58 protein-coding genes, 1 tRNA gene and 1 pseudogene (2 of these 60 only partly in view) are annotated in these 54,039 nt (G+C 70.2%); 26 read left to right on the forward strand and 34 right to left on the reverse strand.

Translation table 11 applies throughout. From position 1 onward, the window contains the following. The 3 genes in view from tgmC to tgmA are tightly spaced (at most 5 nt apart) and all read right to left on the reverse strand, a layout consistent with a single transcriptional unit that may run on beyond the window. Window positions 1-552, reverse strand: partial view of an ATP-grasp peptide maturase system methyltransferase gene (gene tgmC / locus ABZ725_RS27235; protein WP_358805181.1) — the 5' portion only. 663 nt of this gene lie to the left of the window's left edge; only the first 552 of its 1,215 coding nucleotides appear in the window; it begins with the start codon at window positions 550-552; its stop codon lies beyond the left edge, outside the window. Beyond that, window positions 536-1,507 carry an ATP-grasp ribosomal peptide maturase gene (tgmB, locus tag ABZ725_RS27240; RefSeq protein ID WP_358805182.1) on the reverse strand — a complete coding sequence of 324 codons (972 nt, stop codon included), beginning with the start codon at window positions 1,505-1,507 and terminating at the stop codon, window positions 536-538. The genes tgmC and tgmB overlap by 17 nt, the downstream gene beginning before the upstream one ends. A 5-nt stretch (window positions 1,508-1,512) precedes the next feature. Further along, window positions 1,513-1,776: a putative ATP-grasp-modified RiPP gene (tgmA, locus tag ABZ725_RS27245; protein ID WP_358805183.1), complete on the reverse strand. Its 264-nt coding sequence runs from the start codon at window positions 1,774-1,776 to the stop codon at window positions 1,513-1,515. A 171-nt stretch (window positions 1,777-1,947) separates the two neighbouring features. Between tgmA and ABZ725_RS27250 the strand changes: the two genes are divergently transcribed. Together ABZ725_RS27250 and ABZ725_RS27255 are read left to right on the forward strand one after the other, a co-directional pair. Further along, the gene (locus ABZ725_RS27250; RefSeq protein WP_358805184.1) at window positions 1,948-3,213 is read left to right on the forward strand and encodes a helix-turn-helix transcriptional regulator; all 1,266 of its coding nucleotides are present in this window, start codon (window positions 1,948-1,950) and stop codon (window positions 3,211-3,213) included. Then, window positions 3,210-3,761, forward strand: coding sequence for an N-acetyltransferase (locus ABZ725_RS27255; protein ID WP_358805185.1), 552 nt, complete (start codon window positions 3,210-3,212; stop codon window positions 3,759-3,761). The genes ABZ725_RS27250 and ABZ725_RS27255 overlap by 4 nt, the downstream gene beginning before the upstream one ends. 4 nt (window positions 3,762-3,765) lie before the next feature. Here ABZ725_RS27255 and ABZ725_RS27260 read toward each other — a convergent pair. Both ABZ725_RS27260 and ABZ725_RS27265 read right to left on the reverse strand, forming a co-directional pair. After that, window positions 3,766-4,266 (reverse strand): annotated as a pseudogene (locus ABZ725_RS27260) (hypothetical protein); the annotation flags it as partial. 47 nt (window positions 4,267-4,313) lie between these two features. Beyond that, complete coding sequence (locus tag ABZ725_RS27265; protein WP_358805186.1) at window positions 4,314-4,910, reverse strand: TetR family transcriptional regulator; 597 nt, start codon at window positions 4,908-4,910, stop codon at window positions 4,314-4,316. A 63-nt stretch (window positions 4,911-4,973) separates the two neighbouring features. Here ABZ725_RS27265 and ABZ725_RS27270 point away from each other — a divergent pair, with 63 nt between their 5' ends. The 3 genes from ABZ725_RS27270 (at window position 4,974) to ABZ725_RS27280 (ending at window position 7,810) form a co-directional block, all read left to right on the forward strand. Further along, a complete protein-coding gene (locus ABZ725_RS27270; protein WP_358805187.1) occupies window positions 4,974-5,852 on the forward strand; it encodes an NAD(P)H-binding protein in 879 nt (292 codons plus the stop codon). Window positions 5,853-6,077: 225 nt separating this feature from the next. After that, window positions 6,078-6,716, forward strand: a complete 639-nt coding sequence (locus ABZ725_RS27275; protein ID WP_358805311.1) for an RNA polymerase sigma factor — start codon at window positions 6,078-6,080, stop codon at window positions 6,714-6,716. After that, window positions 6,713-7,810, forward strand: a complete 1,098-nt coding sequence (locus tag ABZ725_RS27280) for a CU044_5270 family protein (RefSeq protein ID WP_358805188.1) — start codon at window positions 6,713-6,715, stop codon at window positions 7,808-7,810. The genes ABZ725_RS27275 and ABZ725_RS27280 overlap by 4 nt, the downstream gene beginning before the upstream one ends. Before the next feature lie 11 nt (window positions 7,811-7,821). Here ABZ725_RS27280 and ABZ725_RS27285 read toward each other — a convergent pair whose 3' ends face one another. Continuing rightward, on the reverse strand, window positions 7,822-8,370 hold the full coding sequence (locus ABZ725_RS27285) for a hypothetical protein (RefSeq protein ID WP_358805189.1): 549 nt from the start codon (window positions 8,368-8,370) through the stop codon (window positions 7,822-7,824). A gap of 117 nt (window positions 8,371-8,487) precedes the next feature. On the opposite strand from ABZ725_RS27285, the gene ABZ725_RS27290 reads away from it, so the two are divergent. Further along, window positions 8,488-8,811 (forward strand): hypothetical protein, encoded by a 324-nt coding sequence (locus ABZ725_RS27290; protein ID WP_358805190.1) that lies wholly within the window; start codon window positions 8,488-8,490, stop codon window positions 8,809-8,811. Between the two features lie 32 nt (window positions 8,812-8,843). Here the strand turns inward: ABZ725_RS27290 and ABZ725_RS27295 are convergent, their stop codons facing one another. After that, window positions 8,844-9,884, reverse strand: a complete 1,041-nt coding sequence (locus ABZ725_RS27295) for a hypothetical protein (RefSeq protein ID WP_358805191.1) — start codon at window positions 9,882-9,884, stop codon at window positions 8,844-8,846. Window positions 9,885-9,959: 75 nt separating this feature from the next. Then, window positions 9,960-10,949 (reverse strand): helix-turn-helix domain-containing protein, encoded by a 990-nt coding sequence (locus tag ABZ725_RS27300; RefSeq protein ID WP_358805192.1) that lies wholly within the window; start codon window positions 10,947-10,949, stop codon window positions 9,960-9,962. 250 nt (window positions 10,950-11,199) lie between these two features. Here ABZ725_RS27300 and ABZ725_RS27305 point away from each other — a divergent pair, with 250 nt between their 5' ends. Together ABZ725_RS27305 and ABZ725_RS27310 are read left to right on the forward strand one after the other, a co-directional pair. Beyond that, the gene (locus ABZ725_RS27305; protein WP_358805193.1) at window positions 11,200-11,667 is read left to right on the forward strand and encodes a DUF2269 family protein; all 468 of its coding nucleotides are present in this window, start codon (window positions 11,200-11,202) and stop codon (window positions 11,665-11,667) included. Window positions 11,668-11,739: 72 nt separating this feature from the next. Continuing rightward, a complete protein-coding gene (locus ABZ725_RS27310; RefSeq protein ID WP_358805194.1) occupies window positions 11,740-13,299 on the forward strand; it encodes an alginate lyase family protein in 1,560 nt (519 codons plus the stop codon). Between the two features lie 24 nt (window positions 13,300-13,323). Here ABZ725_RS27310 and ABZ725_RS27315 read toward each other — a convergent pair whose 3' ends face one another. After that, entirely contained in the window at window positions 13,324-14,688 is a 1,365-nt protein-coding gene (locus ABZ725_RS27315) for a DUF445 domain-containing protein (protein ID WP_358805195.1), read from the reverse strand. Window positions 14,689-14,747: 59 nt separating this feature from the next. Between ABZ725_RS27315 and ABZ725_RS27320 the strand changes: the two genes are divergently transcribed. Continuing rightward, entirely contained in the window at window positions 14,748-16,091 is a 1,344-nt protein-coding gene (locus ABZ725_RS27320; RefSeq protein ID WP_358805196.1) for an SGNH/GDSL hydrolase family protein, read from the forward strand. 31 nt (window positions 16,092-16,122) lie between these two features. Here the strand turns inward: ABZ725_RS27320 and ABZ725_RS27325 are convergent, their stop codons facing one another. Genes ABZ725_RS27325 through ABZ725_RS27340 form a run of 4 tightly spaced genes read right to left on the reverse strand, consistent with a single transcriptional unit; the run spans window position 16,123 to window position 19,515 of the window. After that, the gene (locus ABZ725_RS27325; RefSeq protein ID WP_358805197.1) at window positions 16,123-16,818 is read right to left on the reverse strand and encodes a DUF1707 domain-containing protein; all 696 of its coding nucleotides are present in this window, start codon (window positions 16,816-16,818) and stop codon (window positions 16,123-16,125) included. 9 nt (window positions 16,819-16,827) lie between these two features. Continuing rightward, window positions 16,828-17,877, reverse strand: a complete 1,050-nt coding sequence (locus tag ABZ725_RS27330; protein ID WP_358805312.1) for an ABC transporter ATP-binding protein — start codon at window positions 17,875-17,877, stop codon at window positions 16,828-16,830. Window positions 17,878-17,900: 23 nt separating this feature from the next. Next, entirely contained in the window at window positions 17,901-18,722 is an 822-nt protein-coding gene (locus tag ABZ725_RS27335) for an ABC transporter permease (protein ID WP_358805198.1), read from the reverse strand. Next, window positions 18,715-19,515 carry an ABC-2 family transporter protein gene (locus ABZ725_RS27340; RefSeq protein ID WP_358805199.1) on the reverse strand — a complete coding sequence of 267 codons (801 nt, stop codon included), beginning with the start codon at window positions 19,513-19,515 and terminating at the stop codon, window positions 18,715-18,717. The genes ABZ725_RS27335 and ABZ725_RS27340 overlap by 8 nt, the downstream gene beginning before the upstream one ends. A gap of 243 nt (window positions 19,516-19,758) precedes the next feature. Here ABZ725_RS27340 and ABZ725_RS27345 point away from each other — a divergent pair, with 243 nt between their 5' ends. Beyond that, complete coding sequence (locus ABZ725_RS27345; RefSeq protein WP_358805200.1) at window positions 19,759-22,158, forward strand: transglycosylase domain-containing protein; 2,400 nt, start codon at window positions 19,759-19,761, stop codon at window positions 22,156-22,158. 38 nt (window positions 22,159-22,196) lie between these two features. Here ABZ725_RS27345 and ABZ725_RS27350 read toward each other — a convergent pair whose 3' ends face one another. From ABZ725_RS27350 to ABZ725_RS27360, 3 genes are all read right to left on the reverse strand, one after another. Continuing rightward, window positions 22,197-22,517, reverse strand: a complete 321-nt coding sequence (locus ABZ725_RS27350; protein WP_351911741.1) for an SMR family transporter — start codon at window positions 22,515-22,517, stop codon at window positions 22,197-22,199. Between the two features lie 182 nt (window positions 22,518-22,699). Beyond that, window positions 22,700-23,056: a co-chaperone GroES gene (locus tag ABZ725_RS27355; protein ID WP_351911742.1), complete on the reverse strand. Its 357-nt coding sequence runs from the start codon at window positions 23,054-23,056 to the stop codon at window positions 22,700-22,702. 43 nt (window positions 23,057-23,099) lie between these two features. Further along, window positions 23,100-23,429, reverse strand: a complete 330-nt coding sequence (locus ABZ725_RS27360; protein WP_358805201.1) for a DUF3618 domain-containing protein — start codon at window positions 23,427-23,429, stop codon at window positions 23,100-23,102. A 292-nt stretch (window positions 23,430-23,721) separates the two neighbouring features. Between ABZ725_RS27360 and bcp the strand changes: the two genes are divergently transcribed. The 4 genes from bcp (at window position 23,722) to ABZ725_RS27380 (ending at window position 25,718) form a co-directional block, all read left to right on the forward strand. Beyond that, window positions 23,722-24,189, forward strand: a complete 468-nt coding sequence (bcp, locus tag ABZ725_RS27365) for a thioredoxin-dependent thiol peroxidase (protein ID WP_358805202.1) — start codon at window positions 23,722-23,724, stop codon at window positions 24,187-24,189. Between the two features lie 143 nt (window positions 24,190-24,332). Further along, window positions 24,333-24,974 (forward strand): HNH endonuclease signature motif containing protein, encoded by a 642-nt coding sequence (locus tag ABZ725_RS27370; RefSeq protein ID WP_358805203.1) that lies wholly within the window; start codon window positions 24,333-24,335, stop codon window positions 24,972-24,974. Then, a complete protein-coding gene (locus ABZ725_RS27375) occupies window positions 24,971-25,621 on the forward strand; it encodes an HNH endonuclease (RefSeq protein WP_358805204.1) in 651 nt (216 codons plus the stop codon). Before ABZ725_RS27370 ends, ABZ725_RS27375 begins: the two co-directional genes overlap by 4 nt. 25 nt (window positions 25,622-25,646) lie before the next feature. After that, window positions 25,647-25,718: transfer RNA gene (locus ABZ725_RS27380), tRNA-Leu, on the forward strand. A 56-nt stretch (window positions 25,719-25,774) separates the two neighbouring features. Here ABZ725_RS27380 and rdgB read toward each other — a convergent pair. The 4 genes from rdgB to ABZ725_RS27400 all read right to left on the reverse strand — a co-directional run bounded on the left by rdgB (window position 25,775) and on the right by ABZ725_RS27400 (window position 28,023). Further along, entirely contained in the window at window positions 25,775-26,377 is a 603-nt protein-coding gene (gene rdgB, locus ABZ725_RS27385; RefSeq protein ID WP_358805205.1) for an RdgB/HAM1 family non-canonical purine NTP pyrophosphatase, read from the reverse strand. A gap of 34 nt (window positions 26,378-26,411) precedes the next feature. Continuing rightward, complete coding sequence (locus ABZ725_RS27390) at window positions 26,412-26,828, reverse strand: hypothetical protein (RefSeq protein ID WP_358805206.1); 417 nt, start codon at window positions 26,826-26,828, stop codon at window positions 26,412-26,414. Window positions 26,829-26,917: 89 nt separating this feature from the next. Then, window positions 26,918-27,655, reverse strand: coding sequence for a ribonuclease PH (gene rph / locus ABZ725_RS27395; protein ID WP_358805207.1), 738 nt, complete (start codon window positions 27,653-27,655; stop codon window positions 26,918-26,920). A 98-nt stretch (window positions 27,656-27,753) separates the two neighbouring features. Next, complete coding sequence (locus ABZ725_RS27400; protein WP_351911748.1) at window positions 27,754-28,023, reverse strand: PTS glucose/sucrose transporter subunit IIB; 270 nt, start codon at window positions 28,021-28,023, stop codon at window positions 27,754-27,756. Window positions 28,024-28,121: 98 nt separating this feature from the next. Between ABZ725_RS27400 and ABZ725_RS27405 the strand changes: the two genes are divergently transcribed. Continuing rightward, the gene (locus ABZ725_RS27405; RefSeq protein WP_358805208.1) at window positions 28,122-29,420 is read left to right on the forward strand and encodes a PTS transporter subunit EIIC; all 1,299 of its coding nucleotides are present in this window, start codon (window positions 28,122-28,124) and stop codon (window positions 29,418-29,420) included. A 158-nt stretch (window positions 29,421-29,578) separates the two neighbouring features. After that, window positions 29,579-30,829 (forward strand): PTS transporter subunit EIIC, encoded by a 1,251-nt coding sequence (locus ABZ725_RS27410; protein ID WP_358805209.1) that lies wholly within the window; start codon window positions 29,579-29,581, stop codon window positions 30,827-30,829. 85 nt (window positions 30,830-30,914) lie between these two features. Here the strand turns inward: ABZ725_RS27410 and ABZ725_RS27415 are convergent, their stop codons facing one another. After that, window positions 30,915-31,667: an MBL fold metallo-hydrolase gene (locus ABZ725_RS27415; protein WP_351911751.1), complete on the reverse strand. Its 753-nt coding sequence runs from the start codon at window positions 31,665-31,667 to the stop codon at window positions 30,915-30,917. Window positions 31,668-31,884: 217 nt separating this feature from the next. Between ABZ725_RS27415 and ABZ725_RS27420 the strand changes: the two genes are divergently transcribed. Beyond that, a complete protein-coding gene (locus ABZ725_RS27420) occupies window positions 31,885-32,355 on the forward strand; it encodes a type II toxin-antitoxin system PemK/MazF family toxin (protein ID WP_358805210.1) in 471 nt (156 codons plus the stop codon). Window positions 32,356-32,416: 61 nt separating this feature from the next. Here ABZ725_RS27420 and ABZ725_RS27425 read toward each other — a convergent pair whose 3' ends face one another. From ABZ725_RS27425 to ABZ725_RS27450, 6 genes are all read right to left on the reverse strand, one after another. Further along, on the reverse strand, window positions 32,417-33,367 hold the full coding sequence (locus tag ABZ725_RS27425) for a cysteine synthase (protein ID WP_351911753.1): 951 nt from the start codon (window positions 33,365-33,367) through the stop codon (window positions 32,417-32,419). Window positions 33,368-33,374: 7 nt separating this feature from the next. After that, window positions 33,375-33,653 (reverse strand): MoaD/ThiS family protein, encoded by a 279-nt coding sequence (locus ABZ725_RS27430; RefSeq protein ID WP_351911825.1) that lies wholly within the window; start codon window positions 33,651-33,653, stop codon window positions 33,375-33,377. Between the two features lie 93 nt (window positions 33,654-33,746). Continuing rightward, window positions 33,747-33,842 carry a putative leader peptide gene (locus ABZ725_RS27435; protein ID WP_351911754.1) on the reverse strand — a complete coding sequence of 32 codons (96 nt, stop codon included), beginning with the start codon at window positions 33,840-33,842 and terminating at the stop codon, window positions 33,747-33,749. Between the two features lie 82 nt (window positions 33,843-33,924). Next, entirely contained in the window at window positions 33,925-34,956 is a 1,032-nt protein-coding gene (locus tag ABZ725_RS27440; protein WP_358805211.1) for a LacI family DNA-binding transcriptional regulator, read from the reverse strand. 58 nt (window positions 34,957-35,014) lie between these two features. Next, complete coding sequence (locus tag ABZ725_RS27445) at window positions 35,015-35,599, reverse strand: nicotinamidase (protein ID WP_351911756.1); 585 nt, start codon at window positions 35,597-35,599, stop codon at window positions 35,015-35,017. A gap of 69 nt (window positions 35,600-35,668) precedes the next feature. Further along, on the reverse strand, window positions 35,669-37,003 hold the full coding sequence (locus tag ABZ725_RS27450) for a nicotinate phosphoribosyltransferase (RefSeq protein ID WP_358805212.1): 1,335 nt from the start codon (window positions 37,001-37,003) through the stop codon (window positions 35,669-35,671). A 57-nt stretch (window positions 37,004-37,060) separates the two neighbouring features. On the opposite strand from ABZ725_RS27450, the gene clpS reads away from it, so the two are divergent. The 4 genes from clpS (at window position 37,061) to ABZ725_RS27470 (ending at window position 40,455) form a co-directional block, all read left to right on the forward strand. Beyond that, the gene (gene clpS / locus ABZ725_RS27455; RefSeq protein ID WP_266409291.1) at window positions 37,061-37,378 is read left to right on the forward strand and encodes an ATP-dependent Clp protease adapter ClpS; all 318 of its coding nucleotides are present in this window, start codon (window positions 37,061-37,063) and stop codon (window positions 37,376-37,378) included. Between the two features lie 33 nt (window positions 37,379-37,411). Continuing rightward, the gene (locus ABZ725_RS27460; protein WP_358805213.1) at window positions 37,412-38,020 is read left to right on the forward strand and encodes a DUF2017 domain-containing protein; all 609 of its coding nucleotides are present in this window, start codon (window positions 37,412-37,414) and stop codon (window positions 38,018-38,020) included. Between the two features lie 276 nt (window positions 38,021-38,296). Further along, window positions 38,297-39,745 carry an amino acid permease gene (locus ABZ725_RS27465; RefSeq protein ID WP_358805214.1) on the forward strand — a complete coding sequence of 483 codons (1,449 nt, stop codon included), beginning with the start codon at window positions 38,297-38,299 and terminating at the stop codon, window positions 39,743-39,745. Between the two features lie 287 nt (window positions 39,746-40,032). After that, a complete protein-coding gene (locus ABZ725_RS27470) occupies window positions 40,033-40,455 on the forward strand; it encodes a M67 family metallopeptidase (protein WP_358805215.1) in 423 nt (140 codons plus the stop codon). Window positions 40,456-40,532: 77 nt separating this feature from the next. Here the strand turns inward: ABZ725_RS27470 and ABZ725_RS27475 are convergent, their stop codons facing one another. Beyond that, window positions 40,533-42,077 (reverse strand): YDG/SRA domain-containing protein, encoded by a 1,545-nt coding sequence (locus ABZ725_RS27475; RefSeq protein ID WP_358805216.1) that lies wholly within the window; start codon window positions 42,075-42,077, stop codon window positions 40,533-40,535. Window positions 42,078-42,377: 300 nt separating this feature from the next. Between ABZ725_RS27475 and ABZ725_RS27480 the strand changes: the two genes are divergently transcribed. Next, window positions 42,378-42,695, forward strand: a complete 318-nt coding sequence (locus ABZ725_RS27480) for a hypothetical protein (protein ID WP_358805217.1) — start codon at window positions 42,378-42,380, stop codon at window positions 42,693-42,695. 30 nt (window positions 42,696-42,725) lie between these two features. Here ABZ725_RS27480 and ABZ725_RS27485 read toward each other — a convergent pair whose 3' ends face one another. Then, entirely contained in the window at window positions 42,726-43,067 is a 342-nt protein-coding gene (locus tag ABZ725_RS27485) for a hypothetical protein (protein ID WP_358805218.1), read from the reverse strand. A gap of 169 nt (window positions 43,068-43,236) precedes the next feature. After that, complete coding sequence (locus ABZ725_RS27490) at window positions 43,237-45,588, reverse strand: immune inhibitor A domain-containing protein (RefSeq protein ID WP_358805219.1); 2,352 nt, start codon at window positions 45,586-45,588, stop codon at window positions 43,237-43,239. 355 nt (window positions 45,589-45,943) lie between these two features. Between ABZ725_RS27490 and ABZ725_RS27495 the strand changes: the two genes are divergently transcribed. Further along, window positions 45,944-46,294 carry a hypothetical protein gene (locus ABZ725_RS27495; RefSeq protein ID WP_358805220.1) on the forward strand — a complete coding sequence of 117 codons (351 nt, stop codon included), beginning with the start codon at window positions 45,944-45,946 and terminating at the stop codon, window positions 46,292-46,294. 82 nt (window positions 46,295-46,376) lie between these two features. Here ABZ725_RS27495 and ABZ725_RS27500 read toward each other — a convergent pair whose 3' ends face one another. Together ABZ725_RS27500 and ABZ725_RS27505 are read right to left on the reverse strand one after the other, a co-directional pair. Further along, window positions 46,377-47,051, reverse strand: a complete 675-nt coding sequence (locus ABZ725_RS27500) for an RDD family protein (protein ID WP_358805221.1) — start codon at window positions 47,049-47,051, stop codon at window positions 46,377-46,379. Between the two features lie 73 nt (window positions 47,052-47,124). Then, window positions 47,125-48,672 carry an RDD family protein gene (locus tag ABZ725_RS27505; RefSeq protein ID WP_358805222.1) on the reverse strand — a complete coding sequence of 516 codons (1,548 nt, stop codon included), beginning with the start codon at window positions 48,670-48,672 and terminating at the stop codon, window positions 47,125-47,127. Window positions 48,673-48,957: 285 nt separating this feature from the next. Here ABZ725_RS27505 and ABZ725_RS27510 point away from each other — a divergent pair, with 285 nt between their 5' ends. Further along, window positions 48,958-49,434 carry an SsgA family sporulation/cell division regulator gene (locus tag ABZ725_RS27510; protein ID WP_358805223.1) on the forward strand — a complete coding sequence of 159 codons (477 nt, stop codon included), beginning with the start codon at window positions 48,958-48,960 and terminating at the stop codon, window positions 49,432-49,434. 14 nt (window positions 49,435-49,448) lie between these two features. Here ABZ725_RS27510 and ABZ725_RS27515 read toward each other — a convergent pair whose 3' ends face one another. Next, a complete protein-coding gene (locus ABZ725_RS27515; RefSeq protein ID WP_358805224.1) occupies window positions 49,449-50,819 on the reverse strand; it encodes an FAD-linked oxidase C-terminal domain-containing protein in 1,371 nt (456 codons plus the stop codon). A 98-nt stretch (window positions 50,820-50,917) separates the two neighbouring features. Between ABZ725_RS27515 and ABZ725_RS27520 the strand changes: the two genes are divergently transcribed. Continuing rightward, window positions 50,918-52,357: a tetratricopeptide repeat protein gene (locus ABZ725_RS27520; protein WP_358805225.1), complete on the forward strand. Its 1,440-nt coding sequence runs from the start codon at window positions 50,918-50,920 to the stop codon at window positions 52,355-52,357. 42 nt (window positions 52,358-52,399) lie between these two features. On the opposite strand, the gene hppD is transcribed toward ABZ725_RS27520, so the two are convergent. After that, the gene (gene hppD, locus ABZ725_RS27525; RefSeq protein WP_358805226.1) at window positions 52,400-53,545 is read right to left on the reverse strand and encodes a 4-hydroxyphenylpyruvate dioxygenase; all 1,146 of its coding nucleotides are present in this window, start codon (window positions 53,543-53,545) and stop codon (window positions 52,400-52,402) included. Between the two features lie 126 nt (window positions 53,546-53,671). Between hppD and ABZ725_RS27530 the strand changes: the two genes are divergently transcribed. Continuing rightward, window positions 53,672-54,039, forward strand: the 5' portion of a protein-coding gene (locus ABZ725_RS27530; protein WP_351911772.1) for an Lrp/AsnC family transcriptional regulator. 109 nt of this gene lie beyond the right edge of the window; the window shows 368 of its 477 coding nt (coding positions 1-368); the start codon lies at window positions 53,672-53,674; its stop codon lies beyond the right edge, outside the window.

Genomic DNA, 54,039 nt, shown 5'->3' on the forward strand with positions numbered 1-54,039 from the left:
CCGGGCCGGGTGGCCGAGGAGGCCGTCACCGGTGACCGTCCACGTGGAGTATCCGGCCTCCTCCAGCGCGGCGTCCGCGCGGGCGGCCACCTGCGGATCCACTTCGACCGTGGTGACGTTGTCCTCACCGAGGCGGTGGCACATCAGAGCGGTGGAGTAGCCGGTGCCGGTGCCGATCTCCAGCACGCTGTGACCGTCTTCGAGCTCCAGGTCCTCGATCATGCCGATTACGGTCACGGGTGTGGTGGACGACGAGGTGGGAGTCCCGGTGACGAAGTCGGCGCTCTGGTCGGCGGTCACGGAGCCGTCCAGTTGGGTGGCCAGGGATTGTTCGCTGTACGCGGTCTCGAGCCATTCCTTCGCGTCTGTGCCGAGCGCGTTGATCGGGCGCCAGCGTCCGCCATCCACCGGAAGGAACACACCCGGGTGCAGGAACAGCTCACGCGGGACGGTCTCGACCGCTGCACGCCACTGGGGACTCCTCAGGATTCCGGCGGCCTCCAGCCGGTCGGCGAGGGCGCGCCGCTGTGGAGCGCTATCGGGCAGAGGCATCTGCTTCTCCTTGGGTGAGCAGGTCGGCGAACGCGGCGGCCATGTGCAGTCCGGTCTTCTCCTCCAGCCATCCCCACTGGCCGTTGGGGTTCAGCTCCAGCCAGTGGAACTCGCCGTCGTGGTCCAGGGCTAGGTCGAAGGATCCAGAGACGAGGCCGAGGTGGTCGAGGTAGGCGAGAAGGGCCTTCACCAGAGTGTCCGGCAGGTCTACCACGCCGTACCTGAGCAGGCTGTAGTCCTTGCGCCAGTCCAGGAGGCCGGAGTCGATGCGTACGGCGAACACGCGCCGTCCGACGATGAGGACTCGCAGGTCTGCGACTTTGTCCACGCGGGCCTGGAACAGGTGCGGTGTGACGCGGACGGAGTCGTCCAGTTCCTCGGCGCGAACCGGCTCCGCCCACGAAGTGAGGCCGACGCCGTCTCGCTGGTACGGCGTCCATCGCAGCGTTTTGTGGATCACCTCCCCGTGTTCGCGGATGAACCGACGCGCCTCGTCGAGGTCGTTCGTCACGAGTGTGGGCGGAACCGTGAGGCCCATTCGGTGGGCGAGTGCCAGTTGGGCGGGCTTGTAGTCGGCGGCCGCGTTCCTGTGTGGGTGATTGACCCACAGGCAGCCCGATAAGGCGTACAGGACTCCACCGAGCCCGTAGCGGACCTGCGCGGCGGCGAACTGCGCGTCGACGTCCGCAAGATGCTCGAATCCGGGCCAGACGGGGCGGCGCCAGTAGACCGCTCGCACGTGCTCCAGGCCGACCGTTCGCGACGGGGTTCGGACGTGCCCGGCCACCGGGGCCGGGGAACTGCCGAATCGTGCTGTGACCGTCAGGTCGGGACCGATGTCAGCAGGGTTGAAGCGGACCACCGGTACGCCGCGCCGGTTGAGGTGGGTGATCACCATGTCGGCGGTGATGTCGTTCGCCTCGGTGGCCACCAGCACGGGCCTTTCCTCGGTCACGGCGATCAGTCCTTGTTGCTGTCCTGGTCGTGTCCTTGGTCGGGCTGCGAGTCGAGGTTGGTGGAGGTGGACGTCTCGGTGCCGGAGCTGGTGCCGTGCTTGCCCATCTCGACCACTTGGCCCCGGTGGTCGAGGAAGACCCCGGTCTGTGTGGCCGGGTCGACCGTGACCGTGGCGAACGGCAGCTTCATCGTCGTCGGGTAGGGGGCCAGACGGCCGACTCCCCATGGGCGAGCAGCGGTGATCCGGTGCGGCTTCGTGTGGGCCACGGATTCTCCTTCGTAGGGTCGTATTCTCGCTGTGACACTCAGTGAACGACAGAGGCTGCGCTGATCGGCAGGAAAGACCGTCCTCGCGCACTCCGCGCTCAACCGGAAAAACTGACCTCTCCTTTACTCGCGCCAGGATGAGTACGGCACCCCGCCCTTACGGTGGGTCGTGTGGCGGAGGCGAACGAGAAGTTCAAGGCACGCATGCGTGAACTCGGCTTCACGCAGGAAGAGTTGGCCGAGGCGATCAACACGGCGATCGAGCAGGTCACCGGCAGGCAAGGCACCGTCTCGGTCCGCACGATCCACAATTTGGCGACGGGAAGAACCCGGTGGCCACAGGTCCGCCAACGACTGGCACTGGAGGCAGTATTCGGGTGTACGACGATCGAGCTGGGGTTCACTCCCCACGCGAGGTCTTCAGTCGAACAGCCAACGCCCGAAAGCAGTCAGCACCACAAGGAGGAGCCCGTGCTCCGCCGAACGTTCCTCACCACCGCCTCCGCCTCCGCCCTCGTGCCCATCGCTGGCTCCTCCAGCCTGTCGGGGCGCATCGGTCAGTCCGATGTGAACCGGCTCGCCGCCCAGTTCGCACTGATCATCGCCAACGACAACAAGGCAGGCGGAACCCATCAGGTCGAGGCGGCAGCGCTCGTCTGGTCGCAGCGTGTGCTGCACCTCCAGGACACACGACCCGCCTCACAGCGCGTACGCGGACAGCTTTACGGCCTCGCCGCGGCCTTCACCGGCTCCGCTCTGTGGGCCGCGATCGACGGCGGGCGGCTCGACCGGGCCCGACAGCATCTGAGCGAGGCGATCGCTCTCGCCGGCCTTTCCGGTGACTCCGCGATCCAGTTCCGCGTCTGGGGACACGCTGGGGCGTTCTACCGGCATCAAGGCCAGTACGCCAACGCCCTCGCGGCCGACGAAGCCGCGAAACGTACCCGCGCCGCCCGCGCCCCCCTCTATGCCTCTCTCGCCCACGCGCGTGCCGCCGTGCACCACGCCGATCTCCGCAACCGCCAGGCCGCCCTGCGCTCCCTCAGCGTCGCCGAGACCAATCTGGGCCGGGCCGAGACCGGGGCGCAACGCCCCGCGTGGCTGCGGTTCTACGACTCCGCCGAGTTCCACCTCCTCGCCCTCACGACCAACACCACGCTCGGCTTGTGGGAAGAGGCAGAGGCGCACGCTCACCACACGCTTGCCGAACTTCGGCCGGACCTGAAGCGCAACCGAGCCCTCACCCACGCCTACCTCGCCCACGCGCAGCTCGGCCAGCACGAGCCCGAGCTCGCCGTGTCCACGGCCAACAAGATCCCCGCCCCAGCTCGGCACGGACGCACCGCCCGGCTGCTGAACTCCTTCGGACACCGGCTCCACGCCCTCGTCCCTGACTCCCCCGCCACTCGCAAGTGGTTCGAAACGGAGCTCCTGTGAGCCTTGAGTTGCGCCGTCACACGACCGTCGAGCCCGTGCGCCGGAAGATCGTCGACATCCACGTCGAGGTCCGTCAGCGCGACTTGGGCCTCACCGGTCCCTTCTACTCCGCCGAACGCTTCGACGAGCGCCTGACAGGACACAGCTCGCTGCCCGGGTGGGAGACAGTCGTCGCGTACGACGGAGCCGAGCCCGCCGGTTTCGCGTACGCCACCCCGTTGGGCCCCGGCACTCGCTGGTGGCGAGCCATGACGACCCCACTGCCCGACGGGTACACGGAAGAGACGGGCAAGCGCACGCTCGCGCTGAACGAGATCGTGGTCCGGCGCCCGTGGCGCGGGACCGGCCTCGCCTTCCGTATCCACGAGGAACTCCTGGCCGGCAGAGAGGAGGACCGGGTCACGCTGCTGGTCAATCCGAAGGCGGGAGACGGCAAGGTCCAAACCGTCTACGAGCGCTGGGGCTACGAGAAGATCGGCGAACAGCAGCCGTTCGAGGACTCCCCGGTCTTCGCGTCGATGATGCGCGATCCGCTGCACCAGGTATGAGCTGTCAGCCAGCCTGAAGCTCCGTGACAAGCCGCTCCGCCATGCGGCGCGCGGAGGCCGAGCGAGGGTCCTCGGGGTGCGCGCCAGGCCCGAGGATCTTGGCGCACGTGAACAGTGTCATCAGTTGGCCGTCCCGGCTTTGGAAGTCGGGGTGCCGCTCCTGCCGGACGCGATCGGCCAGAGCGGGGACTGCGAGCGAACTCCCCCACAGCGAGGCAGAATCCAGACCCCGAGGGGCGTTCCCCCAATCCTCCCAGTCGAAGAGGCAGAACGTCGGCGCGGTCATGTTGGCCCAGTTCAGGTCCGCGTGGGCCGGCACCCACCGCTCAACGGTCGTGTCGAAGTCGTCCGAGAAAGCGGTACGGATGGATTTAGTGACGAGCGCCTGCGTGATGGTGACGGTGTCCGGCGTCGCGATGCGCGTCGTGCGCTGAGCCGCGAGCGCGTCCAGCGAGGCGTTGAACGCCTGCCACCAAGCGTCCGTCAGTTTCGGATCTTCACTCAACGCGTACGCCGGGCCGCAGAGCCTTCTTCGTCCGAGAGTGTCGCCTGTTACCGCAGTTGGTCGAATGCCTGGTCGGCGTCGGCTACGGCCTCGGGGTGGACGTCGTGGGCGGTTCGACCGTCGGCGATCTTCTGCCAGTTGGTCCGGGCGAGCACCCGTTGGACCGCGAGTACCTGGGCGGCTCGCAGGCGTGCCTGGATGCCTTCGCCGAGGGCGTCCGCCAGTGCCTCCTCGTCCTCGAGCTGGTACCGCGTGAGCCGTCCCGCCAGGCTCGGTGTGGTGAACACCAGTCGATGGAACGCCACCACCTCGGGATGATCGCTGAGGCCGGTGACAGGGTCGTACCGATCGAGGCCGGACCGGAAGTGCCGGTGCAGCGCCGTCACCGGCTTGATGCCGGACCTGCGGTCACGTACGACGCGTGCCGCCTCGCCCTGGTGGTCCGCAAACCGGTGCAGCACCAGGTCTTCCTTGGTGGGGAAGTATCGGAAGAGGGTCGGCTTGGAGATCTCGGCCGCCGCGGCGATGTCGTTGACGGAGACGCGGTCGAAGCCGCGCTCCAGGAACAGCGAGACGGCCGCGTCGCCGATGGCGTCGCGCGTCCGCTCCTTCTTGCGGGCCCGCAGTCCCGTCGCCTCGCTCATCTGACCAGAGTAACATTCATAACCAAGTTGCTTTTTTGACCGAGTAACGTTTTCATGGGTGGCATGAATCAGACAGACATTCCTCCTGTGCTCGTAACCGGGGCGACGGGCCGGGTCGGCCGCGTCGTCATCGACCTTCTCCTCCACGCGGGCGTGCCGGTCCGCGCTCTCACCCATCGCTCCGAGGCGGCGGCGACGCTGCCGGCGAAGGTCGAGGTCTTCACCGGCGACCTCGCTGTGCCCGAGTCGCTCGACCCGGCACTGAAGGGCGCCGGTGCGGTCTTCCTCGTCTGGACCGCCCCGCCTCAGACCGCCGCGGCAGTCGTCGAGCGGCTGGCAGCCCACGTGCGGCGGGTCGTTTTCCTCTCCTCCCCGCACCAGACGCCGCACCCCTTCTTCCAGCAGCCCAATCCCATGGCGGTGCTGCACGCCGACATCGAGCGGCTCATCGCGGCCACCGGACTCGAGTCGACGATCATCCGGCCGGGGATGTTCGCGTCGAACTCGCTGGCCTGGTGGGTGCCCGCGATCCGGGCCGGCGAGGTCGTCCGGTGGCCTTACGGCGCTGCCGCGTCGGCACCGGTCGACGACCGCGACGTCGCAGCTGTCGCGGCGCGGACGCTCTATCAGGACGGACACGTCGGAGGCGACTACGTCCTCACGGGCCCCGAGTCGCTGACCCAGGCCGCGCAGGTGGGCGTCATCGGTGACGCCCTGGGGCGCCGGATCGCATTCGAGGAGATGACGCCGGACGAGTTCCGGAGCCTGTGGGAGGGTACAGTGCCCAGCTCGGTCGTCGACATGCTGCTCGCCGCGTGGAGCGCGGCGGTCGGACAGCCCGCGTACGTCACCACTGCGGTGGCCGACATCCTCGGGACGGCGCCGCGAACGTTTCGCCAGTGGGCCGCCGACCACGCCACCGCGTTCACGGAGGGTTCGTAACCTCGTCGACCGCGACCTGCGCCCCCGGGCCGCAGCCCTCAGTCCGCCGTCGCTCCGGCCACCGTGAGCTCCGCCCTGCGTCCCGCCGGCGGCCCATCGGCGCGCACACCTGCTTGCCCACCAGTTCGTCACCTTGGAGTGGCGGATGTGAGCCACGACACGGGAACTCCGTCAGGGGGCCGGAGAGGTACAGGTGTGAGGTCCAACGATGACGACGACGGGCGTTTGCGCGAGCGGGTGCGGGGCGGGGAGCGTGAGGCGTTCTCCGAGCTGTACGAGCTGTACGCCACGGCCGTGTACCACCATGCCCTTCGGCTGACCGGTGACTGGTCGGTGGCCGAGGAGGTCATGTCCGAGACGTTTCTGGCTGCCTGGCGGGGGCGGGGGGATGTGAACGTCGAGGGTGGGTCGTTGCGGCCCTGGCTGTTCGGGATCGCCACCAACAAGGCGCGGAACGCCGATCGGGGGCTTCGGCGGCGGCTCGCCTTTCTTGCTCGGCGGACCGAAGCCGAGACGATGGACGACTTCGCCGAGGACGTCGTCGGACGGGTCGACGACGCCCGGCGGCTCGCCGAAGTGCGGCGGGTGCTCGGACGGTTGCGGCGGCACGAGCGGGAGGTCATCGCCCTGTGCGTATGGGGCGGGCTCGACTACGCGCAGGCCGCCGAGGCTCTCGGAGTGCCCGTGGGGACCGTCCGGTCGCGGCTGTCGCGGGCTCGGGCGCGGCTTCGGGAGATCGTCGAGCGCACGGAACAGCGTGCGGAACAGCGCACGGAACGGCGCACGGAACTCCGGGGGCGTCGCGGAGAGGTAGAGAGTGAGACCGCGTTCGCGGTCCTGCCCATTCAGGAGGAAGCCCGATGAACTCCACTCCGGAGGAACTCGACGAACTCGGCGAACTGGAGCGGTTGTTGCCGACCGGTCCCGTCGAGCGGGGGCTGCCGTCCGGGCGTCACTCCCATCACAAGGACGTTCTGATGCAGCTCATCGACCGCGATCGTGAACGCGAGACGAACGACGTCCGCGCTCTGCCCGTGCCCAGGCCCCGCCTGTTGTCCCGGCCCGCGCTCGTCGCCGGTGCCGTCGCCGTCGCGTTGGCCGCCGGGCTCACCGTCGGCATCGGCTCGGGGCAGCACGACGGCGGGGGTACGGCGGCTCGGCCCGGTGCGAGCAGCGCGGGCGGCAGTGGCAGTCGCAGTGCCGTCGCGACGCTCGGCCGTATCGCCGCCGTCGCCATGCGGACCGACGTCGAAGTCGTCGGCGAGAACCAGTTCGTGTACGTGCGGAGCACGACGGCCGGCAACGACGGTGGCTTCGAGGGGCCCGTCAAGCCGGGGAAGCCGCATGAGCGACAGGTGTGGTTCTCGCAGCAGGCGGGGGCCACGATCGATGTCGGGCTGATCCACGAGGACGGGGAGGACTGGCCGATCGAGGTGGGCGTGGTGGACGGGACCGATCCGAAGGACGCCGGGATTCCCGCCGGGATCGACCGGCCCACCTACGCCTGGCTCGCCTCGCTGCCCACCGATCCCGAGGCGCTGCTGAAGCTGCTCTACAAGGAGACGCCGCAGGACGAGACCCGTAAGGACCGGGGCCAGGTCGTCTTCAATGAGATCGGCAACCTCATCAGTGAGCAGATCATGCCCTCCGCCACCGCCGCCGCCTTCTACCGGGCCGCCGCGCGGATTCCCGGTGTGACCGAGCTGCCCGACGCCGTCGACGCGGCGGGACGGCACGGGATCGCCATCGCCCGTGAGGACACGTCGGACGGGACCCGTACGGAGTGGATCTTCGACCGTGCCTCCCTCGACTACCTCGGCGAACGCACCGTCTTCAGCCGGGACACCACGCGGGCCAAGGTGGGGACGGTCCTCTTCAACACCGCGGTGCTGGAGCGGGCCGTCGTCGACAAGCGGGGGCAGGAGCCCGGCGAGCGCAGGCGGGCGGGGAGGAGTTAGCCGGGGAGGAGTCAGGGGCCGTCCGGCTCCGTCCTCGGACGCCTCGGACGCCTCGCCGCCGCGCGGACGCGTTTCGTGCGGCCGTGTTCCGCCAGGAACGCCAGCACGGGGGCCGGGACGCCCGGGGTCTCGGTGAGTCTGCGTTGCAGCCAGTCCGAGGCGGCGGACAGGGTGGATGCGCTCCAGGAGTGGGCGCTGATGGCCTGATGGACGAGCGTCCACTCCTGTAGGCGGAGGGTCAGGAAGGGGTCGTCGCCGATGGCCTCCGTCAGTGGGGCCGTCCAGGTGCGCCACGTCGCGTCGTCGGTGCCGGCCCGTTCCGCCGCCCTTGCATCCAGGTGTCGGACCACCGCCGCTCGAGCCATCTGGCGGTCCGGGTCCTCGGTGAGGATGCGGCGGATCAGCGGTGCCGCTTCTGCCGCCGGGGCCGCGTCTAGGGCCCGCACGTACTCGGCGAACCTCGCGTGTTCCGGGGGTTCGGACGGGTCGGACGGGTCGGACGGGTCGGACGGGTTGGATGGGTCGGACGGTTCTGAGGTGGCGTCCAGGGAGTTCGTCATCGCCTCGCGCAACGGTTGTGGGATCGCGGTCAACGCCCCCGCGAGTCGGGGGTGTCATGCCTGCGCGTTAGCCTCGCAGACGTAAGGGATACGGGACCGACCAGGAGGCAGACAGGCATGGCGAAGCTCGCGAGGGTTGCGGACGTTCCCGGTGCGGTGATCGCCGCCGGCGGACTGGTCGGCGGGTACAGCGTGGCCCGGTGGACGAAGAAGCGGCCGCTGGGCGGGGCCGTCCTCGCCGTCGCGGGGGTCGCCGCGGCGCGGCAGTGGCAGCAGCGGGCGGGCGGGAAGACGGCCGGGGCGCTGACGGCCGTGTACGTCGCCGCCTTCGCGGGATCGCATCCGCTGGCGAAGAAGGTGGGCGCGTGGCCGGCCGTCTTCGGGGTCGCGGGTGCGGTGGCGGTCGCGTCGTGGGCGGTTGCGGACCGGAAGGGCGCCTGATCGGCCGACGTGCCTCAGCCCCGGCCCCAGCCTCAGGAGGAGTGCGGCGGGTAGGCGCCGTACGGGGACGGGGACGGGGCCGTCCCGTAACCGGGGGTCTGCGCCGGAATGGCGTAACCGGGGGTCTGGCCCGGCATCAGCGGTGCCGGTTCTCCCTGCGGAGCCGGAACCGGAACCGGGCCCGGCCCCCACTGCGGCTCGGGCCCCCACTGCGGCTCGGGTCCCCGCTGCGGCTCGGGCTCCCGCTCGCCGGCGTCCGGCTCGCGTCCGAGTGCCGACCGCAGCGTCACCCCGTACCGGCCGTTCAGCCGCCGTATCTCCCACACCGACAGGGCCGTCACCGAGAGCGGGCCGCCCAGCAGGAAGGTGTAGAGGACCAGCGGGGGTGCGGCCACGTCGGGGCCGTCGAACAGGCTCAGGACGAACAGGGACCACATCAGGAACGGTGAGAGCAGCGCGGGCAGCAGTTCGTGGACGTCGCCGACCCGGAAGCAGCAGTTGAGCGCGTGCACCGCGGCGACCAGGGTGAAGAGCGCCACCACGCCCAGGACGAGCGCGGCGATGAGCATGGCGATGACGAACACGAAGAAGGACAGCAGCCAGGCGAGGTTGCCCGCCGCCCGGATGTCGGCCCACGGGATGATCTCCGCGTGCAACAGCTTCGTCATCAACACCGCGCCGGCGGCGCACACGCCCGCGCCGAGCAGAATCGCGCCGAGCGCGGTGCCCGGCCCGGTGAGGCGCCGGACGTAGACGGCGCGGAGCGAGACGTCGGACATGCCGATGAAGACGCTCAGGGCGATCACTCCGGCGACGAGGGCGATCCCGCAGCCGATCAGCACGTCCACCAGCTTGCCCAGCAGGATGTCCTGGCCGCTCTCGGCCAGCGGATAGGCGAACAGCATCCACACCGACGCCACGCCCCCCGCCCAGGTACGACCGGACTGGAGCCGCTGGACGATCGGGTCCCCGACGCGGTCGGGACGGGACGCGGCCGCGATCGCGACGGCGGCCCTGAACGGGTTGAGCGAGGAGGGCAGCGCGGCCGACAGTCCCGTGCGCCTGGTGTTCACTGTGACGTCTCCCCCGAGTACGTGACGGTGGTTCACGTGTTCGCACGTGCCACGACGGGTCACCTTATCCGATCTTTACCCGGCGGCCGCCGACGGGCGCGGGGACGCCGGTTCCTGCCCCGACCGGAACGCCCGCCGATACCCCTGCGGGCTCGTCCCCACCACCCTGCGGAAGCGCTCCCGGAACGCCGTCGGGGAGCCGAACCCCGCCTGGGCGGCGATGCGTTCGACCGGGTACGCCGTCGACTCCAGCAGGTACTGCGCGCGCCGCACCCGGGCCCGGTGCAGCCAGCTCAGCGGCGTCGTCCCGGTCTGTTCGCGGAAGCGGCGGTTGAGGGTGCGGGTGCTCACGCCGGCCCGCTCGGCGATCCGGTCGAGCGTCAGATCGCCGCCGCAGTTGTCCTCCAGCCAGACCAGCAGGGGTTCGAGGGTCGCCCCGGCGGGCGCCGGCGACAGGTCCTGGACGATGAACTGGGCCTGGCCGCCCTCCCGTTCGAGCGGCATGACCGACATCCGGGCCGCCTGTGCGGCGACCGCCGAGCCGTAGTCGCCGCGGATCATGTGCAGACACATGTCCAGGGCCGCGGCCGCGCCCGCCGAGGTGAGGAACTGGCCGTTGTCGACGTAGAGGACGTTCGGGTCGACCACCAGCTTCGGGTAGCGCTCGGCCAGTTCCCGCGCAGCGATCCAGTGCGTGGTCACGCGCAGCCCGTCCAGCAGGCCCGTCGCGGCGAACAGGAACGCGCCGACGCAGATCGAGGCGATCCGCGTGCCGTTCGCCGCCGCGTCCCGCAGCGCCTCGGCCACACCGGGCGGCAGCTCGTCCGGCGGGCATTCCACCCCGGGCAGGACGATCGTGTCCGCCTCCGCCAGCGCCTCCAGCCCGTACGGCGCCCGCACGGTGAACGCCCCCGCGCTCACCTCCCCGGAGGCGGACGGCGAGCAGACCCGCACCCGGTACGCGGGACGGCCGTCGGGCATCCGCGCCCAGCCGAAGGCGTCGATCGGGGCGGACAGATCGAACGGGATTACCCCGTCCAGGACCAGTACGGCGACGGTGTGCATGGCAAGAGCGTAGGCATACGACGGATTACTGCCAACGTGGGCCCCGGCCGCTCACTCGCCCACACGCGCCCGCGCTCGCTCGCCGGCACTCACCCACACTCGCCCGCGCTCGCCCGCGCTCGCCCGCCGACACTTACCCAGACTCGCCCGCACTCGCCTTCAACCCAGGACACAAGCCCTGGCGAGAATCCGTTGACCTATGGCATTTCCGCCGCTTCTGCCGGATCCCCGTGCCGCCTAGCGTCGGTCCGTGACCAAGTTCCTCCTCGCCGTCCATGTCCTCGCCGCGATCATCGCCGTCGGGCCCGTCACCGTCGCCGCCAGCATGTTCCCGCCCGCCGCCCGCCGCGCCCTGGCCGCGCCCGAGGACGCGCGCGCGAGCGAGACCGTGCGGCTGCTGCACCGCATCTGCCAGGTGTACGCGGCCGTCGGCATCGCCGTCCCCGTGTTCGGGTTCGCCACTGCGGGCGCGATGGGGGTGATGGGCGACCCCTGGCTGATCGTGTCGATCGTGCTGACCGTCCTGGCGGCGGGGGTGCTGCTGGTCCTCGTCCTGCCTCGGCAGGAGGTCCTCGTCGAGAGCAGCGGCGAGGGCGACGGAGGCGGGACACGGGAGACGACCGTCCAACTCGCCATGTTCACCGGGGTGTTCAACCTGCTGTGGGCGACCGTGACGATCCTGATGATCGTCCGGCCGGGGTCGACCACCGGCGCGTAGGACCGGTCCGGGACGCGCCCACCCGCGCGCGGACTTTTCGTTATCCCCGCGCCCCGCGCCCGTCTCCCGGTCATGCACCTGACTCGACCTCGACAGAACGGCGTCGGCACGGGCGTCAGCCGCCGGAGCATGCTGAAGGCCGCGGGCGTCGCGGCCGGAGCCGCCGGCCTCGGCTACACCGCGGCTCCGACCGCCACCGCCGCCGGCTACGCCCACCCCGGCCTCCTGCACACCGGCGCCGACCTGGCCCGGATGGCCGCCAAGGTGAAGGCCGGCGCCGCGCCCTACACCGCCGGCTACGCCAAGCTGACCGCCAACCGGCATGCGCAGAGCGGCTGGACGGCCAACCCGCAGGCGACCGTGTACCGGGGCTCGGGCTCGCCCCAGAACTACACGATCCTCTACAACGACCTGCACGCCGCCTATCAGAACGGCCTGCGCTTCCACGTCAGCGGTGAGAGCCGGTACGCCGACACGGCCGTCGCGATCCTCAACGCCTGGTCGGCGACACTCACCTCGCTCGCGGGCTCGGCCGACCGGTTCCTCGCGGCCGGGCTGTACGGCTACCAGGCCGCCAACGCGGCCGAACTCGTCCGCGACCGGCCCGACTTCGAGCTCGAACGCTTCCAGAAGCTGCTGACCACCGTCTTCTCGCCGCTCAGCGAGAGCTTCCTCGTGAAGCACAACGACGCCGTGGTCACCAACTACTGGCCCAACTGGGACCTGACCGCCATGGCCTGCGTCCTCGCCACCGGCATCTTCTGCGACGACAGCGCCAAGGTGGAGCAGGCCGTCGAGTACTTCAAGAGCGGCTCCGGGCTGGGCGCCGTCAAGAACGCCATCCCCGTCGTGCACGACGACGGCCTCGCCGAGTGGCTGGAGGCCGGCCGCGACCAGGGCCACGCGCTGCTCGGCGTCGGTCTCATGGGCACCTTCTGCGAGATGGCCTGGAACCAGGGCATCGACCTCTACGGCTACGACGACAGCCGCTTCCTCAAGGGCGCCCAGTACGTGGCCAAGTGGAGTCTCGGCGGTGAGGTGGCCTACACCGCCAACACCCGTAAGAAGGGCGCGATCGGGGGCTGGTCGGGCAGCGAGACCGCCTCCGCCGCGGCCGCCGTCGACCCCGCGATGACCCGGCCGATCTGGGCGATGATCTCCAACCACTACACCAAGCGCCGGGGACTCTCCGCCCCCTACCTCACCCGCATCGCCGCCAAGGCTGCCCCCGAGGGCGGCGGCGGGGACTACGGCCCCAACAGCGGCGGCTTCGACCAACTCGGCTTCGGCACACTGGCGTTCACCCGGGACGCCGGGGACGCCAAGAACACCGAGGACGCCAAGGACACGGGGAACGCCGGGAACGCCGGGAACACCGGGACCACCGAGGGCAAGGGGACGACGGCCGGCTCTACGCCCACTGCCTCCGCCGCGCCCACCACCTCCGCCACCGCGCCCTCCGCCGACGCGAGCCCCGCCACCGGCCTGTCCGCCGCCGGGAAGAGCGGCGACCTCGCTTCCACCGGCTCCACCGACCTCGTCGCCTGGACCGCGACCACCGGCCTCACCGCCCTGGCCGGCGGCCTGCTGTTGCTGCGCCGCCGCGCACGGACCCGGGACACCGCCGAGTAGAAGACCCCCGAGGGCCCTACGCGCCTACGCCCCCAGCCACCGCGCCACGGTGTAGATCAGCAGCCCCGCCAGCGAGCCCACCACCGTGCCGTTGATCCGGATGAACTGCAGGTCACGGCCGATGTTGGCCTCGATCTTGCGGGTGGTGTGCTCCGCGTCCCAGCTCGCGACCGTGTCGGTGATCAGGGAGGTGATCTCCTTCCGGTACGTCGTGACGACGTGCACCGCCGCGCCCTCGACCCAGCTGTCGACCTTGTCCTGGACCTTGCGCTCGGTCGCCATCCGCGCGCCCAGCGACAGCAGGGAGGCCCGCACGCGCAGGCGCAGCTCACTGCGCTCGTCCTCCGCCGCCGCGACGATCATGGAGCGGACGGCGGTCCAGACGGACGCGATCAGGTCCTGGACCTCGCCCCGGCCCAGGACCTCGCCCTTGAGCCGCTCCACCCGCGCGCGGGTCTCCGTGTCGGACTGCAGGTCGGAGGCGAAGTCGGTGAGGAAGCGGTCGAGGGCGCCGCGGGCCGGGTGGGTGGGCATGTCCCGCATCTCGGCGCAGAAGCGCAGCAGCTCCTTGTAGACGCGCTCGCCGACCTTCTTGTCGACGAACCGCGGGGTCCAGCCGGGCGCGCCGCCCTGCACCGCGTCCATCACCGAGTCGGCGTGCAGCACCAGCCAGTCGTGCGCCCGCGTCACCACCAGGTCCACCGCCCGCCGATGGCCGCCGTCCGCGACGATCCGCTCCAGCAGCTTCCCGATGCCCGGCGCGATCTCCTGGGCGTCGGCGCGCCGTGTGATGGCCTCCCCGACGACCGCCTGGACGTCGGAGTCGCGCAGCACCGTCAGCGCGCCCCGCAGCGCCGTCGCCAGCTCCGCCGTCACCCGGTCGGCGTGCTCCGGCTCCGCCAGCCAGGCGCCCAGCCGGGTGCCGATGCCGACCGCGCGCAGCCGCTGCCGTACGACGTCCTCGGAGAGGAAGTTCTCGCCGACGAACTCGCCCAGCGAGACGCCCAGCTGGTCCTTCTTGTTCGGGATGATCGCCGTGTGCGGGATGGGCAGGCCGAGCGGGTGACGGAACAGCGCGGTGACCGCGAACCAGTCGGCGAGCGCACCGACCATGCCCGCCTCCGCGGCCGCCGCCACATAGCCCGCCCAGGCGCCCGCGCCATGGTGGGAGGCCACCTCGGCCAGCACGTACACCACGGCCACGAAGAGCAGCAGCCCGGCCGCGGTGAGCTTCATCCGGCGCACCCCGCGCTGCTTCTCCTCGTCGGCGGGGGTGAAGGAGGTCATGGCCTTGTAGGACGGCTTCCTGCCCGGCGCCCCGTCCGCCGCCGCTGATGCTGCCGCTTCGGTTCGTTCCATTTGCTCCACCCGTTCGGTGATCCCGCGCACATTGTCCCTTCCTGACCGACTCCCGGAACGAATCAAGAGTTCCCGGCGTCTGTCAGGGGGTGACCGTCAAGCACCAGGGCTATGCCCTCCTGTCGGCGATCGTCGCCCTTGTCGTGGCCCTTTCCGCGGCCATATACGTCGGGGCCCTGTACGTCGGGGCCGCCACCGATCACGGTCCGGGGCACCGCCGGAGCGCGGACACGGCCGCCGGGGGCCCCGGCCGGGCCGCTCCCGTCTCGACCGGTGTCTGGGCCGGCAGCTGGGCCGCCGCGCCCGTCGGCGGCGAACCGGGCACCGAGGCCGACGGCATGGCGGGCCGCACGGTCCGCAACGTCGTGCACACCAGCGTCGGCGGGGCAAGCGCCCGGGTCACCCTGTCGAACCTCTACGGCACCCGCCCGCTGACCGTCAGCCACGCCACGCTCGCCGTCGCGGCCGCCGAGAACAGCGCGGCTGCCGACCCCGAGCGGCTGCGCCGGCTCACCTTCGGCGGCGCCACGACCGTCGTCGTCCCGGCCGGCGAGCAGGCCGTCAGCGACACCGTGACCGTCGCCGTCCCGGCCGACGCCGACGTCCTGGTCAGCACCTACTCCCCCACCTCCGCCGGCCCGGTCACCTACCACCCCAACACCCGGCAGACCAGCTACGCCGCCGTCGGCGAGGCCACCGAGGACATCACCGGCGCCGCGTTCACCACGACCAGCACGCACTGGCGCTACCTGACCGCGCTGGACGTCCTCGGCAACGAGGCCGACGGCACCGTCGTCGCGTTCGGCGACTCCATCACCGACGGCGTCACCTCCACCGTCGACGAGAACCGCCGCTGGCCGGACGTCCTCGCCGACCGACTGCGCACCACCGCCGACGCCCAGGGGGACGCGCCCCGCTACGGCGTCGTCAACGCCGGCATCAGCGGCAACCAGGTCCTCGTCGACGACGACGCCCGCGGCGCCAGCGGCCTGAACCGCTTCGAACGCGACGTCCTCGACCGGGCGAACGTGAAGGTCGTCGTCATCGACCTCGGCGTCAACGACATCCTGCGCAGCCGGACCCTCGCCGACCCGCAGCGCATCGTGGACGGACTGCGCACCCTCGTCGACCGCGCCCACGCCCGCGGCGTCGAGGTCGTCGGCGCCACCCTCACGCCGTTCCGCGGCCACGCCCGCTACACCGACGGCCGGGAGGGCGTCCGGCAGCAGATCAACCGGGCGATCCGGACCGGCGATCTGTTCGACGAGGTCGTCGACTTCGACAAGGCCCTGCGCGACCCGTACGACCCGCGCAGCTTCCGCTCCGAGTACGACTCCGGCGACCATCTGCACCCCAGCGACCGGGGCTACCGCAAGATGGCGCAGACCGTCGACCTGGCCGAGCTGACGGGGTCCGCGCCCGCCCGGCTGTAAGGCGGAGGGGACCGAGGAGGAGCTGCGGGACTCAGTCCTCGCCGGAGCGCAGCTCGCGCTTGGCCGCCTTGCGCTCCAGCTTCTCCTGCCGCCGGGCGGCCCGCGTCTTCTTGCGCTCGACGCCGACCCCGCCCCAGAACGCGAACCCGGTGACGATCACCCGCGGCGCCCCCGGATCCCCCACGACACCGCTCTCCCCCTGGTCGAAGCCGCCCATCACGCCGATGCCGCGGACCGCCACCTCGACGCCCGGCGGCACGGTGATCTGCATCCCGCCCATGATCGCGACGCAGTTGATCACGACCTCGTCGGCGGCGAAGTCCGCCTCGCGCAGGTCGATCTCGCCGCCGCCCCAGAAGGCAAAGCAGTTGAAGCGCCGCGGGACCGTCCAGCGGCCCTTGCGCTGGAAACCGGACAGCACGGCCACGCCCCAGGTCGACGAACCCTCGCCGCCCACCACCCGCCCGGCCCAACTCCCGTCCGTCACCGGCTCCTTGCGCAGCGAGTGGACCGGCGGGGGCGCGACTCCGGCGACCGGCAGGTCCCGGGTGATCGGCGCCAACTCCCCGTAGGTGCGCGCCTTGTACGTCTGATCCAGGCGTTCCTCGAACTCCGCCATGTCGAGACGACCCTCCGCGAGGGCGTCCCGCAGGACCTCGGAGACCCGCTCACGATCGGCGTCGGAGGCACGAAGGTCCGGAGGGCCCGGCACTGCGTCGTCGCTCATGTCAGCAGCCTACGATTTCCCGGGCCCGGGCACTACGGTCGACCGCCCGGCCGCCGGCCCGTCGGGCCGGCGCTCCGCGTACATCTTCGCGATCACCGCCTCGATGTCCGGCTCCCGCACCGACAGGTCCACCAGGGGATACTCGGCCGCGATCCGGGCGACGAGCGGCGCCGCCGAATCCGACGCCGGGAACGCCAGCCACTGACGCGGACCGTCCACCTTCACCACCCGCGCCGCCTCCCCCACGTCGATCGGCGGCAGTTCCCGCTCCAGGTCCACCACCAGCGTCCGCTCGCTGTCGCCCGCCTCGTGCAGCCCGGCCAGCGCGCCGTCGTAGACCAGCCGGCCGTGGTCGATGACCATCACCCGGGAGCAGAGCTGTTCGATGTCCTGGAGGTCGTGCGTGGTGAGCAGCACCGTCGTGCCGCGCTCGGCGTTCAGCTCCCGCAGGAACTCCCGCACCCGCGCCTTGGAGACGACGTCCAGACCGATCGTCGGCTCGTCGAGGTACAGCACCTCGGGATCGTGCAGCAGGGCCGCCGCGATGTCGCCGCGCATCCGCTGACCGAGCGAGAGCTGACGGACCGGGACGTCCAACAGGGCTCCGAGATCGAGGAGTTCGACCAGGCTGTCGAGGTTCTCCCGGTAACGGGCCTCCGGGATGCGGTACATGCGGTGCATCAGCCGGTAGGAGTCGATCAGGGGCAGATCCCACCACAGGGTCGTGCGCTGCCCGAACACCACCCCGATGCGATGCGCCAGGCGCGTCCGCTCGCGGGAGGGGTCGATGCCGGCCACCCGCAGCCGGCCGCCGCTCGGGGTCAGGATCCCCGTCAGCATCTTGATAGTCGTCGACTTCCCGGCGCCGTTCGGACCGATGTAGCCGACCATCTCACCGCGCGCCACGGTGAAGGAGATCGCGTCGACCGCCCGCACCTGCCGCCGCTCCCGCTTCAGGAAGCCGGTCTTCTTCCGCACGTCGAAGACCTTCTCGACGCGGTCCAGCTCGATGAAGGCGTCCGTGACGTCCGTACCGTCCGTGGCGGCCGCCGTGTCCATGGTGTCCCTGCTGCCCATCGTGGCTAACTCCCCGTACTCCGATACGACCTGAGCCCCGTCCGCCAAGCCAGTCCCGCCGCCGCACAGCACACGGCCGCCACCAGCGGCGGAGTGAACGCCGCCCACTCCGGCAGCCCCAGCGGGTACGGCCGCCCCAACACATAGGCGGCAGGCACCCAGTTGACGAAAGCCAGCGGAAACACGAAGGTCACCCCCCGCACCAGCTCCTTGCCGAACACCGTCGGCGGATACTGCAACAGCGTCTGGCCGCCGTACGTGAACGCCGACTGCACCTCGGACGCGTCCTGCGCCACGAACTGGAAGGCCGCGCCCGCCACCAGCACCGCGGAGAAGATCACCCCGCCGCAGACCAGCGTCACCGGCACCAGCAGCGCCTTCACCGGCGTCCACGCCACGTCCATCGTCACCAGCGCATAGCCCAGCACCAGAGCGCCCTGCATGATCCGGCTGACGCGGCGCAACGCGAACCGGTCCGCCGCGACCTGGGCCAGCAGCGGCGCCGGCCGCACCAGCAGCGTGTCCAGCGTGCCGTCACGCACGCGCGTGCCCAGCCGGCCCGCCGACCCGATCGCCAGGTCCGCCAGCCCGAACGACATCGCCGACAGCCCGTACAGAAACGCGATCTCGGGCAGCGTGTACCCGCCGAGCGTGTCCACCTGCGAGAACATCAGCAAGATCGCGACAAAGTCCAGACCGGTCACCAACAGCCCGCCCACCACGGTCATCACGAAGGACACCCGGTAGGTCAACGTCGACCGGATCCACATCCCGGCGATCAGCCGATACGCCCGCAACCCCTCCGCCAGGCGTCCGCTCTCACCCACCCTGGACCACCACCCGCCGCGTCGCCGCCCCCTGCAGCACCCGCCCCGCCGCCAGCAGCACCACCGCCCACACCGCCTGGAACGCGAACGCGGGCAGCGGATCGACCTCGCCCATCAGCACATCGGCCGGCATCTGCAGCAGCGCCGCCCACGGCAGCGACGCCACGATGTCCCCGTACGGCTGCGGAAACGCGTTCAGCGGCAGTGCCATCCCCGAACAGAACATGCCCGTCACCATCAACACCTGCAGCGCGCCCGTGCCGTCCAGCAGCCAGAACCCGCTCAACGCCACCAGGAACCGGATCCCGTAACTGACCAGCATCGCGAGCGCGACCGCCACCAGGAACGCCAGCCAGGTCACCGGATCGTCCGGCAGCGCCGTGGGAAAGAACAGCGCCCCGAACACGAACGGGATCACCCCGCGCCCCAGCAACTGGAACAACGCCCGCCCGACGTCGCTCGCCAGCCACCACACCTGAAGATCGGCGGGCCGGTACAGGTCGATGGCGATCTCACCCGTGCGGATGCGCGCCATGAGGTCGGCCTCGAAGCCGCCGCCCTGTATCGCCAGCGTCGCGTACAGCGCCTGCCCCAGCCACACATAGGTGACCGCCTGCGCCTGGTCGTAGCCCCCCAGGTGCGGCCGCTCGTCCCACAACGCCAGGTATGTGTAGACGAGGATCAGGCCGAAAACGGTGTTCGTGAACACCCCGGCGGCCGTGGCCACCCGGTACGTCGCGTACCTTCTGAAACCCCCCGCCGCGACGGCCGCGTACAACCGCGCCGATCCCAAGGCAACCGTCCCTCCTCGCCCACTGGGCACCCCCCTGGCGCCCGCACGACACCGAAGCGCAGGAGCCTAGTGCGCCGGTCCGGCCGCGTGCCACGCGTTTTCCGCGCAACACGCGCCGATTGTCGGGAACGGAACGCTTGGTGCGAGAGTCTTCAAGAGGGGGCGCAGAACGCGTACGAGAAGTATGGGAACGAACCACGACGTACGGAAACGTACGGTGCGAAACAGGAGTCCGAGCAACACATGAGTGACGAGCCACAGCCGCAGCAGCCGACCGAGGGCTCAGCACCCGGAAAGCCGGAGGCCGGTGACGGGGGGAGCACCGCAGTGGGAAAGCGACCGCGACGCACCGGCTGGCGCCGGCTCCTGCCCACCTGGCGCATGGTGCTCGGCATGTTCGTCCTCGGCGCCGCCCTGCTCGTCGGCCTGTTCTTCCTCGGCTACTCGATGGTCAAGATCCCGCCGGCCAACGCGCTCGCCACCAAGCAGTCCAACGTCTACCTCTACGCCGACGGCAGCGAGATCGCCCGCGACGGCACCGTCAACCGCGAGAACGTCGACCTCGCGCAGATCTCCAAGGACGCCCAGCACGCCGTCCTGGCCGCCGAGGACCGCGACTTCTACACCGAGTCCGCGATCGATCCCAAGGCGATGCTCCGGGCCGGCTGGAACACCGCCACCGGCAAGGGCAAGCAGTCCGGCTCCACGATCACCCAGCAGTACGTGAAGAACTACTACCTCGCGCAGGAGCAGACCGTCACCCGCAAGGTGAAGGAGTTCTTCATCTCGATCAAGCTGGACCGCGAGACGTCCAAGGACGACATCCTCGAGGGCTACCTCAACACCAGCTACTTCGGCCGCAACGCCTACGGCATGCAGGCCGCCGCCAAGGCCTACTACGGCGTCGACGCCTCGAAGCTCACCCCCGCCCAGGGCGCCTACCTCGCCGCGCTCGTCAACGCGCCCAGCGAGTACGACATCATCGCCCACCCCGAGAACAAGGCGGCCGCCGAGGCCCGCTGGAACTACGTCCTCGACGGCATGGTCACCAAGGGCTGGCTCAGCCAGGCCAAGCGCACCGGCATGACGTTCCCGACGGTCAAGGAGACCTCCGGCGCCGACACCGGCATGTCCGGGCAGCGCGGCTACCTCGTCACGGCGATCAAGGACTACCTGAAGAACAACAAGATCGTCACCTCGGACGAGCTGGAGGCGGGCGGCTACCGCATCACCACCACCCTGGAGAAGTCCAAGCAGGACGCCTTCGTCGACGCCGTCAACGACCAGCTCATGTCCAAGCTGGACACCAAGAAGCGCAAGGTCGACTCGTACGTCCGCGCGGGCGGCGCCGCCGTCGACCCCAAGACCGGCAAGATCCTCGCCATGTACGGCGGCATCGACTACGTCAAGCAGTACACCAACAACGCCACCCGCCAGGACTTCCAGGTCGGCTCCACCTTCAAGCCGTTCGTCTTCACCTCGGCCGTCGAGAACGACTCCACCACCCAGGACAACCGCCAGATCACCCCCAACACGATCTACGACGGCACCAACAAGCGTCCCGTGCAGGGCTGGAGCGGCGGCACGTACGCCCCCGAGAACGAGGACTACGTCAACTACGGCGACATCAGCGTGCGCACCGCCACCGACAAGTCCGTGAACTCGGTGTACGCGCAGATGGCCGTCGACGTCGGCCCCGCGAAGGTCAAGCAGACCGCGATCGAGCTCGGCCTGCCGACCGACACCCCCGAACTCCAGCCCTACCCCTCCATCGCCCTCGGCACGGCCAACGCCAGCGTCCTGGACATGGCCCAGGCGTACGCGACCCTCGCCAACCACGGCAAGCACGGCACGTACACGATGATCGAGAAGGTCACCAAGGACGGCTCCGACGTGCTGGAGCTGCCCGAGCAGAAGGCCTCCCAGGTCGTCAGCCGCGAGGCCGCCGACACCACCACCGCCATCCTGCGCAGCGTCGTCCAGCAGGGCACCGCCACCGAGGCCCTGGCCGCCGGCCGCCCCGCCGCCGGCAAGACCGGCACCGCCGAGGAGGACCAGGCCGCCTGGTTCGCCGGCTACACCCCCGACCTCGCCACCGTCGTCGCGGTCATGGGCCAGGACCCGGAGACCGCCCACCACAAGTCCCTCAAGGGCGTCATGGGCCTGGACCGCATCAACGGCGGCGGCGCACCCACCCAGATCTGGGCCCAGTTCACCAAGAAGGCCCTGAAGGGCACCCCCGCCACCGACTTCAACCTCCAGATCCAGGAGGGCGGCGAGGAGTCCGCCTACCCCTCCGCCCCGGCCACCGACGAGGCCAGCGCCGGCCCGGACGACAGCGCCACGACCGGCGCCGAGACCGCCCAGGGCCAGACGCAGGGCCAGGGCCAGACCCCGGGCACGACCACCGGCACCACCAACGCCGGCACCACCGCGGGCAACACCTCCGCCGGAACGACCACCGAAGGCAGCACGACCGACGGCAGCACCTCCACCGGCACCACCGCAGGCGACACCAGCGCAGGCACCACCACCGAAGGCAGCACGACCGAGGGCAACACCTCCACCGGCACCACCGTCGGCGCCTCGGGAGGCACCCCGGGCGGCGACAGCACGGGAACGACGACGGGCGCGAGCCCCTAGCGATCCTGGAGGACCTGCCGGGTCGCCGGGTTGCCAGGTCAGTGCCCGCCGGTCGCCTTGAGCCCCACCACGGCGACCAGCAGCAGACACACGAAGAAGATCCGGGCGGCGGTCGCCGGCTCCCCCAGCACCACCATGCCGAGCACCGCCGCCCCGGCCGCCCCGATCCCCACCCACACGCCATAGGCGGTGCCGATGGGGAGGGTCTTGGCGGCGTGCGACAGCAGGACCATGCTGGCGACGATGCCCGCGCCGGTGAACAGACTGGGGACGAGCCGGGTGAACCCGTCCGTGTACTTCATCCCGATCGACCAGCCGACCTCGAGCAGACCGGCGACGACAAGCAGAACCCAGGCCATGACAGGCACCTCCGAGACACGAACTCCATCAGGGGTGCGTCGTCTTTGCGGCGCCGGCAGGTCCTGGCAGACCGGCCTGCTGCATCCCGGTACGGCGCGTCTCGTCGGGCTCCTTCGAATGTAGCAAAGAAACGACAAAAAAGGGCCGGTGACGATGGTCACCGGCCCTGACGACCACAGATTTACAGATACAACCCGGTGGTGTCCTCGGACCCCTCGAACCGGTCCGCCGCCACCGCATGCAGATCGCGCTCCCGCATCAGCACGTACGCGACACCCCGCACCTCGACCTCCGCACGGTCCTCGGGGTCGTACAACACCCGATCCCCCGGCTCCACCGTCCGGACGTTCTGCCCCACCGCGACGACCGCCGCCCACGCCAGCCGACGACCGACGGCCGCGGTGGCGGGAATCAGGATGCCGCCACCGGAACGCCGCTCGCCCTCACCGGCCTCCTGCCGCACGAGCACACGGTCGTGCAGCATCCGGATGGGCAGCTTGTCGTGCTGGGAACTGGGGTCGATTCTGTTGGCGCTCACAGCACTGAACCTACCTGCCCGAAGCGGAAACGTATGCGCGAGGTCAGCCCTTGCGTCGACGGGCGCCGAGCGCAAGCAGACCGACCACCCCGACGACCACCAGCGCGACCGGCACGACACGCTCCAGCCGCGGCGCGCCCTCTTCGTCCACGAACTGCGCCCGCACCTCACTCACCACCCGGTTGACCTGGACATAGGCCTTCCCCAGGGTGTGATCGACATTGGCGACGACCTTCGCCTTCGCATCCCCGACGATGGTCTTCGGATGCACCCGCACCCCGATCTCGTCCAGCGTCTCCGCCAGCACGTCGCGGCGGGCCCTGATGTCCGCCTCGATCTGCGCCGGGGTTCTGGTGTCCGACGTCTCCGCCACGGTCTCGGCCTCCGAAGGTCAGATGCTGCGTTTTGCTGCTGCTCCGGACAGTCTGTCAGTTCTTCCGTGCGCCGCACTGTCAGGACCCCCCGTCAGGGCCTGTCCGGCGGATCAAGTCGGAGGAAGGCAACGGCGACTCATCAACACACGTGAGCGGGGGCTGGTGCGCTCAACTGCAAGGCGGAGGAGGGCGTCGACGCGGAGCGTCGGCAACCGACGACAACGCCGCAGGTGGGCGTGCCAGCCCCTGCGTCTCCGGCATGATCCGCCGGACAGGCCCTAGGCTGGACCGATGAGCGAGCGACTCGAGCCTGGGGACGTGGCCCCCGCCTTCACCCTGTCCGACGCCGACGGCAACCAGGTGTCCCTGTCGGACCACAAGGGCCGCAAGGTCATCGTCTACTTCTACCCGGCCGCCCTGACCCCCGGCTGCACGAAGCAGGCCTGCGACTTCACGGACAACCTGGACCTCCTGGCCGGCGCCGGGTACGACGTCATCGGCATCTCCCCGGACACCCCCGAGAAACTGGGCAAGTTCCGCGAGAAGGAGTCCCTCAGGGTCACCCTCCTGGCCGACCCCGACAAGACCGCGCTGGACGCGTACGGCGCGTTCGGCGAGAAGAAGAACTACGGCAAGACGTACATGGGCGTCATCCGCTCCACGATCGTCGTGGACGAGGAGGGCAAGGTCGAACGAGCCCTGTACAACGTCCGGGCGACGGGCCACGTAGCAAAGATCATCAAGGACCTGGGCGTCTGAGGTCCCCTCTTCCCTTCTGCGGCCTGTGCCGGGGGTGACCCCCGCCACAGGCCGCTTTCACGTTCCGGGCGTGACTGTCCGATAAACGGTTCGTTACTCCGTACGGGCCGCGAACGGACGGCCGGAAAACGGAGGGGGTTTCGATGGGCGCGAGCGCGTACACGAGAGAGCGGCTGGAGGAGGCGGCCCGGGGGGCTCGGACGTTGTCGGAGGCGCTGGGGAGGCTGGGGGTGGAGCCGGGGAGTTCGACGCGGCGGTACATCTTCAAGCGCATGAAAAAGCTCGGGGTGGATGTCTCGCACTTCGAGCGGGAGGGGGTGAGGTGGACGCGGGATGTGCTTCAGGAGGCGGTCTCGGCGTCTACGAACATGTGCGAGGTGCTGCGGCATCTTGGGCTCGAGGTGGTCGGCGGTCATCACACGCACATCAGCCGCCGGATCAAGGCGTACGGAATCGACGTCTCACATTTCCGCGTGCCTACGCAGCGGGGCAAGGTCTGGCGCCCCCGAACGCCGGAGGCTCTGCTTGTCGAGCAACCGGTCGACCATGCGCGACGCATCCCGAGTGATCGGCTCAGGTGGGCACTGACGACCACCGGCATGACGGAGCGCTGTGCCATGTGCGGCATGAACGCGGTCTGGCGGGGCCACCCACTCCCCCTGGAGGTCGACCACATCAACGGCAACTGGCGCGACAACCGCATCGAGAACCTGCGGTTCCTGTGCCCCAACTGCCACTCCACGACAGACAGTTACCGTGGACGCGGCGAGGGCAGGGCGTCATGAGCAGTGGCGTGCAGTACACCCGGGAACGGCTGGCCGAGGCCGCCGCACAGTGTTCCAGCATCGAGGAGGTCATCGTCTTCTTCGGCACCCGGCCGTACGCCAAGCTCGATCGCTACCTCACCCGGCGGTTTGCTCACTTCGGCATCGACATCTCGCACTTCAAACCCCGTGGCGGGCGGTGCCCCACACGCGACGAGTTGCGAGCGGCAGTCACCGAATCGATGTCCATCGCAGAGGTGCTACGCCGCCTGGAACTCCCGGACAACGGCAGGCAGCGCGCACTGTTGCGTCAGTGGGTCGCTGAGGAAGGTCTCAAGACTGGCCACTTCCTGGGACAAGCTCACCAACGAGGGAAGGCTCGACCTGACCTTTTGAGGCACCCGGAAGACGTGCTGGTACAGCACGACGGTAAGCGCCGAACCAGAACCTACTTGCTTCGCCGAGCGCTGCGCGAAGTCGGCGTACCAAAGGTTTGTGCCGACTGCGGGGTCGGCCCCGAGTGGCTCGGTAAGCCCATGACGTTGGAGGTCGATCACATCAACGGGGACTGGAGCGACGACCGGCGGGAGAACCTGCGGTTGCTGTGCCCCAACTGTCACGCCATCACGGACACCTGGTGCAGAGGGGGCGGACGCAGACCGACCTAGCCCAGTAAAGTAGGCCGCAGCACTGGCGCCCGTACGCCAATGGCGAGCGGCAACTTTTAGGTAGTTGTGTCTGTCGGTTCGAATCCGACCGGGCGTACAAGAAAATCAGGCCCCGCACCTTCGATTCAAAGGTGCGGGGCTTGATCCGTGAAATCAGCCCAACAGCTCCCGTACCACCGGTACCAGCCCTCGGAACGCCTGCCCCCGATGGCTGATCGCGTTCTTTTCCTCGGCCGTCAGTTCCGCGCAGGTGCGTGTCTCGCCCGCCGGTTGGATGATCGGGTCGTAGCCGAAGCCGTTCGTGCCGGTCGGGGTGTGGCGAAGGGTGCCCGTGAGGCGGCCTTCGACGACGCGTTCCGTGCCGTCCGGGAGGGCGAGTGCCGCTGCGCAGGCGAAGTGGGCGCCTCGGTGTTCCTCCGGGATGTCGGAGAGTTGGGCCAGGAGCAGGTCGAGGTTGGCCCTGTCGTCGCCGTGGGTGCCGGACCAGCGGGCCGAGAAGATGCCGGGGGCGCCGTTCAGGACGTCGACGCAGAGGCCCGAGTCGTCGGCGACGGCCGGGATGCCGGTGGCCCGGGCGAGGGCGTGGGCCTTGAGGAGGGCGTTCTCGGCGAACGTCACTCCCGTTTCCTTGACGTCGGGGATCTCGGGGTAGGCGTCCGCGCCGACGAGGTCATGGGGCAGGCCTGCGTCGGCGAGGATCGACCTGAGTTCGGTGATCTTTCCGGCGTTGCGGGTGGCGAGGATCAGGCGGGTCATGTCCCCCAGTATCCCCAGTCCCCCAAGGGGTTTCTTACGGCGTGCAGACCTTCGTCAGTTCGCCTGCCGCGTCCGTGACCGGGCTGAGGTCGGGGGTGTTGTCGCCGCTCTCGACGGCCTTGCGGACGTTGGTGACGGCTTCCTGGAGGTCGTCGACCGCCTTGTTGACGTCGGTGTTGTCCGTCTTGTCGCCGATCTTGTCGAGGTTGTTCTCGATGGAGGTGAGCGACTCCTCGGTCTGCGTGGGGTCGTTCGCGGCGTTCTCCACGGCCTGCTGGAGGTCGGTGACGCTGTCGGCGATGGCGTCGGCGGTCTGGACGCAGTCCAGGGCCTTGTTGACTGCGTCGCAGCCGGTCGTCGTCAGGCCCAGGCTCAGGGCGACGGCCGCCGTGGCGGCGGCTATGACGGTACGACGACGCCGGTGTGGGCGTCGGCTCGCGGCCGTGGACATATGTGTGTTCCTCCCCGTCGGTGTACTGGCAAAGACGCCCTGACGGGCGGGCCGGTTGCCCGCGTCGCCAGGACGTCTTGGTGTTCCCTTTACTTTTCCAGGACCGTATCAAGTGCCGTGCGCTGCAGGACAGCGAGTTCTGCGCAGCCGGAAACGGCCAGGTCGAGGAGGGAGTTGAGTTCGTCGCGGGCGAACGGCTCGGCCTCGGCGGTGCCTTGGACCTCGACGAAGCGGCCGTCGCCGGTGCAGACGACGTTCATGTCGGTCTCGGCGCGGACGTCCTCCTCGTAGCAGAGGTCCAGGAGCGGGATGCCGCCGACGATGCCGACCGAGACCGCGCTCACCGTGCCGGTGAGGGGCTGGCGGCCGGCCTTGATCAGCTTCTTGCCCTGGGCCCAGGTGATCGCGTCGGCGAGGGCGACGTACGCGCCGGTGATGGCGGCGGTGCGGGTGCCGCCGTCGGCCTGGAGGACGTCGCAGTCGAGGACGATGGTGTTCTCGCCGAGGGCCTTGTAGTCGATGACCGCGCGCAGGGAGCGGCCGATGAGGCGGGAGATCTCGTGGGTGCGGCCGCCGATCTTGCCGCGGACGGATTCGCGGTCGCCGCGGGTGTTGGTGGCGCGCGGGAGCATGGAGTACTCGGCGGTGACCCAGCCCTCGCCGCTGCCCTTGCGCCAGCGGGGGACTCCCTCGGTGACGGAGGCGGTGCAGAAGACCTTGGTGTCGCCGAAGGAGACGAGGACGGAGCCCTCGGCGTGCTTGCTCCAGCCGCGTTCGATGGTGACGGGGCGGAGCTGTTCGGGGGTGCGGCCGTCGATGCGTGACATGGGATCGAGCCTATCGGCAGAGCCGGAGAGGTGGCCGCACAGCCGGAAAGGGCCCCTCCGGCGGTGGCGAGGGGCCCTCGGGGGGTGAACCGTGGGGTTCACATCATGTCTTCGATCTCCGCTGCGATCGGGTCGGCGTCGGTGCCGATGACGACCTGGATGGCGGTGCCCATCTTGACGACGCCGTGGGCGCCGGCGGCCTTCAGGGCGGCTTCGTCGACCAGCGAGGGGTCGTTGACCTCGGTGCGCAGCCGGGTGATGCAGCCCTCGATCTCTTCGATGTTGTCGAGGCCGCCGAGTCCGGCGACGATCTTCTCAGCCTTGGTGGCCATTTCGGTCTCCTTACACGTGACGCACAGTTGGCCCATCTTCGCGAGCGATTGCGCTGTGTGTACCGAAGGATGACCTCACAGCAAGCCAATCGTCCGTAGCTGGTCTACACCACCTGACAGGCGGTCGCCAAACGATGAGTGCCGAGAGCGCCGGGACGGCCGTCAGTCCCGCCCGTCAGCGTTGGAACACCGCGTTCCAGGGGTTGCAGAAGATGGGCCGCAGTCTTCAGCTGCCGATCGCCGTGCTGCCCGCCGCGGGCATTCTCAACCGGCTGGGCCAGCCTGATGTGTTCGGGGACGACGGGCTCGGCTGGACGGACGTGGCGAGGGTGATGGCGGGCGCGGGTGCGGCGCTGCTCGACGGCTCCCTGGGGCTGCCGATGCTGTTCTGCATCGGTGTGGCCATCGGCATGGCGAAGAAGTCGGACGGTTCGACCGCGCTGGCGGCGGTGGCGGGGTTCCTCGTCTACTACAACGTGTTGCGGCAGTTCCCGGAGGACTGTGAGCCGGGTTCGAAGGTCATTCCGAACATCGGGTGCCAGGCGACCGACAACACGGTGGGGGCCTTTGCGTACCAGAATCCGGGGGTCTTCGGCGGGATCGTGATGGGGTTGCTGACGGCCTACTTCTGGCAGCGCTATCACCGCACGAAGCTGGTGGACTGGCTGGGCTTCTTCAACGGGCGGCGGCTGGTGCCGATCATCATGGCGTTCGTGGCGATCGCGTTCGCGGCGTTGTGTCTGTGGGTGTGGCCGCCGATCGGTGACGCCCTGGAGAGTTTCAGCGACTGGCTGGACGGGCTGGACGCGTGGGGCGCCGGCATCTTCGGCCTCGCGAACCGGGCGTTGTTGGTGATCGGTCTGCACCAGTTCCTGAACGTGCCCATCTGGTTCCAGTTCGGGACGTACACCAAGCCGGACGGCACGGTGGTGCACGGTGACATCAACATGTTCCTGGCGGGCGATCCGGACGCGGGTCAGTTCACCTCGGGCTTCTTCCCGATCATGATGTTCGCGCTGCCGGCGGCGGCGCTGGCCATCACGCACTGCGCGCGGCCGGCGCGGCGCAAGGAGGTCGGCGGTCTGATGCTGTCCGTCGCGCTGACGTCGTTCGTCACGGGCATCACGGAGCCGATCGAGTACTCGTTCCTGTTCGTCGCGCCCTTGCTGTACGTGGTGCACGCGGTGCTGACGGGTGTGTCGATGGCGGTGACGTGGGGGCTGGGCGTGCATGACGGTTTCAGCTTCTCCGCGGGGCTCATCGACTACGTCATCAACTGGAATCTGGCGACGCGGCCGTGGGCGATCGTCCCGATCGGTCTGTGTTTCGCGGCCGTCTACTACGGGGTCTTCCGTTTTGCGATCACGAAGTTCGATCTGAAGACGCCGGGGCGGGAGCCGGAGGAGGAGCGGGAGGACGTCACGAAGGCGTAGTGCGGGGTGTGCGCGGGGGTGGCTGAGCGGTGACTCAGCGGTAGCTCAACGTAGTTGAACGGTTGCGGGAACAGTGGGTTCCTTATGCCGCCTTCATCGTGCTACAACATGGTCTACACCACTGAGTGGTGTAGACCACCACCCGATGGAGGAAGTCTATGAGCACCGCCACCGCGCCCACGGCGGCCCCCGCGAAGAAGTGGGGATCCGGTCTTTTCCAGGGCCTGCAGAAGGTCGGCCGCAGCCTGCAGCTCCCGATCGCCGTGCTGCCGGCGGCGGGGCTGCTGCTCCGGTTCGGCCAGCAGGACATCCACGACAAGCTGAACCTGCCCGACAAGGTCACGGCAGTGTTCGCCACGGCCGGCGGTGCGATCTTCGACAACCTGCCGATGCTTTTCTGTATAGGCGTCGCCATCGGCTTCGCCAAGAAGTCCGACGGCTCCACCGCGCTGGCCGCCCTGGTCGGCTTCCTGGTCTACGCCAACGTCCTCAAGGCGTTCCCGGTCAGCGAGGCGAAGGTCCAGGCGGGTGCGGACATAGCCGCGACCTACAACAACCCCGGGGTCCTCGGCGGCATCGTGATGGGTCTGCTGAGCGCCGTGCTCTGGCAGCGGTTCCACCGCACCAGGCTGGTCGACTGGCTCGGCTTCTTCAACGGCCGCCGGCTCGTGCCGATCGTCATGGCGTTCGTCGGCACGCTCATGGGCGTCTTCTTCGGTCTGGTCTGGGAGCCGATCGGTGAGGTCATCTCGAACTTCGGCGAGTGGATGACGGGCCTCGGCGCGTTCGGCGCGGGTCTGTTCGGTCTCATCAACCGCGCGCTGATCCCGGTCGGCATGCACCAGTTCGTGAACACCGTCTCCTGGTTCCAGCTCGGCGACTTCACCAACGCGGCCGGCGACGTCGTCCACGGCGACCTCAACCGCTTCTTCGCCGGTGACCCGACGGCCGGTCAGTTCATGTCCGGCTTCTTCCCGATCATGATGTTCGGCCTGCCGGCCGCCGCCCTGGCCATCGCGCACACCGCCCGTCCCGAGCGCCGCAAGGCCGTGCTGGGCATGATGATCTCGCTCGCGCTGACCTCGTTCGTCACCGGTGTGACCGAGCCCATCGAGTTCTCGTTCATGTTCATCGCCCCGCTGCTCTACGCGATCCACGCGGTGCTGACCGCCCTGTCCATGGCGATCACCTGGGCGCTCGGCGTGCACGCCGGATTCACGTTCTCCGCGGGCTTCATCGACTACGCGCTGAACTGGAACCTGGCGACCAAGCCCTGGATGATCATCCCGATCGGTCTCGTCTTCGGCGCGGTGTACTACTTCGTCTTCCGCTTCGCCATCACCAGGTTCAACCTCGCCACCCCGGGCCGTGAGCCCGAGGAGGAGGTCGAGGACCTCACCAAGGCGTAGCCGTCGGCCCGCACGCGAAGACCCCCGGAGCCCTGAACTGCTCCGGGGGTCTTCTGCATGACGTGCTCGTCAGATCTCGTGCTCGTCAGATCTCGTACGTCACCCGCGGCGCCGCCAGCTCCACCGGGCCGTCGAACACCGCGCGGGCGTCCGCCAGGTTGACCTGGGGGTCGGTCCACGGCGGGATGTGGGTCAGCACCAGCTTGCGCGCCCCCGCCCGGCTCGCCGTCTCGCCCGCCTCGCGGCCGTTGAGGTGCAGGTCGGGGATGTTCTCCTTGCCGTACGTGAAGGCGGCCTCGCACAGGAACAGGTCGGTGTCGCGGGCGAGGTCGGCCAGGACCGGGCTCACTCCCGTGTCACCGGAGTACGTCAGGGACTTCCCGCCGTGTTCGACGCGGATGCCGTACGCCTCCACCGGGTGCGCCACGCGTTCCGTGTGCACGGTGAACGGTCCGATGTCGAAGGTGGACGGCTTGACCGTGTGGAAGTCGAAGACCTCGCTCATCGAGGAGGCCGACGGGGTGTCCGCGTAGGCCGTGGTCAGACGGTGCTCCGTGCCCTCCGGTCCGTAGACCGGAATGGGGGCGCAGCGGCCGCCGTCGTGACGGTAGTAGCGTGCGACGAAGTACGCGCACATGTCGATGCAGTGGTCGGCGTGCAGATGGCTCAGGAAGATCGCGTCGAGGTCGTAGAGACCGCAGTGGCGCTGCAGCTCGCCCAGGGCGCCGTTGCCCATGTCGAGAAGCAGCCGGAAGCCGTCGGCCTCTACGAGGTAGCTCGAACAGGCCGATTCCGCGGACGGGAACGACCCCGAGCAGCCGACGACGGTGAGCTTCATAAAGCAGAAACCTCCGCTGGCGGGACGAATGATCGTGAATGGGGCGACGGGGGTCGTGCGGTTCGTCGAGCGTAAGGCGCAAAACCCCGGGTCGCTCCTCCGCCAGGGGCTGTTGTGGGGGAACTCACCTGTGGTGTCACCGGTTCGGCTGGACCCGAGGCGCGTGGCCCGGGAAAGAGGGCGCGCGGTGGTCGTCGTGCGCCGGTAACGTCGTCCTATGGACACGTCGTGGTGGCTCGCGCTCGCGGCGCTGGTGCTGCTCGCGCTGGTCGCCACGCTCGTCGACGGGTGGGGGCGGGGACGGCGGCGGCGGGGGCCGCGGACGCGGCCGCCGGGCCGGGCGACGGGGCGGCCGACCCGGGGGCGCGGGCTCGCCGGGAAGCCGCGGCCGGCGGAGATCTGGTGGGCGAACGTGCCGTTCGAGGACGGGCCGGGGGACAAGGACCGGCCGTGTCTGGTGCTGATGGTGCGCGGTGACCGGGTGACCGTCGCGAAGATCACCAGCAAGTACCACGACGAGCGGGCCGGGGTGATCCCGTTGCCGCCGGGTGCGGTGGGCGATGCGCAGGGGCGGGCCAGTTTTCTGGAGACGGGCGAGCTGCGCGAGGTGCGGGTGTGGGACTTCCGGCGGCGGGTGGGGGTGGTGGACCCGATCCTGTGGGACCAGGTCCGTCACCTCACCACCTGAACCTCGCCGCCGGACCGCCCGGCCACCGGACCACCCGGCGGGCCTCACCGCCTGTCGGCGGCTACGCCCAGAGTTGGCCCTGCAGCGTCTCGATCGCTTCCTCTGTCGTGGCCGCCGTGTAGACGCCCGTCGACAGGTACTTCCAGCCGCCGTCCGCCACGACGAACACGATGTCCGCGCTCTCGCCGGCCGCCAGCGCCTTCTTGCCGACGCCGATCGCCGCGTGCAGGGCCGCGCCCGTGGAGACGCCCGCGAAGATGCCCTCCTGCTGGAGGAGTTCCCGGGTGCGGGTCACGGCGTCCGCCGAGCCGACCGAGAAGCGGGTGGTGAGGACGGAGGCGTCGTACAGCTCCGGGACGAAGCCCTCGTCGAGGTTGCGCAGGCCGTAGACCAGGTCGTCGTAGCGCGGCTCGGCGGCGACGATCTTCACGTCCGGTTTGTTCTCGCGGAGGTAGCGGCCGACGCCCATGAGCGTGCCCGTGGTGCCGAGGCCCGCGACGAAGTGGGTGACGGAGGGGAGGTCGGCGAGGATCTCCGGGCCGGTCGTCGCGTAGTGGGCGCCCGCGTTGTCGGGGTTGCCGTACTGGTAGAGCATCACCCAGTCGGGGTGCTCTGCGGCGAGCTCCTTGGCGACGCGCACGGCGGTGTTGGAACCGCCGGCGGCCGGGGAGGGGATGATCTCGGCGCCCCACATACGGAGCAGGTCCCGGCGTTCCTGCGAGGTGTTCTCGGGCATCACGCACACCATGCGGTAGCCCTTGAGCTTGGCCGCCATGGCGAGGGAGATGCCGGTGTTGCCGCTGGTCGGCTCCAGGATGGTGCAGCCGGGGGTGAGACGGCCGTCCTTCTCCGCCTGCTCGACCATGTGCAGGGCGGGGCGGTCCTTGACCGAGCCGGTGGGGTTGCGGTCCTCCAGCTTCGCCCAGATGCGGACGTCGGCGGACGGCGAGAGCCGCGGCAGGCGCACCAGAGGGGTGTTGCCCACCGCGGCCAGCGGGGAGTCGTAACGCATGCCGGGGTCAGGCCATGCCGCCGGCGACGGCCGGCAGGATCGTGACGGTGTCGCCGTCGGTCAGCTTGGTGTCGATGCCGTCGACGAAGCGGACGTCCTCGTCGTTCAGGTACACGTTGACGAAGCGGCGCAGCTTGCCGTCGTCCACGATGCGGGCGTGGATTCCCGCATGCCGGGTCTCGAGGTCGGTGAACAGCGCGGCGAGGGTGTCACCGTTTCCCTCCACCGCCTTCTGACCGTCGGTGTACTGGCGGAGGATGGTCGGGATGCGGACCTCGATGGCCATGGCTGAGGACTCCTGTCGGAAGGTGTGGGCAGCGCGATACGTCATGTGAGACTCCCCCAGGCTCGCGGGCCCGGCGGCAGAGCAATGCGGGCGTCAACAGATGGCGCTGGCGAGCCTGCACAGGTCGACGTGCAGCCGCGCCACGAGCAGCGTGCCCGGCGTCTTCTCGCTCACGTCGTTCAGAACCATGGGCTCATCGTATCGATTCCCGGTCCTGCTGCCGGAGTGTGATCCCACATGATGGACGGATTAGGGCCGGGGACTGAGATCCCTAGGCCGAGGCGCGGTGCACCAGGCGGGTCGGGACGACCACCGAGGGCGGCTGCGGCGCCTCGTCCCGGACGAGCAGCCGGGCCAGCAGCCGGCCCATCTCCGGGACGTCCTGGTGGACGGTGGTCAGGGGCGGGTCGGTCGACTCGGCGATGGAGGCGAGGTCGTCGAAGCCGACGACGGCGACGTCCTCGGGCACCCGGCGGCCGCGCTCGCGCAGGATCTGCAGCGCGCCGGACGCCATGAGGTCGGAGGCGACGAAGACGGCGTCCAGGTCGGGGCGGCGGTCCAGCAGCGCGGCCATGGCGTCGGCTCCGCCCTGCCGGGTGTAGTCGGCGCGCTCGACGAGTTCGGCCGGGGCGTCGAGCAGGACGTCCTGGTAGCCGGCGAGCCGGTCGGCGGCGGAGTGCTCCTGGTCGTAGGGGCCGGCGACGGTCGCGATCCGCCGCCGTCCGAGCGCGACCAGATGCTGGACGGCCTGGCGGGCGCCGCCGCGGTTGTCGCCGTCGACGTAGGCGTGGCGGTGGACGGTGTCGCCGTCCCGGAGCAGGGGGCGGCCGCCGAAGACGGCGGGCAGGGCGAGCCGGTCGGTCATCTCGGCGAGTCGGTCGCCGGGGCGCAGGGAGAAGAGGATCGCGCCGTCGACGTGGCCGCCGCCGAGGTAGTCGGCCACGCGCGCGTAGTCGTCGGGTTCCTCCACGAACAGCAGGACGGCCTGTGCGCCGTGCAGCGCGAGTTCGCGGCGGATGCCGCGCAGCAGGAGGTCGAAGAAGGGGTCGAGGAAGAGCCGGTTCTCGGGCTGTGCGGCGACCACGGCGACGGCGCCCGTGCGGTGGGTGACGAGTTGCCGGGCAGCCTGGTTGGGCACGTATCCCAGCTCGGAGACGACGCGCCGGACCCGGTCGACGACCTCGGCCCGCACCCGGGCCTCCCCGTTGATCACCCGCGAGACGGTCGACTTCGAGACCCCCGACCGCCGGGCGACATCCTCGAGCGTGGGGCGCCGTACGTGCGAGCGTTGCGTCAACACCATCTCCGTGGGGGCGAGTCGGGAACTGCACCTGGCGGAGACGCTATCCGGGGGGAGCGTGTCAGACGACCGGCTTTCCGGTGAGTTCCACACCCGCCGCGCGCAGTTCCTCCAGGGCGCGGTCGGTGCTCTCCTCGGCGACTCCGGCGGTGAGGTCCAGCAGGACCTGAGTGCGGAAGCCCTCGCGGGCCGCGTCCAGGGCGGTGGCCCGCACGCAGTGGTCGGTGGCGATGCCGACGACGTCCACCTCGTCGATTCTGCGGGCGCGCAGCCAGTCGCCCAGTTTGACGCCGTTCTCGTCGGCGCCCTCGAAGCCGCTGTAGGCGGCGGCGTAGGCGCCCTTGTCGAAGACGGCGTCGATGGCGCCGGAGGCGACGGCCGGGGCGAAGTTGGGGTGGAAGCCGACGCCCTCGGTGCCGGCGACGCAGTGCGCGGGCCAGGAGTGGACGTAGTCGGGGTTGTCGGCGAAGTGGCCGCCGGGCGCGATGTGGTGGTCGCGGGTGGCCACCACATGCCGGTACCCGGCGGGGGCCTGCCCGATCAGCTCGGTGATGGCGGCGGCCACGTCGGCACCGCCGGTCACCGCGAGACTGCCCCCCTCGCAGAAGTCGTTCTGCACGTCTACGACGATCAAGGCGCGGCGCATGGTCGGTGTCCTTCGACTGAGGATGAAGTAATTGAGCCTAGAGACTTTGTCGGCGGTGCGGGAGGGGGCCTACTGCGTGGCGTACTCCGTCGGGATGACGGGTTCGCCGCGGGAGAGCTGGGTCGCGGAGAGCGGGAGGCGGGCACGGGCCGCCGTGTGGCGGTCGCGGACGACGTCCAGGGGCTCGCGGGCGACGACCTGGCCGCCCTTGATCAGCTCGACGAGCAGTTGGTGGTCGGCCAGCTCGGCGGGGACCGGCCCGGTGCCGACGACCTCGGCCTGTGCGACGCCCTGTGCGTCGGGCCGGCGGGCCGCCCACTTGCGGCCGCCGACGGAGGTCTTGCCGCCGGTCGACTTCTTGGCCACCGGCGCCAGCGGGGCCTTGGGGTCGGCGGACTCGGCGCGGGCGACCAGCTTGTAGACCATCGAGCAGGTGGGGTGTCCGGAGCCGGTGACCAGCTGGGTGCCGACGCCGTACGCGTCCACGGGGGCCGCGGCGAGCGAGGCGATGGCGTACTCGTCGAGGTCGGAGGTGACGATGATCCGGGTGTCCTGCGCGCCCAGCTCGTCGAGCTGCCGGCGGACCCGGTGGGCCACGAGCAGCAGGTCGCCGGAGTCGATGCGGACCGCGCCGAGCTCGGGCCCGGCGACCTCCACCGCCAGCCGGACGGCCTCGGCGACGTCGTAGGTGTCCACGAGCAGGGTGGTGCCGCGGCCGAGCGAGTTCACCTGGGCCTGGAAGGCGTCGCGCTCGGTGTCGTGCAGCAGGGTGAAGGCGTGGGCGCTGGTGCCCACGGTGGGGATGCCGTAGCGGAAGCCGGCGGCCAGGTCGGAGGTGGTGGTGAAGCCGCCGACGTACGCGGCGCGGGAGGCGGCGACCGCGGCCAGTTCGTGGGTGCGGCGGGCGCCCATCTCGATCAGGGGTCGCTCGCCGGCCGCGGAGGACATGCGGGAGGCGGCGGCCGCGATCGCGGAGTCGTGGTTGAGTATGGAGAGGATCACGGTCTCCAGGAGCACGCACTCGGCGAAGGAGCCCTCGACCCGCATGATCGGCGAGCCCGGGAAGTAGACCTCGCCCTCCGGGTAGCCCCAGACGTCACCCGAGAAGCGGTATCCGGCGAGCCAGTCCAGGGTCTCCGTGTCGACGATGTTCCGCTCGCGCAGGAAGCCGAGGACGTCCGCGTCGAAGCGGAAGTTCTCGACGGCGTCCAGGACGCGCCCGGTACCGGCGACGACGCCGTAGCGCCTGCCGTCCGGCAACCGCCGGGTGAAGACCTCGAACACGCTGCGCCGCTCGGCCGTGCCCGCTTTCAGGGCGGCCTGCAGCATCGTCAGCTCGTACTGGTCCGTGAAGAGCGCCGTCGACGGAACATCCACCGGCAGCCCAAGGTCCGCTGTGTTCATGACGACAGATGCTACTCCCTTTTCGTCGGTGTGACGATTTCCGGGATGCGTGGCAGCATGGGCCATGTGACGTCACCCGCTCCCCTTGAGATCGAACGCACCGAGTCGGCGGAGGAGGTCTTCGCCGTACCCGAGCCGGACGTCCCGTGGGTCACGATCGTCCACAACGACCCGGTCAACCTCATGAGCTACGTGACCTATGTCTTCCAGACGTACTTCGGCTACCCGAAGGACAAGGCCACCAAGCTCATGCTCGACGTCCACCACAAGGGCCGGGCGGTCGTCTCCAGCGGCTCTCGCGAGGAGATGGAGCGCGACGTACAGGCCATGCACGGCTACGGCCTGTGGGCCACCCTCCAGCAGGACCGGAAGTAGACCGGAAGCAGACCGGAGTAAACGACCTCACTGATGCCTGGACAATTCGAACCGATCCCCGGCGGCGGCGCGGCCGTCGCACTCGACGACGTCGAGATCTCCATCATCCGGTCGCTGGCCGTACAGCTCCTGGAGCTCATCGGCCCCGGCCCCGCCGAGGACGCCGCCGACGACCCGCTCGCCGAGCTCTTCGCCGAGGGGCCGAGCGAGCCCCCCGCCGACCCGGTGCTGCGGCGCCTGTTCCCGGACGCCTACACCGACCCGGAGGGCTCCTCGGGTCCGAAGCAGGCGGACGAGCAGAAGGCGCACTCGGCCGAGTTCCGCCGCTTCACCGAGAACGACCTGCGGGCCGGCAAGCGGGAGAACGCCCTCGCGGTGGTCCGCTCGCTGGACGCGCTGGCCGCCGAGTCGGCCGGCGAGGGCGGGGCGGTGCTGAAGCTGTCCCCGGCGGAGTCCCAGCAGTGGCTCCGCGCGCTGAACGACCTGCGCCTGGCGATCGGCTCCCGGCTGGAGATCACCGACGAGGACGACACCGACCTCCTCTACCGGCTGCCGGACGAGGATCCGCGCAAGCCGATGGTGATGGCGTACCTGTGGCTGGGCGGGCTCCAGGAAACCCTCGTGGCAACCCTTTTGCCCTAGTTCGCCGGTCATTTCGTTCGCTCAGCGGACGCTCAAATCCGAATAACGATCGCATTACCTCCCCGGCCGGTTATGCCGTCCGGGGATGCGTTTTGTCCGCTTCTTCCTGTGGTGTGCGCCACATGTCCTGCCGGTGATCAGTGTTGCGGGCGTGATAAATCTTCACGACCGCCCGGCGGACGCCACCCATGTCCCGCCGGGTGCGCCGTATGGCCGACGGACCGTCGGCCGGGCAGCTCCAGTACGCGGGGGGATTCGGAGAAAGGCGCACCACACATGACCTCTGAGAAGGTCACCGGCACAGCTGTCACCGACACAGCTGCCACCGACACTCCCGAAGAGGGGTACGAACGCGGGCTCGGCAGCCGCCAGGTCCAGATGATCGCGATCGGCGGCGCCATCGGCGTCGGCCTCTTCCTGGGCGCCGGGGCGAACATCGCCAAGGCCGGTCCCAGCCTCATCCTGATGTACGCCCTCGCGGGCGCGATCGTCTTCTTCATCATGCGGGCGCTCGGCGAGCTGCTGCTCTACCGGCCCGTCTCGGGCTCGTTCGCGGAGTACTCCCGTGAGTTCCTCGGCCCGTTCTTCGGCTACTTCACCGGCTGGACGTACTGGCTGATGTGGGTCGTCACCGGCATGGCCGAGCTGACGGCCGCCGCGATCTACGTCAACTACTGGTTCCCGGCCGTCCCCCAGTGGGTGACGGCGCTGGTCTTCCTGGTGATCCTCTTCGGGGTCAACCTGATCTCCGTGAAGCTCTTCGGCGAGCTCGAGTTCTGGTTCTCCATGGTCAAGGTCACCGCACTGATCGGCATGATCGTGATCGGTCTGGGCGTGCTGACCTTCGGTTTCAGCAGCGCCGGCGACACGGCCGCGGTCTCCAACCTGTGGGAGTTCGACGGTTTCTTCCCCAAGGGCGTCGGCTCGTCCCTGATGACCCTGCAGGGCGTCATGTTCGCCTACCTCGCGGTCGAGCTGGTCGGGGTCACGGCCGGTGAGTCGGAGAACCCGGAGAAGACCCTCCCCAAGGCGATCAACACGCTTCCCTGGCGCATCGCGCTGTTCTACGTCGGCGCGCTCACCGTCATCCTGTGCGTCGTGAAGTGGACCGAGTTCGCGCCGGGCGTCTCACCGTTCGTCGAGGCCTTCGCGAAGATCGGCATCCCGGCGGGCGCCGGCATCGTCAACTTCGTCGTGCTGACCGCGGCCCTGTCCTCCTGCAACTCGGGCATGTACTCCACGGGCCGCATGCTGCGGAACCTGGCCGACAGCGGCGAGGCGCCCGCGGTCTTCCGCAAGCTGTCGTCGACCAAGACCCCGGCCTTCGGCATCGCGGTCTCCGTCGCCTTCATGGGCATCGGCGTGGTCCTGAACTACGTCGTCCCGGAGAAGGCCTTCGGCTATGTGACCTCGGTGGCCACCGCGGCCGGCATCTGGACCTGGCTGATGATCCTGATCAGCCACGTCCTCTACCGTCGCGCGGTCGTCGCGGGCCGGCTGCCCGCGTCCAGCTTCCCCGCCCCGGGCGGTTCGGCGTTCAGCTGGGTGGCCATCGCGTTCCTGCTCTTCGTGACCTGCCTGATCGCGTACGACGCCGACTCGCGCGTCTGCCTCTACGTGATGGCGGGCTGGGCGGCCGCCCTCGGCATCGGCTGGGCGATCCTCAAAGGCCGCAACCCGGACGTCACCGCCCGACGCGAGCCGGAGCTGGAGAAGATCGGCTAGCCGCTCCGCCGGATGCGCCGCGTTGCGCCGTCGCTCGTCCGCGGCGCCATCGTGGCCGGTCTCGCAGTTCGCCGCGCCCCTCGGCGGCGTCGGCGCACCGCGGTCGATCTCACCAGGCCTGTTCCGAAGCCCTCCCCCTGGACGTCCGGCCGCAGGGAGCGCTCGTGGCGCCCGCTGCGGCAGCCGCTCAGGACGTCCGCGATGTGGGCCGTTCCGTACCACTACCCGGTACGGAACGGCCCCTTCGGCTGTCCGGTCCGCGGTCCGGTCTGCTTATCCTGACGACCATGCTGACCATTACCCAGGACCTCGTCGACAAGATCGTCGCGCATGCGCGCAAGGACCACCCCGACGAGGCGTGCGGCGTCGTCGCGGGCCCGGAGGGCGCGGACCGCCCCGAGCGCTTCATCCCGATGCTGAACGCGGCCATGTCGCCCACGTTCTACGAGTTCGACTCCGGTGACCTGCTGAAGCTCTACCGCGAGCTGGACGACCGCGACGAGGAGCCGGTGATCATCTACCACTCCCACACGGCCACCGAGGCCTACCCGTCCCGCACGGACATCTCCTACGCGAACGAGCCGGGCGCGCACTACGTGCTGGTGTCGACGGCGGACACGGACGGCGGAGGCGAGTTCCAGTTCCGCTCGTTCCGCATCGTGGACGGGGTGGTCACGGAGGAGGACGTGAAGGTGGTCGAAACGTACTGAGCCCGACGAGCCGGCGGGCGACCTCCACCGGCTCAGCTCAGCTCGGCTCGGCTCTACTCCGCTCGGCTCTACTCAGCTCAGCTCCGCTCGGCGACTCCCCCACCGGGCAGTCCGTAGCGGACCCGGTGGTACGCGAGCTGCTCTCGGTCGACCCGGTGCTCCGCGGTCTCGCGGAGACGACCGAGCAGCGTGCTGTCGGCACGGTTCACGACCGTGAGGTCGTCATTGATGATCAACATGCCCTGGTCGAGACGCACATGGCAGTTGGGGCACAGACAGAGCACATTGCCGACAGCATCGGGGCCATCGTGCGGCGACCCCAGCGGGCGAATGTGCGCCGCCTCGGCGTACCCACCCGTCTGACTCTGGAGACGGGTTCCGCACACCTGGCACGTGTAGTCGTGCATGCGCTTCACCAGGTTCGCGATCGCGGTACTGCGCACGATGCGCTGAACCGACAGCGCCGAGCGCATGCGATCGTCATCGGGTCGCGCCTCCTGTTCCCCGGCCGACGCGGACAGGGACGCAGACGCCGACGCGGACGTCGGCAGATCGTTCCCGCTCTGCTCTGCGGCCGGAAGCCGAACAAGACGGAACCGCCACACCCTGTAGCCGTGCGGGCCCTGCTCGGACCAGTAGTCCTCGGCCTTGAAAAGACCGTCGTACCGGTAGGACCTGGTGTGCCGGCCCGTCGCGATCCGGCGGACCACCCGGACCGGCGCGCCCAGAGTCACACTCGTCGCCAGGGCCGCGTTTCCCCGAGTCAGTTGCTGATCACGCGCCTGGCGGCCGGTCTCCAGGTCCAGCGTGCCCTCGCCCGTATAGATGATCACATCGCCGTAGTCGTCGTCGCCCGCGGAGGCGTCGGACACCACGACCGACTCCGCGCCGCGGTCCTGCCGGCCCGCGATCCCGGCGATCAGATGTCGGTGCACACCGGCCTCGGCCAACGCCCGTCGGGTGGCGAACGTCTGGCCCGGTCGGACCCCGGCCACCGCGCCGAGCCCGTCGAAGTACGAGGCGTCCGGGGAAGCCGGCTGCCCTCCGGGGAGGGCCGTCGCCAGCTGCCGGACCCGGTCACGCTCCTCCTTGCGGGCCGTTCGTGCGCGGAAGAGGGCCTCGTCGACCAGCAGGTCGTGGGGGGACGTCGGTGACGGCTCGACCTCCCGCACGGCGGACAGACCGTCGAGGAGTTCACGAAGGCGTGCGGTCGTCGGGAGCGTCCGCCCTTCCAGATAGGAATCAAGGGTGCGTGCGCTCAGGCCGCAGTGGCGGGCGACCGCCTCGGTCGAGGGGCTGCCGCCCTCCTGCCACACCGCGCGCAGCCGCTCGGTGAAGTCCGCCTCTTCGGGCGTACGGCGGGTCGTGGCATCGCCCCTCAGCCGGGAAGCCTCGGCCAGGGCCTCCTCGGCGTCCCGGCGTCGTTCCTGCCACCGTCGGCGTTCCGCCTCACCCCCATGGGTCCAGGCGTCGATCATGGCGTCCAGGGTCTGGACACTCGGCAGACGAGCACCGTTCAGTGCCGCGTAGACAGCCGTCCGCGACGCGCCACGCATGACCGCAGCTTCGACCGCGCCCTGCGATGCGTCCCGCAGGTCGCGCAGGTCGAGAGCAAAGGACACCAGGGGGCCGTCACCCCTCAGTGGGAGCCTGCGAGGCACTTCTTCACGGTGACATGCATCACATAATCCCCTCTTCAGCATGTGACCTGAGACACATGATCTACATTTGAATGGGCTCTGAGCTGCTGTAACACTAATTTACACAAGTACCGCGAAGTTTTCTGCGGGAATCTTGGTCGACGTCGGTCTGAGATCGTTGCGACATCGGCTGAGCCGCCGCCCGGCAAAGAGCGACGGCTCCCTGCGCCAACAGGAAGCCGTCATTGCTCGTAGTCCCCATCTATGCCTACGGAGAACTACATGCCCGAGAGTACGGGGAGTGCCGTGTCCGGTGAAACCGCCTCGGCGGGAGGTGCCGCGCCGCCCAGGCGTTCCTCACGCCGGCTCGCGGCCGGCGTGGCCGCGACAAGCGCCGGGCCCTTCGCGGCCGGACTTCAGGGCGACCTGACCATCGCCGTCATCTCCGCAGCTCCGGGCCTTGTCCTCGGGCTGTCGTTCTTCTTCGGGGTGGTCTGCCCGGCGGTCTGGTCGAGGAAGGCCCAACGCCAGAAGGCGGCGCTCAACGTGATGAACTCGCTCCTCGGACGAACCGCAGGGGGAGCTTCGGCGACGAGGTAGGCGCGGTCGGCCGCGCCCTCCCCCGGGTCCCTACGCCGCCGCCTTGCGTAGCAGTGCTCGGATCGGGCGCCACAGTTCCGGCGCCGCTACGACGGGGGGTGCGACACCGTTGTCAGGGGCTGTACGCCATATCAGGCCGTCGGGGTGGTGCAGGACCGCCGTGATCTCGTCCGGGGTCGGTGGGGCCGCGTTGCCGCGCAGGTAGACGGCGCGCAGGCCGAGGTTGCGGAGCCTGGTCAGGGCTCGGGCGCGGTTGTGGGCGTGGACGAGGACGCGGACGTCCGAGGTGCCGTCGGCGAGGGCGGGGCGGGGCAGGTTCAGCGCCACCACCACCATGCCGTCGGGCAACTTGCAGAAACCTCCTGCGGCCATGCGGTCACACCCCCGTGCGAGTCGGTATCGAGGTCTGTATCGAGGTCGGCGGCCATGCCGTCGCCGAGGTCTGCGTCAATAAGAAGTCCACAGGAGGCACCTAAACACGATCGGCGGCAACCCGCCAGGGGGCTGCCGCCGATGTGCCTTTGACCTGCGTTTATGTCGGCTACTTCGCCGACGGACCGACCTTCACCTTGATCGTGGAGCCGTTCAGGGCCTCCTTGACGATCTTGATCGAGGTGTTGGTGTCAGTGACCTTGACGCCCGCGAGCGGGGTCAGCGCGTCGTAGTACGTCGACGTTCCGTCGTCGAAGACGCCGACGCCCGGACGGGACTTGATCTTGACCGCGACATCGGCCCTGTGGAGCGTGATCGCGTCCGTGCGGTACAGGCTGAAGGGCGAGTCGAAGCTCTGCAGACGGGCGTTCATCGCGGTGCCGTTCGCCCACTTCAGCGGGGTGGGGTGCGAGTCGATCGGGAGGATCAGGCCCTCACCCGGGTGGACGCTGGTGTTGTCGTCCGCCTGGGAGGTGTCCCACTTCCAGATCAGCAGGCCGTTCTGGTACGGGTAGTGCTCGACCCAGTCGGGGCGCGTCGTCGAGAAGCCGAAGTTGTACGGGCCGACCTTGAGGGTCTTGTCGTACGACACGTACTGGCGGTTCTCGGCGATGTAGTACTGCGCATAGTCGTCCGTGATGGACGCGCCGATGCGGGAGAAGCCGCTCGCCGTCCAGGCCGCGTCGGCGCTCTCCGCGTTGTCGGAGAACAGCGTGGCGCCGTCCGCCGTCACGGTGATCTCGTCGGCCGTGAAGCCCTTCTGGGCCACGCCGCCGTCGGTGGCGTAGCGGAAGCGCAGGCTGATCTGCTTGCCCGCGTAGGCGTCCAGCGGGAACGTCAGCTTCTGGTGGGCGTCGACCGTGCCGGTCAGGGCCGGCTTGCCGCTGCCGTCACGCGGGATCGCGCTGCCGTCGGCCAGCGTGCCGTCGATCGGCGTGTAGTTCGCGCCGCCGTCGGTGGAGACCTCGGTGTACAGGTAGTCGTAGTCCTGCTCGATGTCCCACCAGCCGTCCAGGGAGAGGGCGGCGGAGGTCTTGCCGGTCAGGTCGACCGTGCGGGTCAGGGTGTTGCGCAGGTTGTCGCCGCTGCCGCTCCACCACTGCGTGGCGCCCTCGGCCGGGGCGACCACCTCGGTGGTGACCTCCTTCTCCGGCAGCTGGACCACGAGGGCCTGGGCGTTCTTGGTGTTGTACTCCGCGACGCCGAGCGTGTGGGTGGACTTCACGCCGGCCTTGGCGACGTCGTAGTCCAGCCAGCCCAGCTGCAGCTTGTCCCAGGCGTTCATGTCGCCGGGCAGGTCGCCGATGGCCTCCTTGCCGGTGCCGAGCCAGGAGCCGGACGACATCAGCGTCCAGAAGCCGGTGGAGTTCTCGCCGCCGCCGGAGGTGTCGTACTCGTCCGGCAGACCGAGGTCGTGGCCGTACTCGTGGGCGTAGACACCGAGTCCGCCGTTCTCCGGCTGGATGGTGTAGTCGCCGACCCAGATGCCGGTGTCGCCGACCTGGGCGCCGCCGAGCTTGTTGGTGTCCGGGCCGGTGGAGCCGGCGTCGGTGCCGAAGGCGTACCAGCGGTGGGCCCAGATGGCGTCCGCGCCCTGGGCGCCGCCGCCCGCGGACTCGTCCTCGCCGGCGTGCACGATCTGGAAGTGGTCGATGTAGCCGTCGGACTCGTTGAAGTCGCCGTCGCCGTCGTAGTCGTAGCGGTCCCACTGGTCGAACTCGGCCAGCTCGGCCTTGATCTCGACGGCGGTGGCGCCGGCCGCCTCGCGCTCGGCGACCCAGGCGTTGACGCCGTCCTGGACCGCGTACCAGGCGCCGGTGGAGGCGTCGTTGGAGCCGTAACGGGCCTCGTTGTAGGGGACCTTGACCCAGTCGGTGACCTCGCCCTCGACCGAGTAGCGGCCCGAGGACTGCTTCTCGTAGTACTTCTTCAGCGACTCGGTCTTCTTGCCGGTGCCGAAGTACAGGTCCTGGAAGTGCGCCTGGTTGTAGTCCGCCTGCCAGGCCGTGCTGTTGTCCTTGGTGCGGTCCGGCGCGGCTATCTGGTTGTGCAGCGGGCCGACCGTGCCGCCGTAGCGGGGGTCGACCTGGTCGCCGAACTCGACCAGGATCGTGAAGATCTTGTCGGTCTTCTCGCGGCCGAGCTCGACGTACTTGCTGTCGCCCTTACGGCTGTCGAGCTGGACGACCTTGGAGCCGTCCCGGTCCTTGACCGTGGCCTCGCCGGATATGACCTGCTTGAGGGCCTCCTCGCGCTGGGCTTCCTGGGTCTTGCTGAGCGGCCCGTCGAAGTCGTGCTCGTGGGCCTTCTCGGGCTGCGGGTCCTGCCGGTCCGCCGCCGGGGCCTTCGCCGAGCCGTTCTCGGCGGCCTGCGCAACGGCGAACGTCGTGAACGTCGCCGAGGCCGCCGCAAGGGCGACGACCGTCGCGGCCGTCCTGAACGTCCAGGTTCTACTGCTCACTTGATGTCCTCCCACGCACGCGCCCGTGCGCGCGGTAGGGGGGATTCCCTGTCAAGGAAGGTCCGCGCGCTGTTATACGCGTGTAGTCAAGTGACGCCATTTGACTACTGGTTGGGAAGAAAAGACAGACCTTGACTTGAACAAGTCAATTGCATTATCAGGACCGGCTGTTCGCATTGCGGACATATGACTGTTACATGACGGGCGCGCACGCCAGTCCACTGGGTGGACGTCATGACTCCGTGCGCCCCCTGTGCACCGGCACCGTGGGTTAGGTCACGCTTACCGTTCGTTCCACTCGGGCATGCAGCCGAATAGAGTCGAGACCGCCCCCGCTTCCGAGGACACGATTGCCATGCCTCGTCCGAACCTCGCACAGCTCACGTACGGTTCCTGCACCGTCATCTTCTCGACGCTCGCCATGCTGCTGCTGTCACAGACGAGTTCGGGCCCCGGCATCGCCGTCATCGTCGTCGCCGCGGTCGCGCTCGGCGTGCTCGTCGCCATGACGGTACCGGCGCAGAAGTCGCCCGGGACCATCGTGGCCCGCTCCTCGGCGAAGAAGCCCGCGAGCAGGCCCGAGCCCGTCTCCGTTCCCGTCACCCCGGTCACCGTCGCCGTTCCGGTGCACGCGCCCGTGAACGCGCCCGTGCCGGCTTCGGTCGCCTCCGCGCCCGAGCCCGTCCGGGAGCGCACGGCCCCCTGACACCCTTGCTGTACACACGGCCAGGGGCCGGCGCCCCGTGCGGGGCGCCGGCCCCTGGCCGTGTGTGCTGCCGGAGGGTGCGTCAGCCGGTGCTGACCACCACCGTCTTGGCCGCCTTGTCGTGCAGGCCCTGCTTGTAGGGCTTGTCGAAGTAGCTCCAGCCGCCGCAGACCGCCGTCCACAGACAGGCGCAGCAGAACGCGAACGGCACCCACAGCACCAGGGCCCGGACCAGCGAGGTCTGCGCGGACGGCGTGGAGCCGTTGTCGAGGTTGGCCACCCGCATGCCGAGCCACTTCTTGCCCAGCGTCTGGCCGGACCGGGCGGTCAGGACCGTGTCGTACGCGACGTACAGGATCGCGGTGATCAGCTCCCGCCCGAAGGTCTTGCCGAACTCGATGTCGTCCGTGTCCACGGTGTACTGCGCGACCCCGAACGCCCATGACAGCAGCGCCACCACGATGAAGACGAGGATCATGTCGATGATCCGGGCCAGCGTGCGCTTGCCGCTGTCGGCGAGCGGCGGCATCCCGGCGAGCGGGTCCGCGGGGTAACCGCCGTAGGGGTCGCCGCCGTACGGACCGCCGCCCCCGTACGGGCCGCCGCCGAACGGTTCCTCCGGTCCCTGCGGGCCGTGCGGGGTGTCGTACGGCGAGCCCTGCCCCTGGTCGTGCGGGGGCTGCGGCGGCCGCTTCCTGAACGGATCGTCCTCCGGCGGCTCGCCGCCGCCTGAGCCGGGGGGCGGTTCGGTGGTCATGCCCCCGAGTCGACCGCGAACCCCCCGGCTCCGCATCCGGCGAGCGGCCGTCCGGGGGACGCGTCGTCAGGTGTCAGCCGGCGACGAAGGTGTGCGCCGCCTTGTCGTGCCAGCACTGCCGCCACGGCTTGTCGAACAGGCCCCAGACGACGCCCACGACACCGACGACGAGCAGACCGGGCACGCTGTAGACGAGCCAGCGGCGCAGCGCCGACCCGAAGGACGGGGGCGAGCCGCCCTCGATGTCCCGCACCTCCAGCCCGAACAGCTTCTTGCCCAGCGTGCGGCCCCACTTGGCGGTCGGCAGCGCCTCGTACACCACCCCGAAGACCAGCAGGACGGCGAGGACGATCCCCAGGTACACCGACGTCGTGCCGTCGAGCAGCCAGACGGTGACGGTCTCGCCGGTGAGTTTGGCCGCGTCGATCTTGTCGTTGACGTGGTCGAGGGCCTTCACGCCGAGCGGCACGGCGGCGGCGCCCGTGACGGCCGCGAGGACGAGCGTGTCGACGAGACGGGCCGCGAGCCGCTTGCCGAGGCCGGCGGGACGGGCCTCGGCCTGCCGCCGGGCGGCCGCCTGGAAGATGTCCTCGACCGGCGGCTTCCACGGCGCGACGGGCCCGTCCTCACCCGCGAGCCGCTGCACCTGCTGCGCCCAGGAGGGCTGCCCGCCACCGGGACCGGGGAGCATCGGCGCGGCGGGCTGCGGCGCCGCGGGAATCGGGCCGCCGGGGCCGCCCGCCTGCTGCGGGACGCTCGGCGCGACCTGCTGGGCGGCGGCGGGCGGGAAGGCCGCGGGGCCCTGCGGGGCGGGGACGGCCGCCGCCTGGGCGGCCGCGCGCTCGGCGGCGGCCTTGCCCGCGCCGAAGCCGGGCTTGGCGGGGGCGGCAGGCGTCGCCGGGGGCGCTGCCGGAGCCGTCGTCGGACCCTGGGTCCCGGGGGCGAAGCCCGCGACGGGGCCGGGGGCGGCGGCCGGGGTGCTCCCGGGGGGCGCGCCGGGCGCGCCGTCCTGGTGGCCCGTGCGCGGGGCCGGCGCACGGAAGGTGACGGTGCCCTCGTCGGGGACGGGGCCGGCGGGACCGGAGGGGGCCGCGCCCGCTCCCCCGTCGCCCGCCGTCGGCCGGCGGAAGACGAACGTGCCCCCGGAGACCACGTCCCCGGCGCCCGCGCCGCCGTCGGCCGTCGGCTCGGCGGGCGGGATCGTCGTCATGCCGTCCGTGCTCGTCGAGAGGCCCTCGGGCTGGGCCGGCGCGGGCACCCTCGGGTCGGCGGCCTGCGGGGAGCCCCAGGAGACCCGGCGGTCCTGGTCGCCGCCGAAGCCGGACTGACGGGAGCGGTCGGCGCCCCACGCGGAGGCGGGCTCGGGGCCGCCGCCGTACGGGTCGGCGGGAGCCGCGGCCGGGTCCTCGTCGAAGAAGTGCGGGCCGGTCTCCTCCACGGAGGCCGCGGGCCCGCCGCCGGGCGGGGGCGTGAGCGGCCGGCCGTCGGACGGCGCCGGTCGGCTGGTGCCCGGTACCCAGGAGGCACCGTTCCAGTACCGGACGTATCCAGGGATGGACGGGTCCGGGTAATACCCCTCGCGGGGCCTGTCGTCGCCGGGGGCCGGGGTTGGGGCGCTCATGTCCGTCGTCCCGTATCTGCTCGGGGGTGGGATGGGGGGCTCCACATCTATCAGACCGACGCAAGCCTCACCGCCAGTCCTGCCGTACCCGCTCGTTTCCGGGCAACCCCGTGCAGGCTCTTCACACGTTCGGAACCGGACCCTGTCCTCGGCCGGCGCCCGGGGACGGGAACTCACAGAAAAAAGTTCTCCGAACCCGCGTAATGGTTCCGGCTCCACTCGCTCTCCACTCGTACGGGCCCACCCGCGGGCCCGTGCGAGGCCCGTTTCGAGAGGAGAACCGACATGCATCACACGGTGGTGGAACGCGAACTGGAGCTCAGGCTCATCCTGTCGCCGGAGCGCAGCATCCCGGTCCCGGCCCGGCTCAGCTTCCGCAGCGACGACCCCTTCGCCGTCCTCGTCACCTTCCACATCAACTCCGAGCAGCCCGTCAACTGGACGTTCGCCCGTGAGCTGCTGGTGGAGGGCGTGTTCCGGCCGTGCGGGCACGGGGACGTGCGGGTGTGGCCGACGAAGGCGGAGGGGCGCAGCGTCGTGCTGATGGCGCTGAGCTCACCCGACGGCGACGCCCTTCTCCAGGCGCCCGCGCCGCAGGTCTCGGCCTGGCTGGAGCGGACGCTGCGGGTGGTGCCGCCGGGGAGCGAGGCCGATCGGCTCGGCATCGACGACGGTTTGGCGGAGCTGCTCGCCCCGACTCCCGCGGACGAACTGTGGCTCTCCGACCCGTGGCCGGGGGACGGGTCCCGGGACGGAGAGTGAGGGTGGGTGAGTGATCAGAACAGCTTGCCCGGGTTGAGGATGCCCAGCGGGTCGAAGGCCGCCTTCACGGCCCGCTGCATCTCCACTCCGACGGGGCCGAGCTCGCGCGCCAGCCACTCCTTCTTGAGCACGCCCACGCCGTGCTCGCCGGTGATGGTGCCGCCGAGTTCCAGGCCGAGGCCCATGATCTCGTCGAAGGACTCGCGGGCGCGCCGGCACTCGTCGGGGTCCTGCGCGTCGAAGCAGACCGTCGGGTGGGTGTTGCCGTCGCCCGCGTGGGCGACCACCCCGATGGTCAACTCGTGCTTCTGCGCGATGCGTTCGACGCCGTCGATCAGCTCGCCGAGTCGCGACCGGGGCACGCACACGTCGTCGATCATCGTCGTGCCCTTGACGGCGTCCAGGGCGACCAGCGCCGACCGTCGTGCCTGGAGCAGGAGTTCGGACTCCGCGAAGTCGTCGGCGGGCACGACCTGGGTGGCGCCGGCCGCCTCGCACAGCGCGCCGACGGCAGCGAGGTCGGCGGCCGGGTCGGGGGTGTCGAAGGCCGCCAGCAGCAGAGCCTCGGTGGTCTCCGGAAGTCCCATGCGGGAGAGGTCGTTGACGGCCCTGACCGTCGTACGGTCCATGAGTTCGAGGAGCGACGGCACGTGCCCGCCCGCCATGATCCGGCACACGGCGTCGCACGCGGCGGCCCCGGAGGCGAACTCGGCCGCGAGCACCAACTGCTGCGGCGGCTGCGGCCGCAGCGCCAGGATCGCCCGGACGACGATGCCCAGCGAGCCCTCGGAGCCCACGAACAGCCGGGTGAGGTCGTACCCGGCGACGCCTTTCGCGGTGCGGCGGCCGGTGGTCATCAGCCGGCCGTCGGCCAGGACGACGTCCAGGCCGAGGACGTACTCGGCCGTCACCCCGTACTTCACACAGCACAGGCCGCCCGAGGCGGTGCCGATGTTGCCGCCGATCGTGCACGTCTCCCAGCTGGAGGGGTCCGGCGGGTAGTACAGGCCGAGTGCGTCGACCGCGCGGGAGAGGGTCGCGTTGACGACGCCCGGCTCGACGACGGCGATACGGTCGACCGGGTTGATCTCGAGGATGCGGTCCATCTTGACGAGGGAGAGGACGATGCAGCCCTCGGAGGCGTTGGCGCCGCCGGACAGGCCGGTGCGGGCGCCCTGCGGAACGACCGGGACGCGCAGTTCGGTCGCCGTGCGCATGACGTGCTGGACCTCTTCGGCCGTGCGCGGCAGCACGACCACGGCCGGAGTGCCGGCCGGGCAGAAGCCGGCCATGTCGTTGGCGTAGGAGACCGTGACGTCCGGGTCGGTGAGGACGGCCTCGGCGGGCAGGCCGGTGAGCAGACGTTCTACGAGGCTACGGCTCATGATCACAGGTTCGCACCCGGGGCCATCGGTGTGAACCCCGTCCGCCGGACGCTTCGGCTGACGTCATACGGTCGTCGTACTGGCGCACAGTGAACGCCATGGAGAACGACGCCATGGAGAAGGAACAGGACACCGCCCCCGAGGATGCCCCCGGGAAGACGTTCCGGCCGCGGCGGCGGCTGGTCGTCGGCTCGCTCGTGGGGTGTCTGGTGCTGGGCGGCGGGGTGCTGATGTGGCTGTCCGGCGGGGGATCGGGGCAGCGGGCGCCCGCACCGGCCGCGGGGGCGCAGGCGGCCACGGCGGTCCGGGCCGGGGTGCCGGCCGCGCTGTCCGACCTGGCCGTGCTGATCGACGAGCGCGAGAGCCGGGTGCGGGAGCATCCGCGGGACGCGCGGTCCTGGGCGGTGCTCGCCGCGGCCTACGTCGAGCAGGGCCGCCGCACCGCCGAGGTGGCCGTCCAGTACCCCAAGGCCGAACAGGCGCTGCGGACCTCGCTGAAGGTGCGCCCCAGGAACAACGCCGACGCCCTCGACGGGCTGGCCGCGCTGGCCAACGCGCGCCGTGACTTCCGGGCCGCCCTGAGCTGGGGCGAGGCCGCGCGCAAGCTGGCGCCGAAGCGCTGGACGACGTATCCGCAGCTCATCGACGCGTACACCGGGCTCGGCGACTACAAGAAGGCCCGCAGGTCCCTCGACCGGCTGCTGGCGCTGCGCTCCGGGCCGGCCGTGCGGGCGCGGGCCGCGGGCGTCTACTGGGAGCGCGGCTGGCGCGAGGACGCGCAGGCGGCGCTGGCGGACGCGGCGGCCGGCGCCTCCTCCCCCGCCGAGCAGGCGGCCTGGCTGGAGCGGGCCGGGCAGCTCGCCTGGGAGCGCGGCGACCGGGCGGACGCGCTGCGGCACTTCCAGGAGGCGGTCCGGATCGACCCCGACCAGCGGGCCGCGCAGGCCGGGCAGGGCCGGGCGCTGGCTGCGCTGGGACGGACCTCGGAGGCGCTGAGCGCGTACCGGGCGGCGCTCGCCAGACAGCCGCTGCCGAGTTACGCGCTGGAGCTGGGCGAGCTGTACGAGTCGCTGGGGCTCACCCAGGCGGCGCATGTGCAGTACGACCTGCTGCGGACGCGGGTGCGGCAGGAGGCGGCGGGCGGGGTCGACGGGGAGCTGCTGCTCGGCCGGTTCGAGGCGGACCACGGGGACCCGGTCTCGGCGGTGCGCCGGCTGCGGGCCGAGTGGCGGCGCCAGAGCGGGATCGCGGTCGCGGACGCGCTGGGCTGGGCGCTGCACCGGGCCGGCGACGACAAGGCGGCCCTGGGGTTCGCCCTGATCGCCACCGACCGGGTGCGCGGCGGCGCGGTGCACAGCGCGCCGTACCTCTACCACCTGGGCATGATCGAGCGGAAGCTGGGCAAGGACGGGCCGGCCCGGCGGCATCTGCGGGAGGCGTTGCAGATCAACCCGTACTTCTCGCCGCTGCTCGGCCCGGTGGCCCGGGAGGCGCTGGCGCAGCTGGGCGAGGTCCCCGAACGCCCCCTGCCCGAGTGACTCCTCCGGCCCGCGTGAATCCTCCCCCGGCCCGCGTGACTCCTACAGGTTGCCGCGCTTCTCCTGCTCGCGTTCGATCGCCTCGAACAGGGCCTTGAAGTTGCCCTTGCCGAAGCCCATCGAGCCGTGCCGTTCGATGATCTCGAAGAAGACGGTCGGGCGGTCCTGGACCGGCTTGGTGAAGATCTGCAGCAGATAGCCGTCCTCGTCGCGGTCGGCGAGGATCTTCAGCTCGCGCAGGGTCTCGACGGGGACACGGGTGTCGCCGACCCACTCGCCGAGGGTGTCGTAGTAGGAGTCCGGGGTGTCGAGGAACCGCACGCCGGCCGCCCGCATCGTCCGTACCGTCTGCACGATGTCGTTGGTGTTGAGCGCGATGTGCTGGACGCCGGCGCCGCCGTAGAACTCCAGGTACTCGTCGATCTGGGACTTCTTCTTGGCGATCGCGGGCTCGTTGATCGGGAACTTGACCTTGAGGGTGCCGTCCGCGACGACCTTCGACATCAGCGCGCTGTACTCGGTGGCGATGTCGTCGCCCACGAACTCCTTCATGTTCGTGAAGCCCATGACCTTGTTGTAGAAGCCGACCCACTCGTTCATCCGGCCGAGCTCGACGTTGCCGACGCAGTGGTCGATCGCCTGGAAGGTGCGGTGGGCGGGCGGTTCGACGATCGGGTCCGCGGCCTTGAACCCCGGCAGATACGGGCCGTCGTAGCCGGAGCGGTCGACGAGGGTGTGGCGGGTCTCGCCGTAGGTGGCGATCGCGGCGAGGACGACCGTGCCGTGCTCGTCCTTCAGCTCGTAGGGCTCGGCGATCGAGCGGGCGCCGTGCTCGACGGCGTAGGCGTACGCTGCGCGCGCGTCCGGGACCTCGATGGCGAGGTCGACGACGCCGTCGCCGTGCTCGGCCACATGCTGTGCGAGGAAGTGGCCCCAGGCGGTGGCGGGCTTGACGACGGAGGTGAGGACGAACCGGGCCGAGCCGTTCGTGAGCACGTACGAGGCGGTCTCGCGGCTGCCGGTCTCCGGTCCGGAGTAGGCGACCAGCCGCATGCCGAAGGCAGTGGAGTAGTAGTGCGCCGCCTGTTTGGCGTTGCCCACGGCGAAGACGACCGCGTCCATCCCCTTCACCGGGAAGGGGTCGGCCTGCCGGGCGGTGTCGGGAGTGCGGTGCGTGGTCTGCGTCATAGCGAAAGCCTCGCTCCGGCCCGCAAGGTGCGCAATAGTTCACGTGCCAGCTGGACAATATGCCCAGTGGCACGACAGTTTCGGCGGGCTTTCTGTACAGGGTGACCATCTCGGAGGCGGGCGCATATGGCGATCGATCAGCTGGACGGCCGGATCATCGTGCTGCTGGCCCGGGAGCCGCGTCTGGGGGTGCTGGAGATGTCCCGGCGGCTGGGGGTGGCCCGGGGGACCGTGCAGGCGCGGCTCGACCGGCTTCAGTCGAACGGAGTCATCCGGGGATTCGGGCCGCAGGTCGATCCGGCGGCCCTCGGCTATCCGGTCACCGCGTTCGCCACCCTCCAGATCCGGCAGGGGCAAGGGCCCGACGTACGGGCGCACTTGGGATCGGTGCCGGAGGTGCTGGAGCTGCACACCACCACCGGCGGCGGGGACATGCTGTGCCGGCTGGTGGCCCGGTCCAACGCCGATCTCCAGCGGGTCATCGACCGGGTTGT

This window comes from Streptomyces sp. NPDC006872, assembly GCF_040635845.1.
Lineage (GTDB): Bacteria > Actinomycetota > Actinomycetes > Streptomycetales > Streptomycetaceae > Streptomyces.

Bases quoted from the DNA above. Each gene is read 5' to 3' on its own strand.
- ABZ725_RS27265 (WP_358805186.1), bottom strand. From the start codon at position 4,910: ATGAGCGAGGCGACGGGACTGCGGGCCCGCAAGAAGGAGCGGACGCGC.
- ABZ725_RS27270 (WP_358805187.1), top strand. From the start codon at position 4,974: ATGAATCAGACAGACATTCCTCCTGTGCTCGTAACCGGGGCGACGGGC.
- ABZ725_RS27280 (WP_358805188.1), top strand. From the start codon at position 6,713: ATGAACTCCACTCCGGAGGAACTCGACGAACTCGGCGAACTGGAGCGG.
- ABZ725_RS27285 (WP_358805189.1), bottom strand. From the start codon at position 8,370: ATGACGAACTCCCTGGACGCCACCTCAGAACCGTCCGACCCATCCAAC.
- ABZ725_RS27290 (WP_358805190.1), top strand. From the start codon at position 8,488: ATGGCGAAGCTCGCGAGGGTTGCGGACGTTCCCGGTGCGGTGATCGCC.
- ABZ725_RS27300 (WP_358805192.1), bottom strand. From the start codon at position 10,949: ATGCACACCGTCGCCGTACTGGTCCTGGACGGGGTAATCCCGTTCGAT.
- ABZ725_RS27310 (WP_358805194.1), top strand. From the start codon at position 11,740: ATGCACCTGACTCGACCTCGACAGAACGGCGTCGGCACGGGCGTCAGC.
- ABZ725_RS27325 (WP_358805197.1), bottom strand. From the start codon at position 16,818: ATGAGCGACGACGCAGTGCCGGGCCCTCCGGACCTTCGTGCCTCCGAC.
- ABZ725_RS27330 (WP_358805312.1), bottom strand. From the start codon at position 17,877: ATGGACACGGCGGCCGCCACGGACGGTACGGACGTCACGGACGCCTTC.
- ABZ725_RS27345 (WP_358805200.1), top strand. From the start codon at position 19,759: ATGAGTGACGAGCCACAGCCGCAGCAGCCGACCGAGGGCTCAGCACCC.
- ABZ725_RS27350 (WP_351911741.1), bottom strand. From the start codon at position 22,517: ATGGCCTGGGTTCTGCTTGTCGTCGCCGGTCTGCTCGAGGTCGGCTGG.
- bcp (WP_358805202.1), top strand. From the start codon at position 23,722: ATGAGCGAGCGACTCGAGCCTGGGGACGTGGCCCCCGCCTTCACCCTG.
- ABZ725_RS27370 (WP_358805203.1), top strand. From the start codon at position 24,333: ATGGGCGCGAGCGCGTACACGAGAGAGCGGCTGGAGGAGGCGGCCCGG.
- ABZ725_RS27375 (WP_358805204.1), top strand. From the start codon at position 24,971: ATGAGCAGTGGCGTGCAGTACACCCGGGAACGGCTGGCCGAGGCCGCC.
- rdgB (WP_358805205.1), bottom strand. From the start codon at position 26,377: ATGACCCGCCTGATCCTCGCCACCCGCAACGCCGGAAAGATCACCGAA.
- ABZ725_RS27390 (WP_358805206.1), bottom strand. From the start codon at position 26,828: ATGTCCACGGCCGCGAGCCGACGCCCACACCGGCGTCGTCGTACCGTC.
- rph (WP_358805207.1), bottom strand. From the start codon at position 27,655: ATGTCACGCATCGACGGCCGCACCCCCGAACAGCTCCGCCCCGTCACC.
- ABZ725_RS27400 (WP_351911748.1), bottom strand. From the start codon at position 28,023: ATGGGCCAACTGTGCGTCACGTGTAAGGAGACCGAAATGGCCACCAAG.
- ABZ725_RS27405 (WP_358805208.1), top strand. From the start codon at position 28,122: ATGAGTGCCGAGAGCGCCGGGACGGCCGTCAGTCCCGCCCGTCAGCGT.
- ABZ725_RS27410 (WP_358805209.1), top strand. From the start codon at position 29,579: ATGAGCACCGCCACCGCGCCCACGGCGGCCCCCGCGAAGAAGTGGGGA.
- ABZ725_RS27415 (WP_351911751.1), bottom strand. From the start codon at position 31,667: ATGAAGCTCACCGTCGTCGGCTGCTCGGGGTCGTTCCCGTCCGCGGAA.
- ABZ725_RS27420 (WP_358805210.1), top strand. From the start codon at position 31,885: ATGGACACGTCGTGGTGGCTCGCGCTCGCGGCGCTGGTGCTGCTCGCG.
- ABZ725_RS27425 (WP_351911753.1), bottom strand. From the start codon at position 33,367: ATGCGTTACGACTCCCCGCTGGCCGCGGTGGGCAACACCCCTCTGGTG.
- ABZ725_RS27430 (WP_351911825.1), bottom strand. From the start codon at position 33,653: ATGGCCATCGAGGTCCGCATCCCGACCATCCTCCGCCAGTACACCGAC.
- ABZ725_RS27435 (WP_351911754.1), bottom strand. From the start codon at position 33,842: ATGGTTCTGAACGACGTGAGCGAGAAGACGCCGGGCACGCTGCTCGTG.
- ABZ725_RS27440 (WP_358805211.1), bottom strand. From the start codon at position 34,956: ATGGTGTTGACGCAACGCTCGCACGTACGGCGCCCCACGCTCGAGGAT.
- ABZ725_RS27445 (WP_351911756.1), bottom strand. From the start codon at position 35,599: ATGCGCCGCGCCTTGATCGTCGTAGACGTGCAGAACGACTTCTGCGAG.
- ABZ725_RS27450 (WP_358805212.1), bottom strand. From the start codon at position 37,003: ATGAACACAGCGGACCTTGGGCTGCCGGTGGATGTTCCGTCGACGGCG.
- clpS (WP_266409291.1), top strand. From the start codon at position 37,061: ATGGGCCATGTGACGTCACCCGCTCCCCTTGAGATCGAACGCACCGAG.
- ABZ725_RS27460 (WP_358805213.1), top strand. From the start codon at position 37,412: ATGCCTGGACAATTCGAACCGATCCCCGGCGGCGGCGCGGCCGTCGCA.
- ABZ725_RS27465 (WP_358805214.1), top strand. From the start codon at position 38,297: ATGACCTCTGAGAAGGTCACCGGCACAGCTGTCACCGACACAGCTGCC.
- ABZ725_RS27470 (WP_358805215.1), top strand. From the start codon at position 40,033: ATGCTGACCATTACCCAGGACCTCGTCGACAAGATCGTCGCGCATGCG.
- ABZ725_RS27480 (WP_358805217.1), top strand. From the start codon at position 42,378: ATGCCCGAGAGTACGGGGAGTGCCGTGTCCGGTGAAACCGCCTCGGCG.
- ABZ725_RS27485 (WP_358805218.1), bottom strand. From the start codon at position 43,067: ATGGCCGCAGGAGGTTTCTGCAAGTTGCCCGACGGCATGGTGGTGGTG.
- ABZ725_RS27495 (WP_358805220.1), top strand. From the start codon at position 45,944: ATGCCTCGTCCGAACCTCGCACAGCTCACGTACGGTTCCTGCACCGTC.
- ABZ725_RS27500 (WP_358805221.1), bottom strand. From the start codon at position 47,051: ATGACCACCGAACCGCCCCCCGGCTCAGGCGGCGGCGAGCCGCCGGAG.
- ABZ725_RS27505 (WP_358805222.1), bottom strand. From the start codon at position 48,672: ATGAGCGCCCCAACCCCGGCCCCCGGCGACGACAGGCCCCGCGAGGGG.
- ABZ725_RS27510 (WP_358805223.1), top strand. From the start codon at position 48,958: ATGCATCACACGGTGGTGGAACGCGAACTGGAGCTCAGGCTCATCCTG.
- ABZ725_RS27515 (WP_358805224.1), bottom strand. From the start codon at position 50,819: ATGAGCCGTAGCCTCGTAGAACGTCTGCTCACCGGCCTGCCCGCCGAG.
- ABZ725_RS27520 (WP_358805225.1), top strand. From the start codon at position 50,918: ATGGAGAACGACGCCATGGAGAAGGAACAGGACACCGCCCCCGAGGAT.
- hppD (WP_358805226.1), bottom strand. From the start codon at position 53,545: ATGACGCAGACCACGCACCGCACTCCCGACACCGCCCGGCAGGCCGAC.